This window comes from Vibrio sp. S17_S38 (assembly GCF_014694375.1).
In the GTDB taxonomy this organism is placed as follows: domain Bacteria; phylum Pseudomonadota; class Gammaproteobacteria; order Enterobacterales; family Vibrionaceae; genus Vibrio.
Genome location: NZ_JAAUWW010000005.1, coordinates 115,344 through 173,014, shown reverse-complemented (window position 1 = coordinate 173,014; position 57,671 = coordinate 115,344). Strand labels below are relative to the sequence as shown.

Annotated in this window: 47 protein-coding genes and 1 other annotated feature (2 of these 48 cut by a window edge); of the genes, 18 read left to right on the top strand and 29 right to left on the bottom strand. The window is 39.9% G+C overall.

Going from position 1 to position 57,671, the window contains the following annotated elements; all coding sequences use genetic code 11:
• A protein-coding gene (zapE, locus tag HC725_RS05955; RefSeq protein ID WP_190330916.1) for a cell division protein ZapE crosses the window boundary here: on the bottom strand, positions 1–768 show its 5' portion. Its footprint begins 333 nt before the window's first position; 768 of the gene's 1,101 nt are visible here — the first part of the coding sequence; it begins with the start codon at positions 766–768; the stop codon falls past the left edge of the window.
• A gap of 169 nt (positions 769–937) precedes the next feature.
• On the opposite strand from zapE, the gene zapG reads away from it, so the two are divergent.
• The 3 genes from zapG to HC725_RS05940 all read left to right on the top strand — a co-directional run bounded on the left by zapG (position 938) and on the right by HC725_RS05940 (position 3,575).
• The gene (gene zapG, locus HC725_RS05950) at positions 938–1,372 is read left to right on the top strand and encodes a Z-ring associated protein ZapG (RefSeq protein ID WP_190330864.1); all 435 of its coding nucleotides are present in this window, start codon (positions 938–940) and stop codon (positions 1,370–1,372) included.
• A 162-nt stretch (positions 1,373–1,534) separates the two neighbouring features.
• Positions 1,535–2,599: an outer membrane-stress sensor serine endopeptidase DegS gene (degS, locus tag HC725_RS05945; RefSeq protein WP_190330862.1), complete on the top strand. Its 1,065-nt coding sequence runs from the start codon at positions 1,535–1,537 to the stop codon at positions 2,597–2,599.
• Positions 2,600–2,699: 100 nt separating this feature from the next.
• Positions 2,700–3,575: a DMT family transporter gene (locus HC725_RS05940; protein ID WP_190330860.1), complete on the top strand. Its 876-nt coding sequence runs from the start codon at positions 2,700–2,702 to the stop codon at positions 3,573–3,575.
• A 91-nt stretch (positions 3,576–3,666) separates the two neighbouring features.
• Here the strand turns inward: HC725_RS05940 and lspA are convergent, their stop codons facing one another.
• The 4 genes from lspA to murJ all read right to left on the bottom strand — a co-directional run bounded on the left by lspA (position 3,667) and on the right by murJ (position 9,765).
• Complete coding sequence (gene lspA / locus HC725_RS05935; RefSeq protein WP_190330859.1) at positions 3,667–4,179, bottom strand: signal peptidase II; 513 nt, start codon at positions 4,177–4,179, stop codon at positions 3,667–3,669.
• The gene (gene ileS / locus HC725_RS05930; RefSeq protein ID WP_190330858.1) at positions 4,179–7,037 is read right to left on the bottom strand and encodes an isoleucine--tRNA ligase; all 2,859 of its coding nucleotides are present in this window, start codon (positions 7,035–7,037) and stop codon (positions 4,179–4,181) included. The genes lspA and ileS overlap by 1 nt, the downstream gene beginning before the upstream one ends.
• 52 nt (positions 7,038–7,089) lie before the next feature.
• Positions 7,090–8,100, bottom strand: coding sequence for a bifunctional riboflavin kinase/FAD synthetase (gene ribF / locus HC725_RS05925; RefSeq protein ID WP_190330857.1), 1,011 nt, complete (start codon positions 8,098–8,100; stop codon positions 7,090–7,092).
• Between the two features lie 108 nt (positions 8,101–8,208).
• Positions 8,209–9,765: a murein biosynthesis integral membrane protein MurJ gene (murJ, locus tag HC725_RS05920; RefSeq protein WP_342365927.1), complete on the bottom strand. Its 1,557-nt coding sequence runs from the start codon at positions 9,763–9,765 to the stop codon at positions 8,209–8,211.
• A gap of 292 nt (positions 9,766–10,057) precedes the next feature.
• On the opposite strand from murJ, the gene rpsT reads away from it, so the two are divergent.
• The gene (gene rpsT, locus HC725_RS05915; RefSeq protein WP_190330856.1) at positions 10,058–10,318 is read left to right on the top strand and encodes a 30S ribosomal protein S20; all 261 of its coding nucleotides are present in this window, start codon (positions 10,058–10,060) and stop codon (positions 10,316–10,318) included.
• 131 nt (positions 10,319–10,449) lie between these two features.
• On the opposite strand, the gene HC725_RS05910 is transcribed toward rpsT, so the two are convergent.
• The 6 genes from HC725_RS05910 to rppH all read right to left on the bottom strand — a co-directional run bounded on the left by HC725_RS05910 (position 10,450) and on the right by rppH (position 16,615).
• The gene (locus HC725_RS05910; RefSeq protein ID WP_190330855.1) at positions 10,450–10,743 is read right to left on the bottom strand and encodes an ArsR/SmtB family transcription factor; all 294 of its coding nucleotides are present in this window, start codon (positions 10,741–10,743) and stop codon (positions 10,450–10,452) included.
• Between the two features lie 46 nt (positions 10,744–10,789).
• Positions 10,790–11,680 carry a transcriptional activator NhaR gene (nhaR, locus tag HC725_RS05905; protein WP_190330854.1) on the bottom strand — a complete coding sequence of 297 codons (891 nt, stop codon included), beginning with the start codon at positions 11,678–11,680 and terminating at the stop codon, positions 10,790–10,792.
• 124 nt (positions 11,681–11,804) lie between these two features.
• Entirely contained in the window at positions 11,805–12,656 is an 852-nt protein-coding gene (locus HC725_RS05900) for a thymidylate synthase (RefSeq protein ID WP_190330853.1), read from the bottom strand.
• Between the two features lie 3 nt (positions 12,657–12,659).
• Positions 12,660–13,499, bottom strand: a complete 840-nt coding sequence (gene lgt, locus HC725_RS05895) for a prolipoprotein diacylglyceryl transferase (RefSeq protein WP_190330852.1) — start codon at positions 13,497–13,499, stop codon at positions 12,660–12,662.
• 171 nt (positions 13,500–13,670) lie between these two features.
• Entirely contained in the window at positions 13,671–15,920 is a 2,250-nt protein-coding gene (gene ptsP / locus HC725_RS05890) for a phosphoenolpyruvate--protein phosphotransferase (RefSeq protein ID WP_190330851.1), read from the bottom strand.
• Between the two features lie 179 nt (positions 15,921–16,099).
• Entirely contained in the window at positions 16,100–16,615 is a 516-nt protein-coding gene (gene rppH / locus HC725_RS05885) for an RNA pyrophosphohydrolase (RefSeq protein WP_190330850.1), read from the bottom strand.
• A 602-nt stretch (positions 16,616–17,217) separates the two neighbouring features.
• Between rppH and mutH the strand changes: the two genes are divergently transcribed.
• Together mutH and HC725_RS05875 are read left to right on the top strand one after the other, a co-directional pair.
• Entirely contained in the window at positions 17,218–17,892 is a 675-nt protein-coding gene (gene mutH / locus HC725_RS05880) for a DNA mismatch repair endonuclease MutH (protein ID WP_190330849.1), read from the top strand.
• A gap of 128 nt (positions 17,893–18,020) precedes the next feature.
• The gene (locus HC725_RS05875; RefSeq protein WP_190330848.1) at positions 18,021–19,055 is read left to right on the top strand and encodes an NADP(H)-dependent aldo-keto reductase; all 1,035 of its coding nucleotides are present in this window, start codon (positions 18,021–18,023) and stop codon (positions 19,053–19,055) included.
• 64 nt (positions 19,056–19,119) lie between these two features.
• On the opposite strand, the gene HC725_RS05870 is transcribed toward HC725_RS05875, so the two are convergent.
• The 8 genes from HC725_RS05870 to xerD all read right to left on the bottom strand — a co-directional run bounded on the left by HC725_RS05870 (position 19,120) and on the right by xerD (position 28,225).
• Complete coding sequence (locus HC725_RS05870) at positions 19,120–19,371, bottom strand: DUF1127 domain-containing protein (protein ID WP_190330847.1); 252 nt, start codon at positions 19,369–19,371, stop codon at positions 19,120–19,122.
• Between the two features lie 478 nt (positions 19,372–19,849).
• Entirely contained in the window at positions 19,850–21,202 is a 1,353-nt protein-coding gene (locus HC725_RS05865; RefSeq protein ID WP_190330846.1) for a sigma-54 dependent transcriptional regulator, read from the bottom strand.
• A 256-nt stretch (positions 21,203–21,458) separates the two neighbouring features.
• Complete coding sequence (gene lysS, locus HC725_RS05860; protein WP_190330845.1) at positions 21,459–22,982, bottom strand: lysine--tRNA ligase; 1,524 nt, start codon at positions 22,980–22,982, stop codon at positions 21,459–21,461.
• Between the two features lie 77 nt (positions 22,983–23,059).
• A protein-coding gene (prfB, locus tag HC725_RS05855) for a peptide chain release factor 2 (protein ID WP_190330844.1) occupies positions 23,060–24,158 on the bottom strand; the annotation gives its coding sequence in 2 pieces (ribosomal slippage) (positions 23,060–24,082 and positions 24,084–24,158; 1,098 coding nt in all).
• 208 nt (positions 24,159–24,366) lie between these two features.
• Positions 24,367–26,157: a single-stranded-DNA-specific exonuclease RecJ gene (gene recJ / locus HC725_RS05850; RefSeq protein ID WP_190330843.1), complete on the bottom strand. Its 1,791-nt coding sequence runs from the start codon at positions 26,155–26,157 to the stop codon at positions 24,367–24,369.
• 15 nt (positions 26,158–26,172) lie between these two features.
• Positions 26,173–26,523, bottom strand: coding sequence for a N(4)-acetylcytidine aminohydrolase (yqfB, locus tag HC725_RS05845; RefSeq protein WP_238928441.1), 351 nt, complete (start codon positions 26,521–26,523; stop codon positions 26,173–26,175).
• Positions 26,523–27,275 carry a bifunctional protein-disulfide isomerase/oxidoreductase DsbC gene (gene dsbC, locus HC725_RS05840; protein WP_190330842.1) on the bottom strand — a complete coding sequence of 251 codons (753 nt, stop codon included), beginning with the start codon at positions 27,273–27,275 and terminating at the stop codon, positions 26,523–26,525. The genes yqfB and dsbC overlap by 1 nt, the downstream gene beginning before the upstream one ends.
• A 44-nt stretch (positions 27,276–27,319) precedes the next feature.
• Positions 27,320–28,225: a site-specific tyrosine recombinase XerD gene (gene xerD, locus HC725_RS05835; RefSeq protein ID WP_190330841.1), complete on the bottom strand. Its 906-nt coding sequence runs from the start codon at positions 28,223–28,225 to the stop codon at positions 27,320–27,322.
• A gap of 132 nt (positions 28,226–28,357) precedes the next feature.
• Between xerD and fldB the strand changes: the two genes are divergently transcribed.
• The gene (gene fldB, locus HC725_RS05830) at positions 28,358–28,876 is read left to right on the top strand and encodes a flavodoxin FldB (protein WP_190330840.1); all 519 of its coding nucleotides are present in this window, start codon (positions 28,358–28,360) and stop codon (positions 28,874–28,876) included.
• Positions 28,877–28,975: 99 nt separating this feature from the next.
• On the opposite strand, the gene brnQ is transcribed toward fldB, so the two are convergent.
• Positions 28,976–30,310: a branched-chain amino acid transport system II carrier protein gene (gene brnQ, locus HC725_RS05825; protein ID WP_190330839.1), complete on the bottom strand. Its 1,335-nt coding sequence runs from the start codon at positions 30,308–30,310 to the stop codon at positions 28,976–28,978.
• A 296-nt stretch (positions 30,311–30,606) separates the two neighbouring features.
• Between brnQ and HC725_RS05820 the strand changes: the two genes are divergently transcribed.
• Together HC725_RS05820 and srmB are read left to right on the top strand one after the other, a co-directional pair.
• Entirely contained in the window at positions 30,607–31,317 is a 711-nt protein-coding gene (locus tag HC725_RS05820; protein WP_190330838.1) for a tRNA1(Val) (adenine(37)-N6)-methyltransferase, read from the top strand.
• A gap of 97 nt (positions 31,318–31,414) precedes the next feature.
• The gene (srmB, locus tag HC725_RS05815) at positions 31,415–32,653 is read left to right on the top strand and encodes an ATP-dependent RNA helicase SrmB (protein WP_190330837.1); all 1,239 of its coding nucleotides are present in this window, start codon (positions 31,415–31,417) and stop codon (positions 32,651–32,653) included.
• A 133-nt stretch (positions 32,654–32,786) separates the two neighbouring features.
• On the opposite strand, the gene yaaA is transcribed toward srmB, so the two are convergent.
• Together yaaA and HC725_RS05805 are read right to left on the bottom strand one after the other, a co-directional pair.
• Entirely contained in the window at positions 32,787–33,563 is a 777-nt protein-coding gene (gene yaaA, locus HC725_RS05810) for a peroxide stress protein YaaA (protein WP_190330836.1), read from the bottom strand.
• 110 nt (positions 33,564–33,673) lie between these two features.
• Positions 33,674–35,104 carry an amino acid carrier protein gene (locus HC725_RS05805; protein ID WP_190330835.1) on the bottom strand — a complete coding sequence of 477 codons (1,431 nt, stop codon included), beginning with the start codon at positions 35,102–35,104 and terminating at the stop codon, positions 33,674–33,676.
• A gap of 754 nt (positions 35,105–35,858) precedes the next feature.
• On the opposite strand from HC725_RS05805, the gene HC725_RS05800 reads away from it, so the two are divergent.
• Positions 35,859–36,044 (top strand): DUF3545 family protein, encoded by a 186-nt coding sequence (locus tag HC725_RS05800; protein WP_190330834.1) that lies wholly within the window; start codon positions 35,859–35,861, stop codon positions 36,042–36,044.
• Positions 36,045–36,131: 87 nt separating this feature from the next.
• On the opposite strand, the gene HC725_RS05795 is transcribed toward HC725_RS05800, so the two are convergent.
• Both HC725_RS05795 and ung read right to left on the bottom strand, forming a co-directional pair.
• Positions 36,132–36,665, bottom strand: coding sequence for a hemerythrin domain-containing protein (locus HC725_RS05795; protein WP_190330833.1), 534 nt, complete (start codon positions 36,663–36,665; stop codon positions 36,132–36,134).
• Positions 36,666–36,849: 184 nt separating this feature from the next.
• Entirely contained in the window at positions 36,850–37,524 is a 675-nt protein-coding gene (gene ung / locus HC725_RS05790; RefSeq protein WP_190330832.1) for a uracil-DNA glycosylase, read from the bottom strand.
• A gap of 341 nt (positions 37,525–37,865) precedes the next feature.
• Here ung and grcA point away from each other — a divergent pair, with 341 nt between their 5' ends.
• Positions 37,866–38,243 carry an autonomous glycyl radical cofactor GrcA gene (grcA, locus tag HC725_RS05785; protein ID WP_190330831.1) on the top strand — a complete coding sequence of 126 codons (378 nt, stop codon included), beginning with the start codon at positions 37,866–37,868 and terminating at the stop codon, positions 38,241–38,243.
• A 167-nt stretch (positions 38,244–38,410) separates the two neighbouring features.
• Here the strand turns inward: grcA and thrC are convergent, their stop codons facing one another.
• Genes thrC through thrA form a run of 3 tightly spaced genes read right to left on the bottom strand, consistent with a single transcriptional unit; the run spans position 38,411 to position 43,145 of the window.
• The gene (thrC, locus tag HC725_RS05780; protein ID WP_190330830.1) at positions 38,411–39,715 is read right to left on the bottom strand and encodes a threonine synthase; all 1,305 of its coding nucleotides are present in this window, start codon (positions 39,713–39,715) and stop codon (positions 38,411–38,413) included.
• The gene (gene thrB / locus HC725_RS05775; RefSeq protein ID WP_446751352.1) at positions 39,712–40,677 is read right to left on the bottom strand and encodes a homoserine kinase; all 966 of its coding nucleotides are present in this window, start codon (positions 40,675–40,677) and stop codon (positions 39,712–39,714) included. Before thrB ends, thrC begins: the two co-directional genes overlap by 4 nt.
• 8 nt (positions 40,678–40,685) lie before the next feature.
• Positions 40,686–43,145: a bifunctional aspartate kinase/homoserine dehydrogenase I gene (gene thrA / locus HC725_RS05770; protein WP_190330828.1), complete on the bottom strand. Its 2,460-nt coding sequence runs from the start codon at positions 43,143–43,145 to the stop codon at positions 40,686–40,688.
• An 18-nt stretch (positions 43,146–43,163) separates the two neighbouring features.
• Positions 43,164–43,281 (bottom strand) — a sequence feature (Thr leader region).
• A gap of 572 nt (positions 43,282–43,853) precedes the next feature.
• On the opposite strand from thrA, the gene arcA reads away from it, so the two are divergent.
• On the top strand, positions 43,854–44,570 hold the full coding sequence (gene arcA, locus HC725_RS05765; protein ID WP_190330827.1) for a two-component system response regulator ArcA: 717 nt from the start codon (positions 43,854–43,856) through the stop codon (positions 44,568–44,570).
• Between the two features lie 129 nt (positions 44,571–44,699).
• Here the strand turns inward: arcA and arcB are convergent, their stop codons facing one another.
• Positions 44,700–47,051: an aerobic respiration two-component sensor histidine kinase ArcB gene (gene arcB, locus HC725_RS05760; protein WP_190330826.1), complete on the bottom strand. Its 2,352-nt coding sequence runs from the start codon at positions 47,049–47,051 to the stop codon at positions 44,700–44,702.
• A gap of 580 nt (positions 47,052–47,631) precedes the next feature.
• Between arcB and gltB the strand changes: the two genes are divergently transcribed.
• The 6 genes from gltB (at position 47,632) to HC725_RS05730 (ending at position 56,642) form a co-directional block, all read left to right on the top strand.
• Positions 47,632–52,173 carry a glutamate synthase large subunit gene (gltB, locus tag HC725_RS05755; protein ID WP_190330825.1) on the top strand — a complete coding sequence of 1,514 codons (4,542 nt, stop codon included), beginning with the start codon at positions 47,632–47,634 and terminating at the stop codon, positions 52,171–52,173.
• Between the two features lies 1 nt (position 52,174).
• Complete coding sequence (locus HC725_RS05750; RefSeq protein WP_190330824.1) at positions 52,175–53,644, top strand: glutamate synthase subunit beta; 1,470 nt, start codon at positions 52,175–52,177, stop codon at positions 53,642–53,644.
• A gap of 125 nt (positions 53,645–53,769) precedes the next feature.
• Positions 53,770–54,228, top strand: coding sequence for a DUF1499 domain-containing protein (locus HC725_RS05745; RefSeq protein WP_238928440.1), 459 nt, complete (start codon positions 53,770–53,772; stop codon positions 54,226–54,228).
• A gap of 109 nt (positions 54,229–54,337) precedes the next feature.
• Positions 54,338–55,033, top strand: a complete 696-nt coding sequence (mtnN, locus tag HC725_RS05740) for a 5'-methylthioadenosine/S-adenosylhomocysteine nucleosidase (RefSeq protein ID WP_190330823.1) — start codon at positions 54,338–54,340, stop codon at positions 55,031–55,033.
• A gap of 79 nt (positions 55,034–55,112) precedes the next feature.
• Entirely contained in the window at positions 55,113–55,958 is an 846-nt protein-coding gene (locus HC725_RS05735) for a helical backbone metal receptor (protein ID WP_190330822.1), read from the top strand.
• 63 nt (positions 55,959–56,021) lie between these two features.
• Entirely contained in the window at positions 56,022–56,642 is a 621-nt protein-coding gene (locus tag HC725_RS05730; protein WP_190330821.1) for a TRIC cation channel family protein, read from the top strand.
• 133 nt (positions 56,643–56,775) lie between these two features.
• Here the strand turns inward: HC725_RS05730 and tyrS are convergent, their stop codons facing one another.
• Positions 56,776–57,671, bottom strand: the 3' portion of a protein-coding gene (gene tyrS / locus HC725_RS05725) for a tyrosine--tRNA ligase (protein WP_190330820.1). It continues 292 nt past the right edge of the window; 896 of the gene's 1,188 nt are visible here — the last part of the coding sequence; its start codon lies beyond the right edge, outside the window; the stop codon is at positions 56,776–56,778.

The following is a 57,671-nucleotide window of genomic DNA, read 5'->3' as shown; positions in this document are numbered from 1 at the left end:
TATTACTGATACATCTCTATGCTTAATAGTAATATTTTTAGTCTGGAAGCATTCATCACGACTTAACTGTTGATAGTATTGATTTAAATTTTCCTGTGCTTTATCGTCAAGTGGATAGTGATAAATCTCAGCTTGTTCTAATGTTCTTAGACGATAATCGATACCACTATCAACATTGACTTCTAAGCAATTTTTCTCGATCAACTCAATCGCAGGAAGAAAACGTGCTCGTTGCAACCCATTGTAATATAAATCTTTTGGTGGGATATTCGATGTTGCCACTAAAATCATATTACGCTTAAATAAAGCTTGAAATAGAGTACCGAGAATCATTGCATCCGTAATATCGGAAACAAAAAACTCATCAAAACAAATGATATCTGCTTCTTGTTTAAGTTTGTCTGCAACAATTTCTAAGGGATCGCTTGTGTGTTGTAAGTTGCCTAATTCGTCATGCACTCGTAACATAAATCGATGAAAATGCATGCGGGACTTTTTAGGGGTTGGTAGCGTATCAAAAAACAAATCCATTAAATATGTCTTGCCTCGCCCTACTCCTCCCCAAAAATAGAGGCCTTTAGGTGGGCTAGCTTGAGCATCCCGACCTAAAAGCTTGCCAAATAGGCTATTTTTTTTTACCGAGGTTGATACATACTCGACAAATTGATGATATAAATCATCCAATTTTTCAACGGCAAGCTGCTGGGCCGAATCTATCAGGTAGCCAGAATGCTCAATATCATATTGGTATTGTTGTTTAGGTGTCATTCTTGTCATTGAGCCACTCAATACTTAAATAGATAGCCCAGAGATCACACTAGGCATTGTTAAAGACAGCTTTTTCTTTCACAAGCAGTGTTGCCATAGTACCATGTAATCTCAACATGTATAACAACGTTGTAATAAACATGTTAAAAAACAACAACAAGGAGCTTTTATGGCTTTTCTTTATGCAGCAATAGGTTTACTCGCTGGTCTTATTATTGGTGTCATTGTTGCGCGCCTAATGACACCTGAATACAAAAAGCACAAACAACTACAAAAAGAATTAGAAGCAAGCAAATTTGAACTTGAGCAGCACCGCCAAGAATTATCAGATCATTTTTCAAATGCAGCTGAAATGCTAGACACTTTAGGTAAAAACTATACCAAGCTGTATCAACACATGGCTCAAACCTCTTCGGAATTATTGCCAAATATATCGCAACAAGACAGCCCATTTGTAACTCAATCAACAGAAGCAACTCCAGAAAAAATCACTGAAGAGATCACCGATGTTCAGCCTAAAGATTATGCCAATGGTGCAACCGGCTTATTGAAAGAACAAAAAAAAGAGCGCCTTAATTCTCCGAATTTAGAGAAAGTCTCTTAAAAGATAACTTACTACATAATAAAATATAACGAGTCCAAATGCGGCTCGTTTTTTTAGATCTATTTACCAACAAACATGTCATTGCAAACTTATCTTTTCTTTGCTTTCTAACCAATGCTATTCTTTCCCAGATCAATACCTTATTTATTAACTGAGGGCTACATGCTGAAATTTTGGCTTCGACCTATTTTAATTGGCTTAGTAACGGCTGTAATCCTTTTGTTAGCAATGCCTTCGTTACGCCCAAACTTATCTAATTTCAATAAAGAACCGCAAGCTGATAATATTGACTCTGTTCGTATGTCTTTTAGTCATGCGGTTCATCGAGCAGGCCCAGCCGTTGCTAATATTTATAGCCGACAATATGTACAAGGTGATCACTTAAAACTCAAAACTCAAGGCTTAGGTTCAGGGGTTATAGTCAGTGATAAGGGATACATAATTACTAACTACCATGTTGTTGCCGAAGCAGATCAAGTTGTTGTGGCATTACAAGATGGCAGAGTCTCCAATGCCCAATTGATCGGGACCGATAAACAAACCGACATTGCGGTGCTTAAAGTCGATATGACTAACTTGCCAGTCATCCCACAAAACCCAAATTATAATGCAAAAGTTGGTGATGTTGTACTCGCGATAGGTAATCCATATAACCTAGGTCAAACAACAACTTTTGGTATCATCTCTGCCACTGGACGATCATCGGTAAGCGCCGATGGTCGACAGGCTTTTATTCAAACTGATGCCGCAATCAATGAAGGTAACTCTGGTGGGGCTTTAGTTAATACCAATGGAGAGTTAGTCGGTATTAATACTGCATCATTCCAACAAGCAACAGATTTAGAAACATATGGTATTTCTTTTGCCATTCCTTATGCTCTTGCCAATAAAATAATGACTAAAATTATTGCTGATGGTCGTGTAATCCGTGGTTATATCGGCATTGACGGGCAAGATATGAATGCTGTCGCGGCACGGTTACTAGGTATAGATCATGTAAATGGAATTGTTGTACTAAGTATTGCGCCAAATGGGCCTGCTCAGAAAGCCGGTTTAAAAGAGAAAGATGTCATCATTAGTATTGACGATAATAAAGTTATCAACAGCCAAGGAGTAATGGAGATGGTAACTGAAATACGACCAGGAACCCACGTCAATTTAGGAGTATTACGCGATGGTAAACTTCTTACCTTACCATTAGTCATTGGCGAAGATCCTAGAGATTAATCGCTCTTATTTTTAAATCAGAACTACTGGCCACTCTAAACGAATTTGCACACTTAACCGACCTCTACCGCAGGCAGATATTATCAGCATAGGCTTTCATATGACATGGATTGTGTTTACATTTTTTGCCGCTTTTATGCAGTCTTGGCGTAATGCCTTTCAAAGCCAATTGTCTTCAGAAGTTAAAACATTAGGGGTCACACTCGCGAGATTTCTATGGGCGAGCCCGATTGCGGCTCTTTATCTTGTCGTTCTCTATTCCTATAAACCTGCGCCATTACCTCATTTTACACCTGAATTTCTTAGCTACATTATCGCGGCCTCATTGATGCAGATTCTTGCAACAGCACTGATGGTCTTATTGTTTAAACAAAGTAATTATGCTGTAGGTGCAGGTCTTGCTAAAAGCGAAGCGCTTGCAGCCGCTATACTAGGCGTGACATTTTTTGGTACAAGTCTAACCTTTCTTGGGTGGGTCGGTGTATTTATCGGCGGAGTTGGGATCTTCTTATTAAGCACAACAACTGGTATAAAAAGCCTTTCCCTAAAAATAGTACTTCTTGGTCTGACTTGTGGATCCGCTTTCGCGTTAACCTCATTGTGGGTAAGAGAAGCCAGTCTCGCCCTACACTTACCTTTTCCTTATAGTGCCGCTTGGGTATTATTATTGGTGATCAGCCTACAAACGTTACTACTCATCATCTACATTACATGTACAGACATAAGTACACTTCAATCCTTATGGCAACGACCTAAATTAACACTTCTAACCAGCATTGCTAGTTGCTTAGGTTCCATCGGTTGGTTCAGCGCTATGTCTTTACAAGCTGTGCCTTATGTAAAAACCCTCGGCCAAGTGGAAATATTTTTCACCATGCTAATCTCATTCTTATGGCTTAAACAGAAAATAAGAATTAAAGATGGCGTTGGGTTAATACTCGTCGCATTGGCGGCAATTTTAGTTATGTGGGTTTAATTTAACTTTAAATATTTCACTTACAATATGCTTATTTAAATATAAAAAAGCGCCACCGTAAAAACAGTGGCGCTCTAATAGAGTACAAAGTTTAACTCTTCACTGACCCTTTCTTAGATCGAAAGCCATCTAGAACAATCATCACCGCACCAATACAAATAGCCGCATCTGCTAAGTTAAAAGCAGGCCAGTGGTAACTTCCCCAGAAAAAATCTAAGTAATCAACCACAAAGCCATGCACTAAACGGTCAAATACATTCCCAAGAGCACCGCCAATAACCATCGCATAGGCTGGGTTATTCCAACTCTCTTCAGCGGGTAATTTTCGCATCCATATGATCAACATAGCACTGACTACAAAAGCAATCCCGGTAAAAAACCAACGTTGCCAACCAGGTTGGTCACTTAAAAAGCTAAAAGCTGCACCAAGATTATGGACGTACAATAAGTTAAAGAAAGGCAAAATCTCAATACGATTAGTCCATCCATACCCCATGTTATTCATAACCATTAGTTTGATGCTGATATCAGCAACAAACACTAATGCTGCTAGCCATAGCCAACGAACACCAGATTGTTTTAATGAGAATAATACTTTAGTCATTAGGCAAACTTACGAACTTCGCCGTCACCTTCAATGTTAGTTACACAACGACCACATATTTTTTCGTGTTCTGTAATAGTGCCAACATCCGCAACATGGTGCCAACAACGATCGCATTTTTCAGCTTCTGAGACCGTAACATCAACAAATAAACCATCTACCTCTGTTGCTTGTGCATCATCCGTTTTTGCACTTAATGGTTGAACTTTAGCTTTAGACGTTAATAGTACAAAACGCAGTTCGTCTTCAAGTTTATTCAGATTCAGTGCCAATGCATCATCAGCAAATAACACTACTTCAGCTTGAAGGGAGCCACCAATCGTTTTTTCACTACGAGCGGTTTCAAGTAACTTATTCACACCAGCACGAACCGATTGAACTTGAGTCCAAAAATCATTATTCAATGCTTCGCCTTCAGTCAGCCCAAATAAACCATCAAACCATTCGCCAGTAAATACGAATGTTTCGCGATCTTCGCCATTTGGTAATTTTGATGGCATTTCATTCCAGATTTCATCTGCTGTGAATGACATAATTGGCGCCATCCAACGAACAAGTGCTTCTACAATGTAGTAAAGCGCAGTTTGGCAACTACGTTGAGCATGGCCGCCCAATTTCGCCGTATATTGACGATCTTTAATGACATCTAAATAAAATGAACCCATTTCAATAGAACAGAACTGCATTAAACGCTGAGTCACACCATGCGTGTTGTACTCTTCATAAGCCTTCACAATTTCTTTCTGTGCAGATTGTGCACGCCCTACAGCCCAACGATCCAGTGCCACCATATCTTCAGGTGCGACCATATCCGTTGCTGGATTAAAACCATTTAAGTTAGCAAGGAAGAAACGTGCAGTATTACGAATACGACGATAAGAATCCGCGCTGCGTTTTAAAATTTCATCCGACACCGCTACTTCACCAGTGTAATCGGTAGAGGCTACCCATAAACGTAGAATGTCTGCGCCTAATTTGTTGGTTACATCTTTTGGTGAAACCACATTACCGATAGATTTCGACATCTTACGACCGTTGGCATCCACGACAAAACCATGAGTTAACACTTGGTTGTACGGCGCTTTATCTTTCATTGCTACCGAAGTAATCAATGATGATTGGAACCAACCACGGTGTTGATCCGAACCTTCAAGGTAAAGATCCGCACTGTGACCGTTGAACTCGCTGCGGTTATCAACGACAGAATAGTGAGTTGAACCAGAATCAAACCATACATCTAATGTATCGAGCACTTTTTCATACTTAGCGGCATCAGCGTCACCCATTAAGTCAGCAGGATCAAGATCCCACCATGCTTGAATACCTTTTTCTTCCACCAACTTAGCCACTTTTTCAATAAGTTCAGGTGAATTAGGATGCAATTCAGCGGTTTCTTTATGTACGAATAAAGCGATTGGCACTCCCCAAGTACGTTGGCGAGAGATGCACCATTCAGGACGACCTTCGATCATGCCTTCAATGCGGCTTTGACCCCATTCAGGCATCCACTGAACGTTTTTAATTTCGCTTAATGCTTTAGCACGCAAACCCGCTTGATCCATAGAAATGAACCATTGTGGCGTGGCACGGAAAATAATTGGCGTTTTATGGCGCCAGCAATGCGGGTAGCTGTGTTCATAAGCGTGGTGATGTAATAATGCGCCATGATCTTTTAATACTTCAAGTACCGAATCATTGGCTTTAAATACGTGCTGACCGGCAAATAATTCCGTATCTGGTAAGTAAACACCGTTAGAACCAACAGGATTAGCCACTTCAAGATCGTACAGTTTACCAACCACGAAGTCTTCTTGGCCATGTCCCGGCGCGGTATGGACAATACCTGTACCTGATTCAGTTGTGACGTGTTCGCCTAAAATAGCAGGAACATTAAAGTCGTAGAATGGGTGATTAAAGCGAGTCAGCTCTAAATCAGAACCTTTCGCAAAACCTAAGTTATGGAAATGCTCGATATTAACAGCTGCCATAACCGATGTAGCCAAATCAGAAGCCACAATAATACGTTCTGCTGGTTGCTCGCCATTGGCTTCAACTTGAATCAATACATATTCAAGATCATCACGCAGACATACGGCGCGGTTTGCTGGCATTGTCCACGGAGTGGTAGTCCAAATAACAATCGACACATCACCTTTACCTTGATGGCCTTCTTTGCAATCGAACTTAGATAATACAGCAGCTTCATCGGTTGCTTTAAAACGTACATAGATAGAAGGCGATACTTTGTCTTTGTATTCAACTTCTGCTTCCGCTAATGCAGAACCACAATCGGTACACCAGTGAACTGGTTTAAAGCCTTTTAACAAGTGCCCTTTATCTGCAATTTTACCTAATGAACGAATGATATTAGCTTCCGTTCCAAAATCCATAGTGCGATAAGGCTTTTCCCACTCACCCATGATACCTAAACGCTTAAAGCTATCTTTTTGCCCTTCAACTTGGCCAGCCGCGTATTTACGACATTCTTCGCGAAATTCCGCAGCAGAAATCTTCTGACCAGGTTTACCTTTTTTCTTTTCTACCATTAGCTCAATGGGTAGGCCGTGGCAGTCCCAACCAGGAACGTACGGCGCATCAAAGCCAGACAATGTCTTTGATTTAATAATAATATCTTTAAGAATTTTGTTTAGGGCATGGCCAATATGGATATCACCATTGGCATAAGGGGGCCCATCGTGTAATACAAATGATTTTTTGCCTTTCTTGGCAGTACGGATTGCGCCGTAAAGATCTTCTTTGTACCAGCGTTTAAGCATTTCTGGCTCACGATTAGCCAGATTCCCTTTCATTGGAAACCCTGTTTCAGGTAGATTCAGAGTATTTTTATAATCAGTCATCGATTCTTAATTCCATTACATTGGGCGATATTAATGAGGAGTTCCCAAACAGTTAACAGACTGTTTGGGAAATTATATTGTGCTCAAGCAACCACACCCTTGCTGCTTGCGCATCTAATTCTATTTGTTGTTTCAATAGCCCGAAATCATCGAACTTTTTTTCATCTCGAAGCTTGTGTAGCAACACTACTTCAAGTTGTTTTCCGTAAAGGTTCTGTTTGAAATCAAATAAATGTACTTCCAACTGTTGGCGCACTCCATTGACGGTTGGACGATTGCCAATATTCGCAACACCACCAACAACGAATTGATTCAAGCATTTTTCAGTTGAGCCCAATTTTTCAGCACCGAAGACCTTCACTACGTACACACCAGAAACTGGTGACACATTCCGTTTTAGCGGTATGTTTGCCGTAGGAAAACCAATTGTTCGTCCAAGCTTTCGACCATGAGAAACGCGACCATTAATACTATAATCACGGCCTAACATCGCTTTAGCTTCTTTTAAACAATCTTGTGCGAGTGCTTGTCTAATAGCTGTACTACTCACTCGAATAGGCTCTGATTGAGTTTGTTTTTCTGGCGTATGCATACAGAAACTTTCTGTGCTCACGACATCAAACCCATATTTTTTTCCCGCTTGGATTAGATCTTCAAACGAGCCTTGACGATTTTTTCCAAAACGAAAATCATCACCAACCACTAAATATTTCACCCCTAAATTATCAACTAACAAATCTCGAATAAAGGCATCTGGCGTTAAATTTGCAAAATGTTGATTGAAATTAATACACAGCAATCGGTCAATCTTATATTTGGCAAGTTGCACAAATTTATCGCGTAAACGCGTTAATCTGGCTGGTGCTGATTGTTTGGCAAAAAACTCCATCGGTTGAGGTTCAAATGTCATCACAACCGTAGGTAAATTCAAGGTGTTAGCCTGATCGCACAGTCGTCTGAGCAATTGCTGATGCCCTAAATGCACACCATCAAAATTGCCAATACTGAGTACGCACCCTTGATGATGCGGTTTAATATTGTGAATGCCTCGGATTAATTCCATATTCGGTTCTTATTATCAGGGTTTTGGTGCGTTAAACTGGCAAATTATACACACAAAAGCCCTACCAATGCGAGTACAGTAGGGCTGTTTATCAGGATCTTTAAACTATCAATGACCTTTTAGATCTTTCAGTCGAATACCCAAAGCAAGCACCGACGCTAAATAGCCAATCGCACCCAAACCAATCAAGCCTACAAGCCAATATGCACGAGTTGAAATATGCCAACTCAACCACACGCTCATATCGGCTAATTGCCAGTCTAATAATGCAGTCATGACGCCACCAGCAATCATAACCTTAAAAGCAAAAATAATCGTTTCTCGGGATAAACGATATACTCCTGCGATGTGTAAACCTCGATATAATAAAGCCATATTAACCAAAGCAGAAAGAGAAGTTGCCATTGCAAGTCCTACATAACCAAAAAGGTAAGCAAAAATAGCGTTAAATACCATATTAGTCAGCATCGCGATAATGCCATAACGTACTGGCGTTTTGGTATCTTGTCTTGAGTAATATCCTGGTGCTAATACTTTAATCAGCATGAAGTTTAATAGGCCGGATGCATAAGCAAGAAGTGATAATGATGCATTATTAACATCACTTGGCATAAACTCACCACGCATGAACAGCACCATCAACATTGGCTTAGCTAGCACCATTAAACCAATCATGGCTGGAACCCCAAGTAGAATCACCATCCGAACGCCCCAATCCATGGTATCGGAAAAGCCTTTTGATTCGGCATCCACATGTTTACGAGATAACGCAGGTAAAATTACAGTAGCAATTGCAATACCAAATAATCCTAAAGGAAATTCCAATAAACGATCTGAATAGTACAACCAACTAATTGACCCCGTCATCAAAAAGCTCGCAACCATGGTATCAAGTAGTAAATTAACTTGACTGACCGAAACACCAAATAACGCGGGGATCATTAAGGTACGAATTTTTTTGACACCTGGGTCGTTCCAACCCCACTTAGGCTTAACAAGTAACCCTTCACGGTACATAAACGGGATCTGGAAACCAAACTGAACTAGGCCACCTAAAAATACCCCAATTGCCAAGCCAATTTCAGGCTGTTCCATATAAGGTGATATATAAATAGCGGCAAAGATCATCATTACATTAAGAAAAACAGGGGTAAATGATGAAACTGCAAATTTACCTATAGTGTTTAATACTGCGCCTGATAACGCTACAAACGTAATGAACCATAGATAAGGGAAAGTGATTTTTAACAAGAAACTCGCCAGTTCGAATTTAGCTGCATTAGGCCCACCATGAAGCCAGTCCATAAACCAACCAGCCCCAAAAATAGCGGTTACCACTCCAGATCCTAAAATACCGAATAAAGTAACAATGGTAACAAGCACACCTAAAGTTCCCGAGGTTTTAGATATTAAATCTCGGATTTTATCTTTATCACCTGACGCGTGATATTCCGTTAATACAGGGACAAAAGCTTGAGAGAATGCCCCTTCAGCAAATAAGCGACGTAAGAAATTTGGAATTCGATTAGCAAAGAAAAAAACATCCGCCGCTGCACCGGCCCCCATTAAATTCGCAACAACGACGTCACGCACTAAGCCTAATACCCTAGAAACAAAAGTCATGGCACTTACAGTAAGCCCCGATTTCAGCAGTTTTCTACTCACACTTGCCTCAAATATAAAAAGTTGTAACAACAAAAATGAATAACAAATTCTCCACCTTATTTGAAAATAAAACAAAGTAAAAAGAGTTATTCATGGGATGAGATAATTAATAGCATTGGAATTCAAATGCTGATAGAATCCACGCCATCTTAACCGCGTAGACCACACTTCACCAAAAATTGATTTGGTAAAGCTTGGTTTTCGTACAAATCTGTTGACAACCACGTAGGAAAGAGGCATAGTCCTCGCCCTTAAATTGTCACCGAACTAAAGTTTTTTGGGAGTTAGACCCTTGGCAAACAGTAAATCTGCTAAGAAGCGCGCTATCCAAGCTGAGAAACGTCGCCAGCATAATGCTAGTCGTCGTTCTATGATGCGCACTTATATGAAAAAAACTATCGCTGCTATTACAGCTGGCGATAAAGAAGCTGCAACTGCTGCACTAGTTGAAGTAACACCTCTTCTAGATCGCATGGCGACTAAAGGCCTTATTCATAAGAATAAAGCTGCTCGTCATAAGTCTCGCTTCACTGCAGCAATCAAAGCTCTTTAATTTTATATTAAAGCTTAATTGCACAAAAACCGGCCTAGGCCGGTTTTTTTATATCTAAAAATTGAACTCAGAATCTTTAGTTATATAGATTGGTAAAACCAGTCTAGGAACTCAGTTCAATCCCCTTCACTCTATACACTGTACAGCTTGTGTAACTGCTCTATCATGGCTTTTACTTCAGAGTTATGCAGTGAGTAATATACGGCCTGAGACTGCTTCCTTGTTTTAACTAATCCATCACGACGCAACCACACCAAATGCTGTGATAATGCAGACTGGCTTAAAGGTAAAAGTAAGCATAACTCTCCAACCGATAATTCTTTATCATGTAAAAGACACAAAATGTGCAATCTATTTTCATTAGCCATCGCTTTTAAAAGCACGACAGCTTGAGGAAGGTTGTTTTCCATTTTAACTAAATCCATCTTACAACCTCTCAGGATTGGGGATTTTTAAAATCATCAATAAAATTTAACGAAATAAATCACTAAAATCAGCATCACAAACATTTTTCACCGCAGGATGTTGGATCATTCGCTCTGCAAATATAACGTAATATTCTTCTTTTAGCTCTTCAACTTCGCTCACTAAGCACAAAGGTACTTCACCTTTTACTTCATCAAAATAGATAGTAGGTGCTAAGAAAATAACGTCTTTATGATACAGAGCAAAGGCTTTCATTAACGCTGCATCATCGAACTCACCTAATATATTTGGCGTTATTGCATGTCTTTCGAACCAATGCATAACATTGCGCCCCATTGCTGTACGACGTCCGGGAATAAGTAATTTTTTATCTTTTAAAATAGCCGGGAAATTTTGAGAATCTACCACACTAGATGAAAAGAAGCTCATCTTGCATTCACCGAGTTTCTTACTAAATAAACCGGGGCTTTGACTCGAATCAACAGGACAATCGGATAAAATCATATCCAACTTATGCTGAGACAGTTGCTCTAATAATAGCTCATGTGTTGACTCAAAGCAGCGTAAATGAATGCTGTTATCGTCTGGTACTGTCGTCAGTAGAATTTTACTCACTAGCCTTTTAGATAAGGAATCTGCAACCCCTACATCAAACAAAACATTTTTTTGTTGGCTGTAGTTAACTATGTCGAGCATTTCATAGCTCAAACCAAACATTTTATCGGCATAACGAAAAATCATCTGACCCAGCTCAGTGGGCTCGACACTACGACCACTACGCTTTAATAACGTCCCTTTCATACGTTCTTCAAAAGATTTAATTTGCCCTGTCACGGTTTGAGGTGTCAAGAATAATGCTTCTGCCGCTTTTACCACAGAACCTTGTTTACAAACCATCCAAAAATAATAAAGGTGGTTGTAGTTTAAATGTGACATCCATTACCTCGCAAACCGCTAAATAGGCTTTTATTTTAAATTTTTTCGAATAATAAAAAAGCTCCTATTCCGTATAACACGTGGATAGGAGCTACTAAGATTGGCATTTTAGTATCAATAAAATCTAAACCGAAAATGGGTACTTAATTGCATCATGGCATTGATAATCGGTCACATCGAAATCATCTAGGCTCACCCAAGTTTCTAAATCATCTAGAGTCTTAATCTTAGGATTAATATGAAATTGAGGTGCTGGAAAAGGTTCACGCTTTAGCTGAATATCTTTCATCGGTGCAAGTTGGTCTTCATAAATATGGCCATTTACAATTTTATGATACGCAACACCCGCTTTTTTACCGGTAATCTGCGCCATAATGGCTAAAAACACATAAACTTGCACCATATTAAAATTCAAGCCTAGCGGAACATCACATGAGCGTTGAGTACTATTTAAATATAAGGTATCCCCTAATAGAGAAAAGTGATGGCTGTACATACAAGGGCGCAAACACCCCATATGAAACTCGCCTGGATTATAGAAATTTAAAATCTCACCACGATCATCAATACCACGAGTTAAATCATCAACAATTTTTCGTAATTGATCAACCTTCCCCCCATCAGGTTTGGCCCAAGCCCGACCTTGAACGCCATAAACTCGGCCCATATCATCCTCACCTTTACGATAAGAATTATTAAGCCAAGCATCATTTAGGTTGGCATTCGCATCCCACGTTTTGGTGCCAAGCTTACGAAAATCGTCAGCATTATCGTAACCACGAATATAACCAAGTAACTCAGCTACCGCCGATTTCCAGAAACTTTTACGAGTCGTCACCAAAGGAAAAGAATTGTTACCTACATCATAAGTAAGATCGGCATTAACAATGGTTAAACAGCGCTTTCCAGTACGCTCATTTTCAACCCACTGACCTTCATCAATAATGCGTTGGCAAAGTTCTAGATATTGTTTCACAACTTATTTCCCTTTTACTGCTTTGGTGGTTTTTTCATTCGCTGATAATGTCGATTTTTGTGTCTTGTAAGACCAAATCATAATCAAAGCGCCAACAATAATCATCGGCGTGGATAGAATCTGTCCCATAGAAATCACGCCATCAAATAAACCTAATTGAGCGTCAGGCTGACGAACAAATTCAACACTAAATCGGAAGACCCCATAACCGATCAAGAATAATCCAGAAACCGCTCCTGCAGGTCTTGGCTTGCGGATAAACCAATTAAGAATGAGGAACAGCACAACGCCTTCTAAAAAGAATTCATACAATTGAGAAGGATGGCGTGGATACGGGCCACCATTAGGGAAGATAATAGCCCAAGGCACATCGGTGACACGCCCCCATAGCTCTCCATTAATAAAATTACCAATTCGCCCAGCCCCTAAACCAAATGGTACTAGAGGTGCAATAAAATCAGCTACACCAAAGAAAGTCCGCTTATTTTTTCGGGCATACCACCACATTGCGGCGATCACACCCATCAAGCCACCATGAAAGGACATCCCTCCTGTCCATACTTTGAATATGTACAAAGGCTCAGCCATCCAATAGTCAAAACCATAAAATAATACATAGCCAATGCGCCCGCCGAGCACGACACCGAGGAAACCAGCGAATAGGAGATCGGACACTTGTTCACGCGTCCAAGTGCTACCTGGTTTATCTGCACGGCGATTGGCAACATACATCGCAAAAGCAAAGCCAAGTAAATACATTAAACCATACCAACGAACACCAATCGGGCCGATGGCAAAAATAACGGGGTCGATATGGGGAAAGACTAAAAATCCCTGACTCATAAAGAAGGTCTCTCTGTGTTGTAAAATTGAAAAATGGTAAGTAAATGTCTGACCGATAAAGCCAACTTTAGTGCCATCAAATATAAAAAAGGGCCACTGAATGATGGGTATCATAAAGTAAACCCTGATGATATGCAGCACTTCTGCCCTACAGTGACTATATTCTAGTATTTATTTTTTACCCGCTCGGATAAATCCTGCTAGCCCTTTATCTTCAAGATAAGAGCATATTGATTGATAAATCTGGTTACCATACGGTTCAGACAGGGCTTTAATACTTAATTCTGATAATTCCGATACGCTAACATTTCGTAATATATATTTGATTCGAGCCACATTAGAGGTATTCATGCTTAACGAACGGTAACCTAATCCAATTAATATCAATACCCCAATAGGATCACCCGCTAGCTCACCACAAATACAAACGGGTAACTTATATTGTTGGCAAGTATCAAAAATATGCTTTAACGCCATAACAACGGCTGGATGTACATGTTCATAGACATCCGATACTCGGGAGTTATTACGATCTACAGCTAATAAATATTGCGTAAGATCGTTTGTTCCCACCGAGACAAAATCGACTTTATCTGCCACTAAAGGCAATAAATATAACATTGACGGCACTTCAAGCATGATCCCAAGCTGAGGACGAGAAAGATCGGGAATACCTTGTAATACTTCTTGATACGCGCGCTCAAGCAATGCTTTGGCATCATCAATCTCTTGGCAGCCAGAGATCATCGGTAGCATAATACTTAAATTATCAAGTCCAGCACTCGCCTTTAGCATCGAACGTAGTTGGATCAAAAATATATCAGGATGATCTAGAGTGAAGCGGATCCCTCGCCACCCCAAAAATGGGTTATCTTCTTCAATTGGGAAATATGGCAATGCTTTGTCACCACCAATATCCAAAGTACGCATAACGACACTTTTCCCAGGATAAGAGGAAAGGATCGCCCGATAATGCTGAGTTTGCTCATCTTCCGAAGGAAAACCATGTTGCATCAAAAAAGAGATTTCTGTGCGATATAAACCAACGCCATCGACACCTTGATTAATCGCAATATTGGTATCCGCACTTAAGCCTGCATTTAACATTAACTCCACACGATGCCCATCTTTCGTATAGGCTAGTTCAGGCAGCTCTTGCTCTACGAGTTCAGAAAGTTCTTGTTCCTCATGAGACAATGATCGGTATTCTTTTAATAATTGCTTGGTCGGCTCAATAAAAATATCACCGCTATACCCATCAACAATCCCTAACTTTCCTATCAATATATTAGGCTTGATTTGCGCCCCCATAATTGCAGGGATCCCCAGAGCACGAGCTAAAATTGCGGCATGAGAATTAACCGCCCCCTCCAAGGATACAACAGCCAATAATTTATCTCTTGGGATCCCAGCTAAAATAGACGCGGTTAGCTCTCGTACCACCAAAATAACAGGCTCTTTAAAGATAATATCTCGTGCGTCACTATTATGTAAAAAGAACAACAATCGGTGCCCAAGTTCTTTAATATCATTCGCTCGTTCACGTAAATAAGGATCCGACATATCCCCAAAACGTTTAGCGTAAATTTCAATCACTTGTCTTAATGCCCAATCAGCTCGATCACCTTTTTCAATTAACCGATTAAGATCCGCCTTTAACATAGGGTCATGCAGCAAGTGAATATACAATTCAAAAATAGCCAAAGTATCTTTATTTAGCTCACTATCAAATCGTTTACGCATACGGCGAAAATCCGCAATAGCTTGTTCAATCGCAAGCGCCAACCAATCCTTATCGTAATCAGAATTTAACGTAGACGCTGGTGAGACACGAGTCAGATCCGGATGAGTGTCATCCCACCACAAAGGACCGATTGCTATTCCTCGAGATGCGGCAACCCCTTTAAAAGATCGAACCGAGTGACCTTCTAACTTCCATAAACCTTGAGCCTGACTATGCGCAATAATGACCGCTAATTGTGTTGCAAGCGTCACTAAAAAGGATTCTTCAATCTCGCTAAACAATCTAGGGGAACGTTGTTGGATCACCAAAACACCAAGCACTTGGCGACGATGAATAATGGGAGTGCCGAGAAAAGATTGATAGATATTCTCCCCAAGTTCGGGAAAATATTTAAAATTAGGATGTTCTTGAGCTTTGGCTAAATTTAATGGTTCTGCGCTACGGCGTACTAACCCAACCAGTCCTTCAGCAAAAGGAATATGAATGGTTTGCCCTGAAAACTTAAGGCCTTGGGTCGCCATCAGTTCCAATCGATTCTTGCCATTGTTGGCAAGGTAGATAGTACAACATTCCGTTTGCATCGCTTTGCAGGTTTCTTGTACCAAAATGCTAGAGGCTTCTTGTACTGTTTCAGCCTTAGACACTTGTTCAACGATATCTCTCAATTGAATCAGCATTTTGGGGAGTACCTCCTTGAGTGATACCACAATATATACCTATATCAGTTTAGGTATAAACTTTATCCGTTATGTGCCCTTTGCTTAAAGCTGCTGCGTTAATAAACAGGTGTGCCAAGAAAAATCGGCTTTACTCTAATAAGTCTATTAAAGTAAAGCTGATTACTTAATTTATTCATTTATCGACGTGGTTTACGTTTAGCATTATTACTTGGTTCACGAAATGGCATTGCTAACGCAGCGAACTCTTTCATTGCGCGTCGGTAAACATCTCGTTTAAAAGAAACCACTTGCCTAACTGGATACCAAAAACTGACCCAGCGCCACCCATCAAACTCAGGGGTTTTACCTCGATTCATGTTGATATTCGCTTCATCACATTCAAGTCGCAGTAAAAACCATTTCTGTTTCTGTCCAATACAAACTGGTTTTGAATCCCACCGGACTAATCGCTTTGGTAATTTATATCTTAACCAATGACGACTCACTCCGATAAGTTTCACATCTTGTTTTGTAAGACCAACTTCTTCATACAGTTCTCGGTAGAGTGCTTGCTCTGGAGTTTCACCATCATCAATACCACCTTGAGGAAATTGCCAAGAATGTTGTCCGTATCGTTTTGCCCAGAAAACCTGACCATGATGGTTACATATTACAATCCCCACATTTAAGCGGTAACCATCGCCATCTATCACGGCTAACCTCTAATATAAATCTCTGTTACTAGTGATTTTTTCACATATCCACAAAAGGGGCAAATTTCAAGTGCATAATCTAGTGTTTTTTATTACTTAGCGCCCACTTTTAATGATAAATAGACCAAAAAACAACTTATCAACATCGGGATACTCACTATTTAGTATTTATTCACTATTTCTGTGAATAAATGTGTGAAGAAAATGATAAAAGTAAATTATGTAAGAAAAACCACAGAATAAATAATCATCACTCTGATGATCTAATATTTATTTTATAATTAAAAAACAGTTAGATAGAATATTTTTGAATTTAAAAAAATCACCAGAAGATCTTGAGGATCCTTTCTGATTTTTGATCGGTTAAAGATCCATCATGATCGGTATTATCCACATCCATTTTGCTTTTTGACTCGATCTTCTTTCTAAACCATTGTTTATATTTGTTTCAATATAAATAGGTCAAGTAAAAAATGCCTCAATTTGTCTAAAATACATATGGCTTGTGGATAACTTTTATTTTTCTTTTGATCCCGCTAAGACCCTCAAAATATTTTAGGGTAATATTAGACTATTAGTCACTATCTCTTATTGAAAACATCATGCTACCACCACCAAAAACAACACAAGAGTTACTACAACGAGCGAAGAAAATAGCAGGGCAAACCTTTTTTCAGCTTGCTAAACAGGCTGACATTGCGATCCCTGATGATCTTACCCGTGAAAAAGGTTGGGTAGGACAATTACTTGAATGGCATTTAGGCGCCGACGCAGGAAGTAAACCTCAACCGGATTTTGAACATTTAGGCATCGAATTAAAAAGTATTCCAATTGGCTATAGTGGTAAACCTTTAGAAACCACGTTTATTTGCGTTGCTCCATTAACCGGAGTACAAGGCCTAACTTGGGAAGCTTCACACGTAAAACATAAGCTTGCTCAAGTCTTATGGATTCCAGTTGAAGGTGAAAGAGAAATTCCATTAGCCGAGCGTCGAGTCGGCTTACCTTTACTTTGGTCGCCTGATGACGAAGAAAAGCAGCAACTCAAACAAGATTGGGAGGAGCTTATGGAATTTATTGTATTAGGGAAAGTTGAAGAAATTACCGCTAAGCATGGTGAAGTAATGCAACTCCGTCCAAAAGCTGCCAATAGTAAGGTCGTAACTGAAGCCTACAGCGCTTCCGGTCAACCATTTAAAACATTGCCAAGAGGGTTTTATTTGCGCACGCAGTTTACTGAAAATATTTTAAAAAAACATTTGAAACTAACTCAATAATCTAGCTCACTTAGTCTTCATTAATAGCCTAAATAATAAGTAAAACACACCTTCACAACAAAATTTACTCCTCTAACCATTTTGCTATATATTGGGATCAATACGAAAAAGATCATCAAGGACGTTCAATGAAATACCACAAGATCCCACACTCAACACTTGAAGTAAGCAAAATAGCCCTAGGCACTATGACATTTGGTGAGCAGAATACACAAGCAGAAGCCTTTAACCAGCTAGATTATGCCTTTGAGCGTGGCATCAATTTTATCGACACAGCAGAAATGTATCCAGTTCCACCAAAACCAATAACTCAAGGCTCAACTGAAGAATATATTGGTAATTGGTTAGAAAAGTCGGGTAAACGCGAAAAAATCATTTTAACCACCAAGGTAGCAGGCCCAGGTAGACTCTCTCACATTCGTGACAATATGAGCCTTGATCGTCGCAATGTACATTTGGCAATGGACAGTAGCTTGCAACGTCTTAAAACAGATTATGTCGACCTTTATCAGATTCATTGGCCTCAGCGTAATACCAATTGTTTTGGACAGCTTAATTATCCTCATCTAGACGAACAGCAAGAAGTCACCTTAATTGAGACACTAGAAGCACTTGCTGAGTTAATTAAAGCCGGAAAAACACGCTATATTGGAGTATCAAATGAAACGCCTTGGGGTGTAATGACCTTACTTCGTTTAGCGGAAAAACATGATCTGCCAAGAATTATTTCAATTCAAAATCCATATAATTTACTCAATCGCAGCTTTGAAGTTGGTTTATCAGAAATAAGCCACCATGAAGGGGTTGAATTACTCGCTTATTCCCCCCTAGCCTTTGGCATATTAAGTGGTAAATACTTAAATGGTCAACGTCCGGAAGGAGCGCGCTGCAGTCTATTTGAACGTTTTGTTCGCTACTTTACCCCACAGGGAGAAGCGGCAACTCAAGCGTATATTGATGTAGCAGACAAGCATGGCATAGATCCAGTTCAAATGGCATTAGCCTTTGTAAATCAACGTCCTTTCGTTGCTTCCAATATTATTGGTGCAACAACGATGGAACAATTAGAAGCCAATATAAACAGTATTGATACTCAATTAAGTGAAGAGTTACTGAAAGACATTCTACAAGTCGGTGCTCAGTACTCAAATCCTTGCCCTTAGACTCTCGGCCTCTCAGATAGCTAAAAATAAAGGAGTACGACATCAAGGTCGTACTCCTTTTTTATTACGTACTCTGTCGAGCAGTGAGAATCCTACGTAATAGGCGAATACGGCGTTCAGCTTTAGGTGCGCCAGCCTGCGCTTCACCAAATGGACGACCATCCATACCTAAACCAATATCTCGTAATAAATGTTCACTATGCCAAGGAAGGTGGTATTGAGATCGACGAACTTTACGCTTCCACGCATTATTCTCACGCTTAATGTCCGCTTTGACAAATAATGTAGCCAGATGAATATAGATAGAATGACGCATATGTTTTCCTCATAATATTACTGAAATATTTGAGCTAGGAGAAAAACAGATAAAGGGGGATCTATGGCGCCTTTGGCTGCGATTCCCGCAGCCCAAAGGTTACGGAATAATTAGTTAACTCGTTTATTAGATGAGGCCAGCATTGCTACCAAAGTGGCAGACATTACAGCGCGAATCTTAATAATTGCGATAACGGTGGAACACATATGCATAAGAAAAATAAAATGTTTCATTATGTGCCTCCGTTAGTAACTAATTAATCCTGATGGTTTTTATTTGTGAAATTCAATTCACGATTAAATTTTAACCACTTTAACTTTATCTTCAACCTTTAAATTAAGATCAAGATTAAAACAATTTTATAACCTATTAGTAACAAAATATTTGGCAATATATTCGAAATAATCCATTATCCATCTATCTAAAACAACAGATTATGCCAATAAAATAATCCCTATCAATAGAATCAAATATTGTTTCAACAAATAAAACCTTTTGTTTCAGCAGACAAATTATATTTTCCCAATAATCGATACATAGTTGCTCGTGATATACCGAGCTCTTTTGCCGCTAACGATACTTGGCCGTCGTGATTTTCCAAGACACAAAGTAATGCTTTCCGTTCTGAATCTTCACGAATAGTTCTTAGGTTACGTTTATTACTTATTCGTTTTGGCAGATCAAAATTCTCAATCTCGATGACGCTACTTTCTGACATAAGAACTGCGCGCTTAATTTGGTTTATTAATTCTCGAACATTCCCCGGCCAATGATGATTCATTAAATACTTAATAGCTTTAGGGGATATTGTTCGAACTTGTGCATTATATTCACGGCTATTTTGTTGTAGATAATAATATGCAAGTGAATGGATATCAGTACAGCGGTCTTTTAAAGAAGGGACATGAATTTTTAACACATTAAGGTGGTAAAATAATTCACTTAAAAATGCTTTGTCTTGTACATGCGTTTCGATTTCATGATGAGTTGTCACCAAAACTCGTACATCAATCAATTGGCTTCCATGGAAAGCTTCAATACTCTGACTGGTTAATAGATTATGTAAATTTTTTTGCTGAGAAAAAGGCAATGCCGTTACATCTTTAAATATCAACGTGCCTCCATTAGCTTGTTCTATTTTTGATAAAGATCCTGCGGTCGAATTATCGCAATGAATACCAAAAACATCTTGCTCTAAACTCTGTTCAGATAACGCACCACAGTTAATAACAATAACAGGCCCTTTATTACGAGGAGAATATTGATGGATAGAATAAGCGGCAGTCATTTTACCTGTCCCTTGCTCACCCGAAATAATAATTGAAGCATTCGTTAGAGCTAGACGTTTTATTTGCTCTCGTAGGCGCTTCATTGACAGTGAGTCGCCAATTAAACCGGTATGATTATTGACTGAGTTATCCGGCCATATTTTCTTCTCTAATTGAAGCATGCCAAACTGATGGCCAATACAGTCTAATAAACGTTTCTCTGGCATTGGAGAAGTGAAAAAATCGGCACAAAAATGAATAATAAATTGGCAAATAGGATCTGAATTTAATTGATTTTCTTTTATATAAGCAAGCCAACGAATATGTTTATTGGTGGATATTAAACGAGAAATCGCGTGTAAGCTTAAATTCTCTTGGCATAAATCAATAATACCAATGCAAGGACCAACGATTTTATCTAATTGTGGCTGTGCTAATCTAAAATCACCACATTGATAACATATCCAACCAGATTTCCTCACGGAATCAATCCAATATTCTGTTACTCCTCCAATGACAATTAATGAACCTGGCATAGTATTCATCTTAAACTGCCTATGCATAAGTACTTCCCTTTTATTTTTTCATCTAATTCAACCATCTAACAGAATTTTATATTGATGGTCAGAGAAGTTACTATATCGATAAATAAAAATTTCCTTGCCTAAATAGTTCTACAATTTAAAAATTAACGCTTATTAGTCCATCGAATTAACACTATTTTGAAAATACTAATCTACGGATACAAAAAAACCCGCTATCAGGCGGGTTTTATAAAATAACTGATAGATCAAACAGTTATTATCTAGGCATCACTGTTTATTGTTGTGGGCGCATCGCTGGAAATAAAATGACATCACGAATAGTATGTGTATTAGTAAATAACATCGCTAAACGGTCAATTCCTATTCCTTGTCCTGCTGTGGGTGGTAAACCATGCTCTAATGCATTGATATAATCAGCATCATAAAACATTGCTTCATCATCACCCGCATCTTTCGCATCCACTTGTGCTTTAAAGCGTGCATCTTGATCTTCTGCATCATTTAACTCAGAAAATCCATTTGCAACTTCACGACCACCAATAAAGAACTCAAAACGGTCAGTAAAAAATGGGTTTGAATCACTGCGACGTGCAAGTGGAGAAATATCCGCTGGATAGCCAGTGATGAAAGTTGGTTGGATCAATTGTGGCTCAGCAGTTTCACCAAAGATCTCTTCAAGTAACTGACCACAAGTCCAAAAGGTTTCGACATCAACATGAACAGATTTTGCGATCTTAACCATAAAGTTACGATCTTTCACCGTTTCTTCATTTAGATTAGCAATATCAGCGTGATCTGGATTGTAATGTTTGATCGCATCGATCATGCTCATGCGTGCATATTTACCACCGAACTCAACACGCTCTTCACCGTAAGGCATAGAGGTTTCACCCAGCACTTCAACCGCAACCGTACTTAGCATTTCTTCAGTAAGATCCATAAGATCGTTGTAATCCGCGTACGCCATGTAAAATTCCATCATAGTGAATTCTGGGTTATGACGAGGCGATAAACCTTCGTTACGGAAGTTACGGTTTACTTCAAATACGCGATCAAAACCACCGACAACTAAACGCTTCAAATAAAGCTCAGGTGCAACGCGTAGATACATATCAATATCCAATGCATTATGATGAGTAATAAATGGGCGAGCTGTTGCACCGCCAGGGATCACATGCATCATTGGTGTTTCGACTTCTAAGAACGCTTTCTTAGACATGAAATTACGAATAGCCATCACTAATTTAGAACGGATAACAAAAGCATTACGTGAATCTTCATTCACGATCAAATCAACATAACGTTGACGATAACGCGTTTCTTGATCGGTTAAACCGTGGAATTTTTCTGGTAATGGACGAAGCGCTTTGGTTAACAATTCGTAGCTTTCCATATTCACGTAAAGATCGCCTTTACCTGACTTATGTAGGGCACCTTTCACGCCAATAATGTCACCAATATCCAAACCTTGATATTGTTCTTTTAATGCTTTTTGAACATCTTTTGACGCGTATGCTTGAATACGACCAGACACTTCTTGGATCACGAGGAATGGTCCACGTTTTGCCATGATACGACCAGCGATGGCAACCACATGGTTCAATGCTTCTAACTCTTCTTTACTCTGTTCACCAAATTCAGCTTGAAGATCGGCGGCTAAATGTTCACGACGAAAGTCATTTGGATGACCATTGGCTTTACAGTTTTGACGGATATGATCCAGCTTTGCACGACGCTCAGCGATCAATTTATTTTCTTCTACTGCATCTATTTGGTTTTGGCTATTTGATTCAGTCATCAGGTGCCCTTAAATTAGTAAATTGGTTTCTTCTTTCGAAAATTATTTTGCTATTTTTTGCAAGTTTCTGGTTTCAACTACAAACCTGATTTCAAACTTGCTTCAATAAATTTGTCTAAATCGCCATCTAATACAGCTTGAGTATTACGATTTTCGATGCCAGTACGTAAATCTTTAATCCGTGAGTCATCTAATACATAAGAGCGGATTTGACTGCCCCAACCGATGTCTGATTTCGAGTCTTCACTGGCTTGTTTTTCTGCATTTTGCTTTTGCAATTCATACTCAAATAACTTAGCGCGCAATTGTTTCATTGCTTGATCTTTGTTCTTATGCTGAGAACGATCGTTTTGACATTGCACCACAATATTGGTTGGAACGTGCGTAATACGCACCGCTGATTCGGTGGTGTTAACATGTTGTCCACCCGCGCCCGAAGCACGGTACACATCAATACGCAGATCCGATGGATTAATATCGATTTGAATGTTGTCGTCAATTTCAGGATAAATAAATGCAGAAGCAAATGAAGTATGACGGCGGCCACCTGAATCAAATGGAGATTTACGCACTAAACGATGAACCCCCGTTTCGGTACGTAACCAACCATAAGCGTATTCGCCACTCACACGTACTGTCGCACCTTTAAGACCAGCAACATCTCCGTCTGATACTTCAATGATTTCAGTTTTAAAGCCTTTGGATTCAGCCCAGCGTAAGTACATACGCAACATCATTGATGTCCAATCTTGAGCCTCTGTACCACCAGAGCCTGATTGCAAATCAATATAGCAATCTGATGGATCATGATCGCCCGAAAACATACGACGGAACTCAAGCTTAGCGAGTTTTCCTTCAAGCTCAGCGAGTTCAGGTTCAATTTCATCGAAAGTTTCTTGGTCTTCTTCTTCAACAGCCAGTTCCAATAAACCTTCTACATCTTCGCCGCCTTGGTCAAGAAGATCGATGGTTTCGACCACCGCTTCTAATGAAGCGCGTTCTTTACCAAGGGCTTGAGCACGTTCAGGTTCATTCCAAACATCGGGTTGTTCAAGTTCTGCGTTAACTTCTTCTAGACGCTCTTTCTTGGCATCATAGTCAAAGATACCCCCTCAAAACGTTTGTGCGCTCGGCAACGTCTTGAAGGCGGTTTTTGATAGGATTGATTTCAAACATTTTGGCTCATCGCTAATTTGGAGAAATAGGTTTGTTTTAACCCGACGATTCTACATAAATACACTTGAATTTCACAGTGTTTTCAGATCACTATTTATACTCGTCTGACTTGAAGATGCCGCTTTGTTGGTATTCTCATTCTGCCTAATCACTTAGGATCGTTAATCTAATGGGGCTTCTTTTATTTCCCATCTCACTGCAACTTCAATTAGTTGGGTATAGCCTCTAAATGATCCACCATTAATTGCAATGATTGGTTACCTCTAAACTCATTAATATCGAGCTTATACGCTAAATGAACAGTTTTAACGGAAGTATCAGGCCAGCGGCGTAAATCAATATTAAAAGCGATGGCATCAATCATAATATTAGTGCGATTACCTTGCCCTTCTTGATTTGAAAAAATAGGTTCTAGCATCATTTTCAAATGCTTTTCACCCACCAGTTTTTGATGAAGCAACTTAAACTCACCATCAAATACAGGTTCAGGAAAAGCTTGTCCCCACGGGCCACCAGCTCGTAATATTTCAGCGGTTTGCATAGAGAACTCTTCAGGAGACAATTCGCCATCGGATAATATTACACCTTTAAGGTCGGATTCATCCAACTCGGAGCGAACCGCTTGATCAAATAATTGGCTGAAGTGTTGATATTGATCGCGTTGAATTGTTAGGCCGGCAGCCATCGCATGACCACCAAATTTAATGATCACACCTGGATTTTGAGTATCAATTCGATCTAATACATCACGCATATGTAAACCAGCAATTGAACGGCAAGATCCTTTTATGACTGCAATACCTTGGTTATCTTCGCCACCGTCAGCAAATGCAATCACTGGTCGATAAAATTCATCTTTAATTCTCGAGGCTAAAATGCCGATTACACCTTGGTGCCAATCAGCTTGATATAAAGTCACCCCGTACGGCAATTGGCTGTCTTTAGCTAAGCAATCTTTACCATTAAGTAATCGTTCACAAAATGCCATCGCTTCTTGCTTCATGCCTTGCTCAATCTCACGGCGCATTTGATTTAAACCATCAAGCTCACTGGCCATTCTTCTTGCTGCATGGATATTGTTACAAAGCAGTAATTCAACCCCATACGACATATCTTCTAAACGGCCGGCAGCATTGAGCCTTGGACCTAATGCAAAGCCAAAATCGGAGGCGACTAATTTTTTTGCATCTCGCTTTGCCACCTCAATAAGCGCTTGAATGCCTGGCCGAGCTTTTCCGGCGCGAATACGTTGCAAACCTTGATGTACTAAAATGCGGTTGTTTTCATCTAAAGCCACAACATCAGCCACCGTGCCAAGCGCAACAAGATCAAGCAACTCCGCTAAGTTTGGCTCAGCAATATTCTGTTCAGCAAACCAATTTTGTTGACGCATTTGTGCTCGCAACGCCAACATAAGATAAAAAGCAACACCAACGCCAGCTAAGGCTTTAGACGGAAATGAACATTCTTGCAAATTAGGATTCACCATGGCATCCGCATTGGGTAATTCATATCCCGGCAAATGGTGATCGGTCACAATGACTTTTAAGCCTTGCAGCTTGGCATAAGCAACACCATCAATTGAGGAAACACCATTATCCACAGTCATGATCACTTGCGCGCCAAGTTCGATAGCTTGATCAACCACTTCAGGGCTTAATCCGTAACCATCTTCAAATCGATTAGGGACTAAATAATCCACATTATTACTGCCAAGCATACGGATCGCTAATACCGATAATGCCGAACTGGTGGCTCCATCGGCATCAAAATCTCCGACTACAATAATGCGTTGATTAGTTTTAATTGCCTCAAATAACAGCTCAACTGCAAGAGTAATGCCATGCAACGATTGGTAAGAATGTAGCCCTTTCGCCCCTCTTTCTAATTGTGTCGCATCGGTAATATTACGATTCAAATAAAGGCGTCGAAGCAATGCCGGAATAGAATCTGGTAATAATGCAACATCAACATCTGGGCGTCGGGTAATAGCAGTCATAAATAATAGCGTTCTTTATTGAGAAGAAATCAAGTGGTAATGAATGACATAGAGAGCATTAAGATCCGGATAAATATCTGAGATTACGGTTTTTAATTCATCTAGTGTCATGTTCTCTTGCTGCGCATGAAATTCATTCAGGTTGGAAAACAAAATCGGTTCCACAGAATCAATTTGAAGCTGACAGAAAACACGACCTTGCTCTAAAGTTGAAACCGTCACCACACTATTGGGTACATAATGACTCTCAGCTTCATCTCGAATAGTAATAGTTTTCTTACCAGCCAGAATATCAGATTCAAAGCGAGCAAAAAAAGTCATCTCTGTTGGTTGTTCTTGATTGGTCAATGGTGATTCAGCACTCATTATCTCATCGACTCCAACGTTTTAATTAAATCGCTTGGCGGTAAGTAACCACCAACTAACTGACCATTGGAAAGCAAAATAGCAGGTGTACCGCTAATGCCCACTAGCGCACCAAAGGCATATTGGTCTTCAATCATTTTCTGGCATGTCGGTAAGTTTTTACTATCAAAATCAAAACTACGATTTAATTTAACCGCGTCCAGAGCCGATTTCTTATCATCGGCACACCACACTTTTGCCATACTAGAGGCAACATCACCTCTTGGTCCTTGGCGTGGGTAAGCCATATAACGCACGGTAATACCTAAATCATTGTAACCTTGCATATCTTTGTGCAACTTAACGCAATAACCGCAAGTAATATCGGTAAATACTGTCACCACATATTTTTCATTTTTTGCTTTATAGACAATCATATCATCGGCAAACTTTTCGACCATTTGGGCATATTTCTTCGCCATTAAGTCAGTGAAATTACCTTCTTTGTCTAACGAGTACAGTTTACCTTGCAGAAAATAATCACCATTTGCGGTGACATAAAAAACACCTTGGCTTGTCGTCACTTCAGCAAGCCCTGCAATGGGAGAGGCTTGGATCTCCGTAGCATTTAAACCTAGCTTGCTAAAACGTGAGGCAATTTCTTGCTTATTTATTGTGTTATCAACTGATTGACTATCGGCCGCTTGCGTCATAAATGAAACACAAGCAAGCAATGCCATAAAACTGTGACGAATAAAGACTGAATAACGCATGATTCACCTTACCAATTTGAAATAAAATATTAGAATAAAAAGGATTAAGCGCGTGGATGATGCTCTTGATGGATTTGTTTCAATCGCTCCGTGGCAACATGAGTATAAATTTGTGTGGTCGATAAGTCACTATGGCCCAACAGCATTTGTACCACACGAAGATCCGCCCCATGATTCAATAAGTGCGTTGCAAAAGCATGACGCAATACGTGAGGTGATAAGGCTTCTGTATCAATCCCAGCATGCACGGCATAAAATTTAATACGGTGCCAAAAGGTTTGCCTTGTCATTTGTCTAGCTCGTTTACTAGGAAATACCACATCAGAGCTTTTCTCCCCTAACAATGCTGGTCGACCTTGCTCTAAGAAGGTTTCAATCCACTCAATCGCATTCTCTCCCATAGGAACTAATCGCTCTTTACCACCTTTACCAATCACTCTTACTACGCCTTGACGCAAGTTCATATTTTCCATTGTGAGACTAATTAATTCAGTCACACGTAACCCCGTAGCATACAATAATTCCAGCATAGCTTTATCACGTAGCTCAATCGGGTCCTCCACAATAGGTGCCATTAAAAGATCATCAATTTGTTGCTCAGATAAATCTTTAGGTAAACGCTTGGGTAATTTCGGCATTAGTAATAATGAACTAGGATCATCTTCACGGACTTTTTCACGAGTTAAATATTGAAAAAATCGACGGATAGCTGAAAGCATCCTAGCTCGAGTCGTTTGTTTATAGTCTTTATCAACTAACCAAGCCTGATACGTTTGAAGATCAAGGTGTTGAATCGTCAACCAAGTCAGCGATGAATCCATCATCCACCCAACTAAACGATCTAAATCGTGACGATAAGACTGTAACGTATTTTCAGATAATCCCTTTTCTAGCCAAATCGCATCTAAAAAGCGCTCAACTAAAATTAACTCCGCTTGTTTTACCTCCACGACCTAACCTCATAAATGACTTTTACCGATGCAAGCGAGGTTACGGCAGACGATCTGTAATTACCACCCTTTTTGATTTGATATTTGCTAGAATACTCATCCATATCATTCATCACTTGCAAAGATTTATTTATGAAAATTGGTCTATTCTATGGCTCCAGCACTTGTTATACCGAAATGGTTTCTGAAAAAATCCGCGCCATCATGGGTGAGGATTTAGTTGATATCTACAATATCAAAGACACACCAGTCGCGACTTTACAAGATTATGATTTTCTTCTCCTTGGCATATCAACATGGGACTTTGGAGAAATCCAAGAAGACTGGAACGCGGTGTGGCAACAACTTGATGGACTAACGTTAAACAATAAACATATTGCTTTATTTGGGCTTGGCGATCAGGAAGGTTATGGAGAATGGTTTTTAGATGCGATGGGATTATTGCATGATGAATTACAAGCCACCGGTTGCCAATTCTTAGGTTACTGGCCAAATGAAGGTTACCTATTTGAACAATCTAAAGCGCTAACCGAAGACAAACAATTCTTTGTCGGTTTGGCATTAGATGAAGATTCACAATACGAACTTACAGATGATCGTTTAGCCATTTGGTGCGAACAAATCCTCATTGAATATCACGACAGCTTGTAAAACCTTGCATCTAAATGTCGAATAAAAAGGCTTAATGATTGAACATTAAGCCTTTTTTAAGCATTCATTTTTATAACATCATCGTATTATTTCAATGCTTTAAACTACTTCAGCTTCGCTATTGACTGATACTTCATCTTCTTGGTCGTCCACTTTTTTCGGAACAATTAACATAAAAAAGATAGTAACCAGTGTCGGCAACATCCACGCCATACCATAATCAAATAGTGGCAAGAACTTCAAGGCTGACATATCAATACCCACCACTTTACCTGCATCAATTAAGGCAAAGAGTAGCGAGATTAATACAACAGCTCGATAGGCTAATGGGCGATTCGGCAAACGAAAACGAACTAACGTTAGGAAAACAATCGCAATCGCGACCGGATATAATGCAAACAATACCGGCACAGATAATGTGATCAGCTGTGACAATCCAACATTAGCCACTAACGCACAAACCGAACCGACGACCACAACCCAAGCTTTATAGCTTATTGGCGTTAATGAACTAAAGTAATCGGCACAAGCGGAAATCAAACCAATCGATGTTGTTAAACATGCTAACAATACAATGGTTGATAAAACGAACTGCCCTTCAGTACCAAATAATGCTTGCACATAAATACTCAGAATCGCGCCACCATTATCTAAACCAGAAGCAATAGAGTTACTGGTTGCCCCCAAATAGAACAATGAGATATACACCAAAGCCAAACCTGTAGCCGCAATAAATGCAGCATAAATAACGTATTTCGTTACCGCAGATTTTTCAATAATTTTTTTACTGCGTAGTGCTTCAATTATCAAAGTACCAAACATCAAAGAAGCAAAGGTATCCATGGTATTATAACCATCAAGAAAACCTGTACTGAAGGGCTGCTGAATATAATTAGCTTGAGCGGCTAAGATCTCACCTTGTGGATTCAAAAATACCATCACAGATAAAATCGCTAAACCCAGAAATAAAACGGGTGTCAGCACCTTACCAATCACATCAAGCAACTTACCTTGTGACCAAGAAAAAGAGATAGCGACCACAAAAAAGACGATAGAAAAGAAGGTTAATTGCATTTGTGACGGATTATCTAAAAATGGTTTAATTCCCATTTCATAAGCCACTAAACCAGTACGAGGAGCAGCAAACGCAGGGCCAATAATAATAAAGAACAATACAGCGACAATGGTTGCAGTCTTTTTAGGTAAATCTTGCGTCAATTTATCCCATCCACCACCAACGACAGCAATCGCGATAATCCCTAATAAAGGCAATCCAACCGCCGTGCTTAAAAAGCCAAACATGGTAGGCATAAGCTCATCACCAGCCAATTGACCTGCAAGAGGTGGAAAGATAATATTTCCAGCACCTAAAAAGAATGCAAACAACATAAAGCCTAAAGCAATAATATCGGTTATTTTTAACTTTTGGTTCAAAATAAACCCTTAACAAAAAAAGTGGATATAAAGGTGCAATTGAAAATGTAACAATCTCACCATTACAACAGGAGCAAGATAATGGCGAAAAAAGAGATAATCCGCAACCTTTCGACAAAAAACAAAACTATATAGCAAATTTAAAACCAATAGGCAGTTCTAAAAACCACATTGTGAGCATTTAATCAGAGTAAAAAACTTAACAATCTTGATCAATCCTGCATAAAAATCAAGATAAAAAACCAACAATTACATAACAAATAGCATATATAACTAATTAAACCTTAAGCATTGATATGACGAATAAAATGAAGAGCTTTACTTTCAAGCAATTTTCAATATCCAGAGGCCACTCTGGTATGGCAGTCAGTACCGATGGTGTGTTACTCGGAGCTTGGGCACAGTTACAGAACGAACATCAAATCCTCGATATTGGAACGGGAACCGGTTTATTAGCATTAATGTGCGCGCAGCGAAGTAGTCAAAGCCAAATACACGCAATCGATATTGATGAAGGTGCAACTCAAGCCGCGCAACATAACGTCACACAAAGTCCTTGGGCTGATAGAATACAAGTACAACAAGGTAATATTACCGAAGCTAAATTTGAAAAAAGCTTTGATCGTATTATTTGTAATCCGCCTTATTTTACCTCTGGGGAGCTCGCTTTAGATCACGCACGTGCCCAAGCTCGCCATACTATAACTTTATCTCATCAAGCATTATTAACTGCATGCAAAAGAAACCTAACGAAAAAAGGCAAAGCCAGTTTTATCTTACCGAAAGTGGAAGGGACTGCTTTTATTGAATTAGCACTATCTCAATATTGGTTTTTAAGCCGCTTATGCCATGTTCATACCACGTCTAAAAAAGCTAGCTATCGACTATTATTGGAATTAACACTTATCCCCACCGAAATAGAGTCAAGTGAATTGGTGATACATCAAGATAATCAATACAGCGAGGCGTTTATTACTCTTACTCAAGCCTTTTACTTAAAGATGTAACTTTTAGCTCTTTGGGTATATAATGCGCGACCGTTTTACCATCCCTATTTATTGCGAGTGGTAACATCCATAACCACACGCTTGCTGGAGAATATACGTGATCAGAACTTTTGCTGAACTCGAACTAGACCAAAACCTTATTTCTGCTATTGAAGATATGGGGTTCGAGCGTCCAACTCAAATTCAATCTGAAGCTATTCCACAAGCACTTGAAGGTAAGGATATTCTTGCCTCTGCACCAACGGGTACGGGTAAAACAGCTGCATTTGTTCTGCCAGCATTACAGTTTTTACAAGATTTTCCTCGTAAGCGTGCCGGCCCTGCTCGAGTATTGATCTTAACACCTACCCGCGAACTTGCGATGCAGGTAGCAGACCAAGCTCGTGCATTAGCGAAAAATACTAGCTTAAATATCTTCACCATTACTGGTGGGGTAATGTATCAAGATCACGCAGATATTCTGGCAACAACACAAGATATCGTAGTAGCAACACCTGGCCGTTTGATGGAATATATTGAAGCCGAACGCTTCGATTGTCGTGCGATTGAATGGCTAATTTTGGACGAAGCGGACCGTATGCTGGATATGGGCTTTGGCCCTGTAGTTGATCGCTTATCGGCTGAGTGCCGCTGGCGTAAACAAACCCTTTTATTCTCAGCCACACTTGAAGGCAAAGGCGTTGAAGGGTTCACGGCCGATCTTCTTAAAGATCCCGTCAGACTTGAAGCCGATCCTTCACGTCGTGAGCGTAAGAAAATCACGCAGTGGTATCATCGCGCTGATTCCTCTGTGCATAAATTATCATTACTCAAACATATTTTGACTGAGCAAGCTGAGCGCACCATTATTTTTGTTAACACCCGTGAGCGCCTTGCTGCTCTACGTGGACAATTAGAAAGTGCCCAGATTATCTGCTCATGGATACAAGGAGAAATGCCTCAAGATCGTCGAAACAATGCGATCACTCGCTTTCGTGAAGGGGAAGTAAATATCCTCATCGCCACAGATATTGCCGCTAGAGGTATCGATTTACCGGATGTTAGCCATGTCATTAACTACGATATGCCTCGTACCGCCGATGTCTATTTACACCGTATTGGGCGTACTGCTCGAGCAGGTAAAAAAGGTAATGCTATTTCAATCGTTGCCGCACACGATCAAGAGATGATTGAACGTGTCATGCGTTATATCAAAGAAGAAATTAAAGAGCGTTATGTTAAAGGTATGCGCCCAGAGCACAAAAAACCAGAATTGAAAAAGAAAAATAAAAAGAAAGTCAAAGCTGCTGCTGCCGCGAAGAAAAAGACGCCAGTAAAGAAGAAAAAGAAAGCTTAAGCTGAAATATAGCTTAGAGATATATCTAAAAAGGGAGCATGTATTTGCTCCCTTTTTAATGACAATGTTACTCACTAAAGTGGCATATACCTAAAGTGATTGAAACTGAAGCTTAAAGTAATACGGGTATCAACTACTTCAGCTCTTCTCGTTTGAAAACTAATTCTGTTGCCGTTGATTCAGCTTCCACAAAATAATATCCCGCAATATCAAACTGTTTTAATTGTTCCAATGTATTCACTTCATTTTCAATAATATAGCGCGCCATCATACCGCGAGCTTTTTTAGCATAAAAACTGATCACTTTATAAGTACCATTTTTACAATCTTTAAACGCCGGTGTAATGATAGTTCCATCGACCTTCTTCGGCTTCACGGCTTTAAAATATTCATTCGACGCTAAGTTAACCAATGTAGAATCACCTTGGGCTGCCAATGCTTGATTAACAGCATCGGTAATAATATCACCCCAGAATTGATACAAATTAGTTCCACGTCCATTAGCAAGACGAGTCCCCATTTCAAGGCGATAAGGTTGCATTAAATCCAAAGGCTTTAAAAGTCCATATAGACCAGACAACATACGCAAATGTGACTGTGCAAATTCAAGGTTGATATCGGAAAGACTCTCAGCATCCAAACCGGTATACACATCACCTTTAAAAGCAAAAATAGCTTGGCGAGCATTATCGAAATCAAAGGTTGGTCGCCATTGCTCAAAACGAGCCACATTCAAACCTGCAATTTTGTCACTGACCTTCATTAAGCTTGAAATGTCGTTAGGCGTAAGCTTGCGGCACACATCAACCAATTCTGCCGAATGCTCAACAAACTCTGGCAGCGTATGCTTTTGAGTGCTCAGTGGTGAGTCATAATCCAATGTCTTTGCAGGGGAAACCAAAATCAGCATAATTCATCCGTTCATTGAGAAGATTGACGCTTAATATAACAAAAAAAACCGCACATCACTGTACGGTTTTTTCTATTACTGCAATAACGCTCAATAACACAAGCAAGAGATTATTTATTCTCTTCTTTCCCCCATACACCGGGTTCGATTTGTGACATCAATTCAGGAAAATCATCCGCTTTAAAAGTGGGTAATTTACCTTCATCTAATTGCTTATTGTAATCTTTCGCCAGTTTAATCACGATGCCTGAAAGCAGAATAATAGCGACCAAGTTAACCATCGCCATTAATCCCATAGATGCATCAGCCAAAGCCCAAACGGTTGGAAGCGTCGCTAAAGAGCCAAACATCACCATTCCTAAAACAATCACACGAAAGATGTTTTTAGCATAACGTGACTTTTTGAAGATAAACATAATGTTACCTTCGGCGTAAGAATAGTTAGCAATGATTGAGGTGAATGCAAAGAAGAAAATAGCAATCGCAACAAACACTTTACCCCATTCACCTACTTGAGAACTTAATGCATTTTGAGTCAGTATAATGCCAGTTACTTCACTATGAGGAACATATTCACCTGATAATAAAATAATAGATACCGTCGCAGTACAAATCACAATCGTATCCACAAACACACCGAGCATTTGTACATAACCCTGTGATGCAGGGTGTGGTGGATAAGGCGTTGCAGCAGCTGCCGCATTTGGCGCAGAACCCATACCTGCTTCATTGGAGAACAAACCACGAGCCACACCAGTTTTAACTGCATTCATGACTGCATAACCGACACCACCAGCGGCGGCTTCTTGTAGGCCAAATGCGCTCTTAAAGATAAGCTCTAATGCACCAGGAACTCGGTCTAAATTCATAGCAATAACAATCACAGCTAAAATTAAGTAGAAAATAGCCATGATAGGAACAAGAATTTCAGCGGTACGGGCAATTTTACGAATACCACCAAAAATAACAAATCCAGACAACACGACCAAAACGCCACCGACCATGGCTTTATTCCAATTGAAAGCGGTATGCATAGCATCAGCAATTGAGTTTGACTGCACTGCATTGAAAACCAAACCAAAAGCAATAATGAGGAAGATGGCAAATAAAATCCCCATCCAACGCATCCCTAGGCCTTTTTCCATGTAATACGCTGGACCGCCACGATAAATACCATCTTCTCCGCGAATTTTGTACAACTGTGCTAATGCACTTTCTGCAAATGCCGTCGCCATACCTAGCATTGCAATTAACCACATCCAAAAAATAGCACCTGGGCCGCCAACCGTTAATGCAACGGCAACACCCGCCATGTTTCCTGTGCCAACACGAGCCGCAAGACTTGTACAGAAAGCTTGAAAAGATGAAATACCCGAAACATCTGCTTTACGGCTATTTTTTAATACCGAAAACATATGACCAAAATGGCGGAACTGGATAAAACCAAGGCGTAATGTAAAAAAGATACCAACCCCAACCAGTAAATAAACTAAAATCGATCCCCAAAGTAGATCGTTTAACAATGCAAGTAGATCCGTCACGTAAACCTCATATATTATTATGACAACATTCACACCCACCAAGCGCTGGCAGGTTCCTTATGCTTTATCTTCTCTATACTCATTTTAGTTGAAGCTGAACCTCAATTATTTTAGGTCTATATAAAAGTCAGCTTTAGAGTAGTCGAGAGCAATAAAACACCGGCACTTTTCATTTCTTAGTGCCTATCAAATCTTCTGACCGGCAGGATAATGCAGTTTTCAGCCTCAAAAATCAATATGAGTTTTATTTCATAACTATGCATTATTTGACCACTTAACATTAAGTATTCGATATATTTAGTCGGTAAAATATCATATTCATGGCATTTAAATCTGATGCTATCCCTATTTTAAAATTGGTCTTATTAAAAAGGAACAAATAGTTCTCACCTCAAAAACACTAAATGAAACAAGCTGCTTAGTGCACTAAACTTCCTAAGATGAGTTTTAATTCAAAATCAGAAGCCTTCCTAAAGATCCAATTACCTTAGCCAAAAAATCAGTAACATCCCATTAACATTCATACTCACATATTGGATATATTTTTTTATTTACAGAAAAATAAATGACCTATTTTTAATCAAAAATATGAAAACTTTGATGGCCATTGCAAAATGATATAAAAATTTCATTATTTAGAAATAAATGAGAAATAGTTCAAAGTTAACCTTTAAAAAAGTGTGATATCAATGACCTCTAAGCAAAGTGCAGTCTGTGCTTTGCTTAGAAAATTATAGTAGAGAGGGATCGTATTATGGAAAGCTTTCAATTAGATGAAATAATGGACATGGAAACTGACCAATATCGCTCGACTAGAGCAAAAGCCACCAAACGTAAATGGAGAGAAATAGAAGCAATTCAGGACAGACGGCTACTCCAAAAAGAATTAATGGAGTTGGATTTTACGCGTGAATATAAACTTTCTGATATCCAAATTTAACGTTAACTTCTGTACTACTAATATTAGATATATTTACCATCAAAAATAGGCGCTCGTAGCGCCTATTTTTGATAACGATGCGAGTGTCTACTTCGATATCAATGCCTGCAATTTGGCATAATCATTTTCAATATGAGTTCCAAAGAGTGGATCTTTATCTTCTTTACCCCACAATGTTTCAACCTGCTGCCAGTCTTGAGCTGTAAACATTTTTTTTAATTGAGGTAAAATCTCACGTTCTTCGAAATCAAGATGCTTTTTTTGTTGGTAAATAAAATTAGCCAGAGCCTGATAGCACACATCATGCGGTACTACAGCATCTTTATTCACCATTTCTACTAAGTTAGCAAACTCTTGTGTGGCTTGGGCTAATTCAGTGTGAGCCAGAGCCAAATTAGCAATGTTTTCATCCTCACCATAATGATCTAAATAGTAATGATAAATGATGTCTTCTTTAGGGTGATGGGTATGTTCGGAATGCTGTTGAAAATAATGAATAACTTCCGCTATAACTTTATAATCAATCGGTTTTTCTGATTTAAGATCATTAAGAATACCATCTAAAATCACTAATAAACGCACCATATAACTGTGCTCTCGACTAACAATATCACCTAACATAATTGTCTCCTTACACATTGTCACTAGTCACTTTACTATAGACCTATTCAAGCATTCACACTTATCCATGATCAATTAATAATCAGTAAACACTCAAAAATCGACCAACTCACCAAAGAAAAAAGTAACCAGACAGTGGTAATGGCACTAGATTAATAGGTAATTACACTAGGTTAATCGGTAATTACACTAGGTTAATCGGTAATTTCCAATCGATAGGTACAGAGCCCAATGAAGTTAAAAACTGGTTAGTTTGAGAGAAATGCTGACAGCCTAAAAAACCACGATGCGCCGACAGTGGAGAAGGATGCGGTGCTGACAACACAAAGTGTTTATCGGTATCAATTTTAGAACCTTTCTTTTGCGCGTGTGCTCCCCATAATAGAAAAACCACTCCAGATAGCTCCTGATTTATTTGCTCAATAATATGGTCAGTAAACGTTTCCCACCCCGACTTTGCATGAGAATGCGCCTTACCTTGTTCAACAGTTAATACCGTATTGAGTAGCAAAACCCCTTGCTTCGCCCAACTCTCTAAATAGCCATGTTTTGGAATAATAAAACCATCAATATCCTGGGCGAGTTCCTTATAAATATTCGCTAATGATGGCGGAATTTTAACATCAGGCAGCACAGAAAAAGCCAAACCATGCGCTTGATTCAGACCGTGGTAAGGATCTTGCCCAAGAATGACCACTTTAACTTGCTCAAACGGCGTGAAATCAAAAGCGCTAAATACCTGATCTCGAGGCGGGAATATAGAAATATTGTGGTCAGCTCTTTGCTCTTCCACAAATGTGATCAATTGCTGAAAGTAAGGTAGCGATTGCTGTTGTCTTATTATTGTTGCCCAGTCCATTTCATCACCATTATTATCATTAAGTTCACAAAATTCGTTCAGTTTAGCTCTTCCAAAAATAATCTTACATAAAAGTCTCATATGGAAGTGTTGTAAAGTTACAGAGAAATCATTATCAATTTTATTTTAATCTTTCAAATAAGTTATTAAAGTATATTTATTAAGGCTTTATTGATTTACAGCAATAAACATTACCCATAATGGGTAGTGAGCTTCATAGTTCATTGATCTAAATCAATGCTAAAAGTATGGTTATTATGTATATAATATCGTTATTGAGGCAATTGGCATTCAAACTCAACGACGTTTATTTATTCCACAAAAGTGGCAAAGGAGATCACATGATCCAAGGTATCCAAATAACTAAAGCAGCAAATGACGAATTACTAAACTCAATCTGGCTGTTAGACAACGAGAAGAATGAAGCTCGTTGTGTGGCTGCAGATTCTGGCTTTACAGCCGACCAAGTTGTTGCTGCTGATATACTAGGTGAAATCGAATACCGTGAAGTTGCAATTGAAACCGCTCCACGTGTAGAAGGTGGCCAACACCTAAATGTGAACGTACTTTCTCGTGAAACTCTTGAAGATGCGGTTGCTCATCCAGAGAACTACCCACAATTAACGATTCGTGTTTCTGGTTATGCGGTTCGTTTCAACTCTCTGACTACAGAACAGCAACGCGACGTTATCGCTCGTACTTTTACAGAAAGCATGTAAGTTTTCATTGCTAGGATGTTAGTTTCTAGCCTCTAAAAATCAAAAAAGGTGCTCACATTGAGCACCTTTTTATTGTTCATTACTAGAGATTAACATTTCCTCCCAACAAACCTAATCTCTCTTAACAAACCTAAGCTGTCTTAACAAACCTAAGCTGTCTTAAAAATCTAAGCTTGTACTCTTCTTAATACCGCTTTCAATAGATCAAAATTAGCAGCTAAATCTTCGGATAACAATTCCATTGCACCATGCTTTGCAAGTGGCGCAGGAACATCAATATCAGTACCCAAAATCTCATCCACCACTTCTTTAAACTTGGCTGGATGTGCAGTGCATAAGAATAACCCTGTTTCATCTTGTTGCAGCTGCTCAGTTAGCACCCGGTAGGCAATTGCGCCATGTGGCTCACACAGGTAACCAAGTTGATTTAACTCAACCACCGATTCTGCGCTTTGGGTATCGGTTACCATGCCTTTACCTAACGTATCTAGACCCCAACCTTTAATACGGCACAACTCTTCAATACGTGGCCAGTTATTCGGTTGGCTCACATCCATTGCATTTGAGGTGGTCGCAACCGTTGGTTTTGGATCCCATTTCCCTGTTTCAAGATAACGCGGCACGGTATCATTAGCATTAGTCGCAGCAATGAAACGCTTAACAGGCAAGCCTAATGCTTTAGCCAGTAATCCCGCCGTTAAATTACCAAAGTTACCGCTTGGTACCGAAATAACTAAGTTTTCACGTTCCGTTTTGCTCATCTGAGACGCAGCTTCAAAATAATAACAGATCTGCGCCATTAAACGGCTAATGTTAATGGAGTTCGCCGAGTTCAAACCAATTTCTTCACGCAACGGTTGATCATCGAATGCTTGTTTTACTAATGCCTGACAAGCATCAAAATCACCATCAATGGCAACCGTATGAATATTGCCACCTAAAGTACAAAACAACTTTTCTTGTAGCGGACTGATCTTTCCTTTTGGATATAAGATCACCACATTGATGTTTTCCATACCATAAAATGCATGGGCAACCGCTGCCCCAGTATCACCAGATGTAGCGGTTAAAATGGTAATTTTTTGATTTTTATCTGCCCCTTCTTTTGGTAAAGAGACAGCTGCCAATGATTGAGCCATAAAGCGACCACCGAAGTCTTTAAACGCTAAGGTTGGTCCATGAAACAATTCCAACGCATATACGCCATCTTTTACAGATTTAATCGGTGCTGGAAATTGAAATGCAGCATCCACAAGTTGTTGAACTTGTTCTTTAGAGAGCTCATCGCCAATTAATGCTGATAGAATTTTACTGCTACGAGGAATAAAATCTTCTGCTAATAAGGCATCGATATCATCAAATTGTGGAATGTCCGATGGGAAAAAGAGACCTTGGTTTCTCCCTAGTCCTTGTCGTACAGCTTGGCCGAAAGAGACTTGCTCATCATTTTCTTTAATATTGTACAGCTTCATAATTCACTTCCTGTTACGCTCGAACCATCCTTGTCTAAGCGACAAATATGTACGAAACCTTCTTCGTTTTGTAGGTAATTTTCTTCTAACCAATTTGCAACGCGCTCTGCCACATCTTTTTTCGAACAAATCGTAAAAATAGTTGGACCAGAGCCAGAAATGCCGCAAGCCAACGCACCCGCAGACATAGCATATTGACGCGCCTGAGCAAAGCCAGGTAACAGCTTCTCACGATATGGTTCCGCGATCACGTCTTTGATGAGTTTTGCTGCCAGCTCTGGTTGCCCAGAATGACAAGCGTGAATAAACCCACCTAAATGACGACCATGCGCAATAATATCTTGGCGACGATATTGCGATGGTAAAATCGCGCGAGCTTCCGCCGTTGATACTTTAATTCCCGGATACGCCATCACCCAGTACCATTCATCAAAACATGGTACTTCTTGACTAATAATTCCTAGCTCTTCGAGCATTAATTGCAAACCACCCAAATAACACGGCGCAACATTATCATAGTGTACCCCACCAGAAATCTGACCTTCCATCTCCCCCATTAAAGCAAGCAGTTCCATTTCAGATAAAGGCTCACCATGGAAACGGTTAAGGGCATCTAACGCGGCAACAATAGAACAAGCACTCGAGCCTAAACCAGAACCAATTGGCATGTTCTTTTCAAGCGTCATCTCTAACGGTAAAAGTTCAATGCTTTTTTTATCTAATTCTCGAGCAAAAACACGCCAGCAATCGTAGACAATATTTTCTTTCGGGTTGGTTGGCAGTTTACTTACGAAGCAGCCAGCGGTTTTTAATTCAAACGGAATATCACTCGATGTCACTCGAACGCGATCGCCAAGCAACGTGCCATCGATAGGAGAAACAGCCGCACCTAAAACATCAAAGCCAACGCTCACATTACCAATAGAGGCAGGAGCGTAGACAACAACACTTTCATTTTTCATCGTCATGATTACACTCCTAATTTCCAACCAAGGGTACGCATTACATCCGAAAATACACCTGCTGCAGTCACTTGAGTGCCCGCGCCATAACCGCGTAATACAAGTGGAATTGGTTGATAATAACGACTATAAAATGCAAGTGCATTCTCACCATCTTTGATTTTATACATTGGGTCATTATCATCGACTGAAATCATTTTTACACGGCAAATACCGTCATCGATACTACCAACATAACGTAATACTTTCCCTTTTTCAGCAGCTTGAGCTGCCAAGTTAGTAAAGTAATCATCCGCTTGTGGCAAGCGAGTCATAAATTCTTCAATACTACCTGAATCATCAAAGCCTGGTGGCAGTGCCTGTTCAACGACCACATCTTCTAATTCAAGTACCATCCCAGCTTCACGAGCTAAAATAAGCAGTTTACGCGCCACATCCATACCAGAAAGATCGTCACGAGGATCGGGCTCAGTGAAACCATTCTCTTTCGCAATATTAGTTGCTTGGCTTAATGTCATACCTTCATCTAACTTACCGAAAATATAAGAAAGAGAGCCAGACAAAATACCATTAAATTTTTCTAGTTCATCCCCTGCTGAAATCAGGTTTTGCAGATTTTCAATCACAGGCAATCCCGCACCAACCGTCGTTTCATACATGAATTTACGACGAGTACCGCGCGCAGTTTCACGTAACTGATGGTAATAACTCATACTCGCAGTATTTGCTTTTTTATTCGGTGTCACAACATGGAAACCTGCCGCTAAAAAATCAATATATTGATTAGCAATCACTTCACTTGAGGTGCAATCGACTAAGACAGGATTAATAATATGATTACGTTGAACCAGTGCGATCATGCGAGCAAGACTAAACTCTTCAGTCGCATGAGTCATACGCTCACGCCAACCTTCAAGTGGCAAACCGTCACTATCCAGCAGTAAACCTTTTGAGTTGGCTAGACCACATACTCTAATCACAATGCCTTTTTCAGCTAATTTAGCTTGTTGACGTTGGAATTGATCCACCAATTCACCACCAACACCACCAATACCAACAACAAACACATCCAAGAAATGCTTAGAATTAAACAAATTCTCATGGCAAGCTTTAACCGCAACGGCAATACGATCTTCAGGAATAACCGCTGAAATAGCGCGCTCTGATGAGCCTTGAGCAATCGCCACTACATTAACGTTAACTTCAGCGAGTGAGGCAAAAAATTGAGATGCTACACCTCGTGCGGTACGCATTTTATCGCCAACTAAAGTCACAATCGCCACATCATCAGTGAACTCAATCGGATCAAGTAAACTATCTTTAAGCTCCAATTCAAAAGCCGCTTGCAGTGATCGCTCAGCTTTTAGTTTATCCACCGCTTCAATACAAAAGCTAATACTGTATTCAGAAGAGGATTGTGTAATAAGCACAATCGAAACACCGGAAATAGACATCGCTCCAAAGACTCGGCTCGCCATACCAACCATGCCTTTCATTCCTGGGCCAGACACGTTAACCATAGTTAATTGGCTTAAAGTTGTAATGCCTTTGATCGCAAGATTATCTTCACCAGTATCTTGACCGATTAATGTGCCCGCACCTTGGGGGTTAAAGCTATTTTTGATGAGGCATGGAATTTGAAATTGTGCGATAGGCGCAATAGTTTTAGGGTGGAGTACCGATGCACCAAAATAAGAAAGCTCCATCGCTTCTTGATAACTTAGGGATTTCAATAAACGTGCATCTTCTACCAATCTAGGATCGCAATTGTACACTCCATCAACATCTGTCCAGATTTCACAACAATCCGCTCGTAAACAAGCAGCCAAAACGGCCGCTGAATAATCAGAACCATTACGCCCCAATGTCACCAACTCACCTTGCTCATTGCCAGCAGTAAAACCAGGCATGATATTAATATGACCGGAAGGTAACGGATTATTTTGAAAATTAAGGGTTGATGCATCAACATCAACAGACGCTTCAAGATAATCACCTTTTGCCAATAGATATGCCACAGGATCAATTAAACTTGCTTGCTTACCCTTTGCTTCAATCACCGCTTTCATCAGCTGAATAGAAATCCTTTCGCCTTTACTGATGATGCGTGCGTTAACATGATTTGGACACATGCCTAATAACGCAATGCCATGGGCATATTGTCTGAGTTGTAGAATAGATTTCTTCACTTGACCATCAAAATCTTGATTATCTAAGTGGCCAATTTCAGACTTAATCGCCTGAAACAAATCATAAAATGATTGCTCTAATTCATTAATCTGTAATTCTGCTTCGCCGTTTTGCAACACACAATCAATCACAGCGACTAATTTATTAGTGGTTTTCCCTGGCGCAGAAAGTACCACTGCAACTTCTTCTTGTTGGGCATTATTAATAATAATGTCCGCGGCTCGTAAAAATCGATCCGCATCGGACAATGACGATCCGCCAAACTTTAATACTCGCATCCCTTCCTCCAAATGACATAAAAAAAGGCCTGTATCTGGTGAGATACAGGCCTTTTTTTGAAAACTTTCGCTTACCAGCCTGCCCCAACATTAATCGTGTCGGTAATAATAATGGTGGTGGTCATAGCGGTAGTCGAAAACATATAAAAAATCTACTTAACTTAAGAACTGACTCTAGAAATACCGACTTAACGACAATGAGTCAATCAAAAATTCACTTTATTACCGTTAAACTCAATAAAACCAGTAAAGTACGCTAACAGCATTACCTAAATAACACTTTAAAAACCATAAAATATTCTTAAAGTTTAGACCTAAGCGAAATATTACCACTGTAAATAACCAAAAAACGACAGATATAAAGAGAGTAAACATCGTTAGATAATACTACGACATTTTGGCAGCAGATCATAAATACGGATACAAAAGTACAGCCTCGTCAGTAAACTTAATCATTCAATTGATGCAAATCAACAAAGTGAATATTAGTTAACATTCCCTTATTGTTAGCAAGCTGTTAAGACTGTAAACTCAATTTCATTAAATAATGATCTAAAATATACATTCTAAAAGTGAACACATCGCTACCAAGCACTGATATTAAAGGCTGCTAGTCCAATATCAAGTTTACGCTAGTCAATGCGTTCGCTAATGAAATGTTATTTTTCATCCACTATTACTGATATTATTTACGGTTTAGGTACTCTTATGCATACCCCACAAATTCTTATCGTTGAAGACGAACAAGTCACACGCAATACGCTAAAGACTATTTTTGAAGCTGAAGGATACAGCGTATTTGAAGCTATCAATGGTGATGATATGCACCAAATCCTTTCTGAGAATCAAATAAATTTAGTGATAATGGATATTAATTTGCCAGGTAAAAATGGCTTGTTACTGGCTCGTGAATTACGTGAACAAGCAAATATTGCATTAATGTTCTTAACAGGACGCGATAATGAAGTGGATAAAATTCTTGGCCTAGAGATTGGGGCTGATGACTACATTACGAAACCATTTAATCCTCGTGAACTGACTATTCGTGCTCGTAACTTGCTCCAACGATCAATGAATCAAGGTGATGCACCAGAAGAAAAGCGCAGCGTAGATAAATACGAATTTAATGGCTGGATCTTAGATATCAATAGCCGCTCTTTAGTCAACCCTGCTGGCGAAAACTATAAATTACCTCGCTCAGAGTTTCGTGCGCTACTGCACTTTTGTGAAAACCCGGGCAAAATCCAAACTCGTGCAGATCTATTGAAAAAAATGACAGGGCGTGAACTAAAACCTCATGACCGTACCGTCGATGTGACCATTCGCCGTATTCGTAAGCATTTTGAATCTGTTACCGACACGCCAGAGATCATTGCCACTATTCACGGTGAAGGCTATCGCTTTTGTGGCGAGTTTTCAGAGTAAAGTAAACTATTGCGCCGTTCTTCAAGAGCATTGATTTAAGTAAAAAATAAACCCTCGAACTTCAAGCTTGAGGGTTTTATTTTAATCTTCATTTAAAGGTAAAGATGGAGAAATAAATAATTTGCACGCTTAAGGTAAAAGCCTTTGCTTAAGTAATAAAATATCCGACTGATAATTATCTTTAATCTCATTAATCCATTCCATAACATTTACCTCCCAATCAATACGCTCTGGAGATTGTGCTTTTTGTGCCAATTCTTGCAATCGCTTCAACCCAACAGAACCAGCTGCTCCTTTAATTTTATGGGCTTCTGACACCATATTCTCGGTATCCCAGTTCACTGCATATTGATATAAGTCGTCTAGATACTCAGGCAGGGTGCGAGCAAACATATCTAAATTATCCAGCATAGGCTGCACACCAACAATCTCAATATAAGATTCCAACATGGTCAAATCAAACAGATCTGATAATGATCTTTCCTGCTCCACATTAGAATCCTTAATACTTTCTATCGGTTGAGCTTGGTTTGGGTTTGTTTTTCGGTTTTCGATGCACTCTTCAATAACGGCAAAAATTGCTTTAATCGAAAGAGGTTTGCTAATCGCGTCATCCATTCCTTTTTCAAGATACTCACTCTTATCCGTCATAGAATTGGCTGTCAATGCAACCAATGGAGGTAGTGACTTATAACGTTGACGAAACTCACGAGCTATATCAAACCCTGTCATATCAGGAAGTTGAATGTCTAATAGCACCAAATCGTAGTCATCGGGATTGAATCGTTTCAACGCATCTTCACCCGTCATGGCGACATCAACAGTATGCCCTAAGTTTTCTAGCACGGAGCGAGCAACAGTCACATTGAGTTCAATATCTTCAACCATAAAAATGCGTAGATTAGACTGAGATTGAAATTGATTTGATGTGATTTTTGGTAACTGGGCAACGGGCACCCGAATGGAAATATAAAAAGTACTACCAAAGCCGAGATCACTAGACACGGTTATTTCACCGTCCATTCTCTGGATAATTTCTTGAGAGACTGCCAAGCCAATTCCTGTACCAACTGCATGTAAATTATCTTTGCCCGATTTAACTTGATAATACATACCAAAAATATTCTCAATTTCAGACTTCGGGATCCCTATTCCAGTGTCTTCTATTTCAAATTCGATATTGGCAAATTCATTATCATAATCAGCACTAATATTAACCGTAACCCCACCTTCCTTAGTGAATTTCATGGCATTACTGACTAAATTCCACAACACTTGACGTAAACGTGATGCGTCAACACGAATTCCAATAGGTAAATCAGTTAAGCGATCCATTTCAAAACGAAGTCCTTTTTGATCAGCCATCAAATGAGAAATCGTTTCAATATCAGAAATAAAGCTATGAAAATCGGTAGCAACAGGTAAAAGCTCTAGCTCACTGCGATCTAATTTATTTAGATCAATGACATCATTAAAAATATGTCCTAAAGTAATTGCACTGACATTAATAGTTTGCATGTATTTATGCTGTTCACTCGTTAGCGGTGAAGCCAGCAAAATACGGCTAAGACCAACAATACCATTGAGAGGGGTTCTTAACTCATGACTTATAGTGGATATAAATTGAGTTTTATCTTGGCTCGCTTTCACTAGCGCATCTTGAGAAACCTGACGCTCGGTAATATCTCGACCAAAGCCCACTAACCCCAAGAGTTCTCCACCCTTACTATAAAATGGCAATTTTCTAAACTCGAAATAGGCTTTTTTTCCATCCGGATAAGTTAACCAAATATCATAGGTCAGCTCTTTATTCTCGGAGAATACTTTAGCATCGGTCGCTTCAACCTGTTGTCGTGTTCCAGCATCGGTATAAACATCATAAATAGACAATCCCACCAATTGATCAAGTTTAAGCCCAATAAGATCTTCGAAAGCTTTATTGCATCCAGAAAACTCTCCACGAGTATTGCGGTAATAAATCAAATCAGGAGACGCATCAAGAAAAGAGCGTAATAACGCCGTTCGTTCGGCTAGTTCCACTTGTGTTTTTTCACGATAGAAAACTTCGCTTTCTAAATCAAAAATCGCTTCTTCTCTCGCTTCTTCCGCCTTTTTCCTTTCTTCTATTTGCTGGTTTAGTTCTTTGATATTTTTTTGTAATTTAATATGTAATTCAATATCACGAGCGCGCATATCCTTTAGCTTTCCGACCAACTTACTTAGTCGTTGCCGAGAATCTTCTAACTGCTCCACTACAACAGTAAGAAAATAAACCGCCCAAGGTGTCACTAACAATCCGAAAAAAATAGAACGCACTATGAGTAAATTCTCTACATCACCGCGTAACAATATACTGATACAAGCTTGAATAAGAACAGAAAATGAGACTAATGCAGCGGCAAGCAGCATCGAAAATCGAACGATGCCAAGCTTAACCAATAAATCCACATAGTACTGTGCGAGGTTTTTTAACGGACTCATTTTTCACCCATTTAATTCACGAATAAACATTTCTATAAGACAAGGAAAATAACAACATATGCCCTATTTCCAATAATATCAGCAGCATTCTACCGTTTTATGTAAACAAAGTTGGAAAAACCTCAAAAATAAAAGCACATTAAATAAATAATAATTCCAATTTAAAGCATAAAAAATCAATAAATAGCACTTTTAAGTGTTTAATATTCAAGAGATGTAAAAAAAACGTAATGGTAAAGCAAACTTTCGTTGGAATTACATAGTACAAAAATGTAGGATGTTGACATGATATTGTCTTTTTCGTGAGGTTAATCACGTTAGGAGCTTAGTGTAAATGGCTAAGCATTCTCGACATGACAATACAGTTCGCTGCAAAATAAAAACAAAGCAGCAATAAACACCAAGGACTCATTTTTTTCGCATATTATTTTCTGCGAATAATGGAAAGGAATCGGGCTAACTTCCCAAGGTTGGGTTAAGTTCAGCAAAAGATTATAAGTAAATAAAAGGACAAAGTAGTTGTGGTTAATGAGCATGATGCCCATTCCATCACTACCATTTAACTTGGAAGGATGTATCTATGGTAAGTAGAGAGCAAAGTGCACATGGATTGTACACCCCAGAGCTAGAGCATGATGCCTGCGGGATCGGTTTTGTTGCTCACTTAAAAAACCGCAAATCTCATGCGGTTGTCACGCAAGCCCTCGATATGTTGGCTCGTATGGAACACCGCGGTGGTCAAGGCTGCGATCCATGCAGCGGTGATGGCGCAGGTATTCTACTGCAAAAACCTCATGAATTTTTATTAGAAGAAGCCGTTAAACTCGGTATTCGCTTACCGTCATTTGAAAAATATGGCGTAGGTGTTGTTCTATTCCCTAAAGATGAATCTAAACGCCAACAATGTCGCGATATTTTAGAGCGCAATGCCGCTCGACTTGATCTTGAAATTATTGGCTATCGCGTACTGCCTGTTGATAATTCAATGATTGGCGAAGACCCTCTAAGCACAGAACCTCAATTTGAACATGTGTTTATTTCTGGTGGCCCAGGCACAACTCCAGCTGAACTTGAACGTAAACTTTATGTTCTTCGTAATTATACTGTGCGTGTATGTTTAGAGTCAGTATCCAATATTGGTGATGATTTTTATATCAACTCATTATCTTATAAAACATTGGTTTATAAAGGTCAGCTAACAACCGATCAAGTGCCTCAATATTTCTTAGATCTACAAAATCCAAGCATGGTTACAGCGCTTGCTTTAGTGCACTCTCGCTTTTCAACCAACACTTTCCCAAGATGGCGTCTGGCGCAGCCTTTCCGTTACATTGCCCACAACGGTGAAATTAACACTGTACGTGGCAACTTAAATTGGATGAAAGCGCGTGAAGCGATCTTAGAGTCTGACTTATTCACTCAAGCTGAAATCGACATGTTATTGCCGATTTGTTCTGAGAATGGTTCAGATTCATCAAACTTTGATATGGCGCTAGAGCTTCTGGTTCTATCAGGCCGTAGCTTGCCACATGCATTAATGATGTTGATTCCTGAAGCATGGCAAGAAAACAAAACAATGGATCCAACTCGTCGTGCGTTTTATCAATACCACGCCAACATTATGGAACCATGGGATGGCCCTGCTTCTGTATGTTTCACTGATGGTGTACAAGTAGGCGCAACGCTGGACCGTAATGGACTTCGTCCGTCTCGTTATACCGTGACTAAAGATAACTTCTTAATCATGGCATCTGAATCTGGCGCAGTAGAAATTGCACCTGAAAATATAGAGTATCGTGGGCGTTTACAGCCAGGTCGTATTTTTGTTGCCGATCTAGAACAAGGCCGCATCATTTCAGATGAAGAAGTGAAAGATGGTATTGCCAATTCTCAGCCTTATGAGCAATGGGTAAGTGATAATTTATTAAGCCTTAAACGCCTACCAGATGCCGATAACATGCATCATCAACCTTCTTCTGCTCGCTTACTTCAACATCAACAAGCGTTTGGTATTAGCTCTGAAGAAGTAAAAGAGATCATTCAAGTATTAGCGAAAACAGGCTATGAACCTTTGATGTCTATGGGCGCAGATTGGCCATTGGCAGTTCTCTCGCATCAATCCCAGCATTTGTCTCACTACTTTAAGCAATTGTTTGCTCAGGTCACCAACCCACCGATCGATCCAATCCGTGAGCGTATGGTGATGTCACTCAACACCTATTTAGGTCGTGACCATAACTTGCTGACGGAAACACCTGAACATTGCCAAAAAGTTGAGCTCGAGTCGCCAGTTCTTTCTAATGAAGAACTAGAAAAATTACGCGCGATTGATAACGAACACTTACAAGCAAAAACACTGGATATCGTTTTCCGTGCTACAGAAGAAAATGGCAAGCTAGAACGTGCTCTAAAACGTATTTGCCAATACGCTGAAGATGCAGTTATTGATGGCTACTCTATCATTCTTCTAACTGACCGTGCCACCAACTCAAACCACGCTGCTATTCCGGCAATGCTGGCGGTTGGCGCGGTGCATCACCACCTAATTCGTAAAGGCTTACGTGCTAAATGTGACATCGTCGTTGAAACCGGTGATGCACGCGAAACACACCACTTTGCGACTTTAATTGGTTACGGTGCAAATGCGGTTAACCCGTATCTTGTAATGGAAACCATTGTTGATCTTCAGAAGAAGAAAAAACTGGATCCTGAAATTCCATCAGATGATTTATTCAATAACTACCGTAAAGGCATTAACGCGGGTCTATTGAAAATTTTCTCTAAAATGGGTATTTCAACGCTACAGTCTTACCATGGAGCACAGATTTTTGAAGCACTTGGTATTAGTAAAACAGTAGTGGATAAATACTTCACTGGTACCGTTTCTCGTATCCAAGGCTTAACAATTGATGACATCGCGCGCGAAGTGCTGCTTCGTCACCGTGTTGGCTATCCGACTCGTGAAGTGCCACTTCAAATGTTGGATGTTGGTGGTGTTTACCAATGGAAACAACGTGGTGAAAAACACCTATTTAACCCTGAAACCATTGCATTGTTACAACAATCTACACGGAATAAAGATTATTCCCAGTTTAAGCAATACGCTAAAACGGTTGACGATCAAGGTGATAACGCCGCGACATTACGTAGCCAACTTGATTTTATCAAAAACCCAGCGGGCTCTATTCCTCTCGACGAAGTAGAACCAATTGAAAGCATCTTAAAGCGCTTTGCAACAGGTGCAATGAGCTTTGGTTCTATCTCATACGAAGCTCACTCAACACTTGCTGTTGCCATGAACCGAATTGGTGCAAAATCTAACTCAGGCGAAGGTGGTGAAGACCCAATTCGATTTGAGAAAAAAGACAATGGCGATTGGGAGCGTTCCGCTATCAAGCAAGTAGCTTCTGGACGTTTTGGTGTGACCTCTTACTATCTGACCAATGCAGCCGAGCTACAAATTAAAATGGCGCAAGGTGCAAAACCAGGTGAAGGTGGCCAACTTCCGGGCGATAAAGTCGATGACTGGATCGGTGCAACACGTCACTCAACTCCTGGAGTTGGTCTGATTTCACCACCACCACATCATGATATTTATTCTATCGAAGATTTAGCTCAGCTGATCTACGATCTAAAAAATGCTAACCGTGATAGCCGCGTCAACGTAAAATTGGTTTCTGAAGCTGGCGTAGGAACGATTGCATCAGGCGTAGCAAAAGCCAAAGCAGACGTTGTTCTTATTGCGGGTTTTGATGGCGGAACAGGCGCATCACCGATGTCGTCAATTCGTCATACCGGTTTACCGTGGGAATTAGGCCTAGCAGAAACACACCAAACACTACTGAAAAACGGTTTACGTAACCGTATCGTGGTTCAATCCGATGGCCAAATGAAAACGCCTCGCGACTTAGCGATGGCGACACTTCTTGGCGCAGAAGAATGGGGCGTGGCAACCGCAGCACTAGTGGTTGAAGGTTGTATTATGATGCGTAAATGTCATAAAAACACTTGTCCCGTTGGTATTGCAACGCAAAATAAATCACTGCGTGAGCGTTTTGATGGCCGTGTAGATGACGTCGTGACTTTCTTCCAATATCTGGCTGAAGGCTTACGTGAAATCATGGCTGAATTAGGTTTCCGCACTATTCAAGACATGGTTGGACAGTCTCATAAACTAAAAGTACGTGATGATATTCAACACTGGAAATATAAGAACCTAGATTTAAGCCCGGTTCTCTACATTGAGCAACCCCGTGCTGAAGATGGCATTCATAACCAGAAACAACAAAATCATGGTCTTGAAGATGTATTGGATCGCAAGTTAATTAAGTTGGCGCAACCTGCGTTAACCAAAGGTGAAGCAGTGCAAGCTGAGTTCCCTATAATTAACACCGACCGAAGCACTGGCACTATGCTGTCGAATGAAATTTCGAAAGTCTATAAAGATAATGGCTTACCTCAACCGATGAACGTTAAGTTTACCGGTTCAGCAGGTCAATCTTTCGGTGCTTTCCTTGCAAAAGGCGTAAAATTTGAAGTTGAAGGCGATGCTAACGATTACTGGGGTAAAGGCCTATCTGGCGGTACTTTAGTGCTTTATCCAGACAACAAATCAACGATTGTTGCAGAGGATAACATTGTCGTCGGTAACGTTTGCTTCTATGGCGCAACATCGGGTGAGTCTTTCATCCGCGGATTAGCCGGTGAGCGTTTCTGCGTACGTAACTCTGGTGCACATGTTGTGGTTGAAGGTGTGGGCGACCACGGTTGCGAATATATGACCGGTGGTACAGCGATAATCCTTGGCTCTACAGGTCGAAACTTTGCAGCAGGTATGAGTGGCGGTGTTGCTTATGTATGGGATAAAGCTGGCGACTTTGAAACTAAACTCAATGCAGAGCTTGTGGATCTAGATCCACTTGAAAATGAAGATAAAGCCTTGCTACACAGCATGTTAACAAAACATGCTGAATACACTGGAAGTGATGTAGCAAAAACCTTCCTTAGCGATTTTGACACTCACTTAGCAAGCATGGTTAAAGTCATGCCACGCGACTATAAAGCAGTGATGTTAAAACGTAAGGCAGCGGCAAAAAACACGGAACAGTTGGAGGCAGTATAAGATGGGTAAGCCTACTGGATTTTTAGAACATGGTCGTGAACTTCCTAAAAAAGTTGACCCAAGTGTTCGCATACAAGACAACAAAGAATTCGTATTAGATGAAGACTTTGGTGAAAAAATTAACACGCAAGCTTCTCGTTGCATGGATTGCGGTGTGCCGTTTTGTCATAGCGGCTGCCCTATCGGCAATATCATTCCAGAATTTAACGATGCGGTTTATCGCGATAGTTGGGAAGAAGCTTGGCACATTTTGAGCAGTACCAATAACTTTCCGGAGTTCACTGGTCGCGTCTGCCCTGCACCTTGTGAAACATCATGTGTTCTTGGTATCAATCAAGATCCGATTACTATTTGTAATATCGAAAAAAACATTGTTGAACGAGCTTACCAAGAAGGTTACGCCAAACCACGTAAACCCCGCTCACGCACAGGTAAAACTGTTGCTATCGTAGGTTCAGGCCCTGCAGGACTTGCAGCAGCAGAACAATTAAATGCAGCTGGTCACTCGGTGACTGTCTACGAGCGTGATGAGAAAGTCGGTGGTCTGCTGCGTTTTGGTATTCCTGATTTCAAACTCGGTATGGATGTCATTGACCGTAAAATTGATCTGATGCGTGAAGCTGGCGTGAAATTTGAAGTTAACGCGCATATCGGTGTTGATATCAATGCTCAACAATTGCGCCAAGACTTCGATGTTCTATTGCTCACTGGTGGTTCTACGGTTCCTCGTGATTTACCGATCCCGGGTCGTGAATACAAAGGCGTTCACTTTGCAATGGAATTCCTTGGTCAAAATAACCGTCGCGCCAACAACATGGATCTTAAAACTGAAGAAATTCATGCTAAGGATGCTCATGTGGTTGTTATCGGCGGTGGTGATACAGGTTCTGACTGCGTGGGCACATCAAACCGTCATGGTGCGAAAAGCATTACTCAAGTTGAGATCATGCCAATACCGCCAGGCCAACGTCCAAGTAATCAACCATGGCCGCAATACCCAATGATCATGAAAACGACCTCTTCACATGAAGAAGGATGCGAGCGTCATTGGAATATTCTAACCAAAGAATTTATTGGTGATGAGCAAGGCAATGTCACCGGTTTACGTATTGCTGATATCGTATGGCAAGATGCAAAACCGGGTGAACGTCCTAATTTTGATGAGGTGGCTGGCTCTGAGCGTGTCATACCGTGTACTAAAGCATTTTTGGCGATGGGCTTTTTATTTCCAGAGCCAACAGGTGTATTAGCGCAGTTGGATATCAAACTAGATGACCGCGGCAACGTTGCAAGTCAAGACTACCAAACAAATCAAAAAGGTATATTTGCCGCAGGTGACATGCGCACAGGACAATCCTTAGTTGTTCGTTGCATCAATGAAGGTCGAGAATGCTCACGTGCAATTGACAGTTACTTAATGGGCAGTTCAAACCTTGAAGCTCGTGCTGATTCATTAATGAAATCAGCATAAGTTAAGCTTACTTAATAAATGCTGATTAGCTTAGCCCTACATAGTTTACTGTGTAGGGCTTTGTTCTTTTTAGATTCTCAGATTTAAAAAATATAAATCATTAAAGAAGGTTAATATCACTATTTATGAAAAATAATATGCTTAAATTCATCCCTTTCGCTATGGTTATATTATTAACCAGTTGTAGCAGTCAGAGTAAAAGTATGGAATCAGAAAATAGAAAACCACAAGCCGCAATGCTTTGCAGTTCAAAACCGAATTGTGTTTCCACTCAAGAGACACGTAAAGATCACCAAATAGCACCATTTACATTAATTTCAACCGATATTACTCTCGATCAAATTGAAGCAGTGGCATTAACCTTTGCTCGAACCCAAACTCTAAAAAAGACAGATGACTACTTACACCTGACTTTTACAAGTTTGATTTTTCGTTTTACCGATGATGTTGAAATGGTAAAAGATGGTGTGAATTTGCATATTCGTTCTAAATCTCGTGTTGGCCATTCAGACTTTGGCGTCAACAGAGATCGCTTGGAAAAATTACGAATTAAATTACTCGAACACCAGCTTATCCAACCCTAACTTTTATTTACAGACTTCACTCTACTGGTTTTACTATGCCGATTAAGTTTTTTAAAATCCTTATGATACAATCTCGCGATTATTGACCTAGATTGAAGCAGAGAAAATTATGAAAGTTGGCATTATTGGTGCGATGGAACAAGAAGTTACGATTTTAAAAGACGCATTAAGCAATAGCAAATCACAAAGCAAAGGTAGTTGTACTTTCTATACCGGAACCATCAATAACATTGAGGTTGTGTTACTACAATCAGGAATTGGTAAGGTAGCAGCCAGTGTTGGGACGACTTTATTAATTGAATGTTTCCAACCTGATATCATCATCAATACAGGTTCAGCTGGCGGCTTTGATTCAAGCTTAAACCTTGGTGATGTGGTGATATCTTCTGAAGTTCGTCACCATGATGCAGATGTAACGGCCTTTGGCTATGAAATCGGTCAAATGGCACAACAACCTGCTGCTTTTATTGCTGATGAAAAACTCATTCAACTAACAGAACAAGCTTTAGCAACCATGACTGATATTCACGCGGTGCGTGGCCTTATCTGCACGGGTGATGTATTTGTTTGCACACCAGAAAAACAAGCCTTCATACGTCAACACTTCCCAACAGCAGTTGCTGTAGAAATGGAAGCTGCGGCGATTGCCCAAACTTGTCACCAATTCGCCAAGCCATTTGTTGTAGTCCGCGCAATTTCAGACGTAGCAGATAAAGAGTCACCAATGAGTTTTGATGAATTCTTACCATTAGCGGCTAAAAGCTCATCTGACATGGTGATTGCTATGTTGAAACTACTAAAATAACAACCTGAATATTGGCTACCTTTACTTTGTAAAAAACACAATAAAAGTAGCCTCTTACTGGCGCGTGATGGATCCTAATATGTCAGCATTTCGAGCTTTGCTCATCTTTTGCCTACTTACTTTATTTAGCCCATACAACTTTGCGAATAATGTCGCTCAACGTGTTATTACTCTTACACCCCACGCAACTGAACTCGCTTTTTCAGCAGGGTTAGGTGATAAAATCATAGCGGTCAGTGAGATGAGTGATTACCCTCAACAAGCTTCAACATTAGAAAAAATCGCTAACTATCAAGGTATTAAACTAGAACGCATATTAGCCCTAAAACCGGATCTTGTAATTGCTTGGTCAAAAAATTCTAGCCCAAGAGAAGTGGATCAACTGAAACGATTTGGCATCCCTGTCTATTACTCATCCATCAGCACGCTCGAAGATATTGCCGATAACTTAGACGCCTTAAGCCAATGGGCTGAAGATCCCTCTATCGGGAAGAGTAATGCTAAAATATTTAGAGAGCAACTCAGTACCATTCGTTTGGCTAATCAAAAGAAAAAAAGTATCTTTTACTTTCATCAATTAAGTGAAGTTCCAATTATTACCGTCTCCGATCCATATTGGCCAAGCGCTATTTTTAATATCTGTAATGGTAAAAATGTATTTGCAAACAGCCCTGCACCTTATCCCCAAGTAGGTAAAGAACAAGTCATTGCTGAAAATCCTGAAGTGATTTTCACCTCTAACCATATCAATACCACCACTGAGCTATGGCAAAAATGGTCTCAAATACCAGCAGTAAAACATAAGTTAATTTTTAACCTCAATCCTGATTGGTTAAATCGACCAACAATGCGGAGTCTTCAAGCAATAAAACAAGTCTGCGCAGATTTTGATTTAGCTCGTAAGTCGAATAAGCTTTTGCATTAAGACAAATTAACAGTAAAATCTGCCGCCTAATTCAACTTTATCGAACTCTAGAACACCACTATCATGGATATCAGTTTACTGTATTTTTTCGATTTATTTGGTACCGCCATTTTTGCCATTTCTGGAGTATTACTTGCCGGCCGGCTTAAAATGGATCCCTTCGGTGTTATCGTCCTTGCCTCTGTTACTGCAATTGGTGGCGGTTCGATTCGAGATATGATGCTAGGCTCTACGCCTATTTTCTGGATTATCGACAATAATTATCTATGGATAATTCTGCTAACTTGCTTAGCGACACTTACGCTAATCCGTCGCCCGACCAAACTGCCTTGGTATATTCTTCCTGTTTGTGATGCGATTGGGCTCGCGGTATTTGTTGGAATCGGTGTGGAAAAGTCTCTTCGATTACAAGATTCAATGATGATTGCTGTGATTATGGGCGTTCTAACCGGTTGCGGTGGCGGAATTATTCGCGACATTTTAGCCCGTGAAATTCCAATGGTGTTACGCAGTGAAATCTATGCTGTAGCTTGTATTGTAGGCGGGATTGTTCATACCAGCGCTTTGTACTTTGGTGTTGCTAGTTCACCTGCTTTCTTACTAGGTGTCGTATCAACCTTAACTATTCGACTTGCCGCTATTCGCTGGCATTTATCTTTGCCGACTTTTCAGTTAAAAGGTTAAATTTCACGATAAAAAAGCCCATCTCAAATTAATGCGACGGGCTTTAACAATTTATAACAACAAGCGATTAGCTATAGAGACGAAGCACTAATTATACTAACTATATAGCAGCTAAGCACTCAATCGCCTGACTTTACTTAATCGTAATACGTGCAAACTTACGTTTACCAACTTGATAAATCGCAGTGCCGATCTCAGGAACAAGCTTAGTATCTTCGATCTTATCACCATCTAATTTTGCAGCGCCCTGACGGATCATACGAAGTGCATCCGATGTAGAGGCCACTAGATCTGCCTCTTTTAATAGGTTAGCAATAGCAATCCCCGCTTCAAATTCAAATTCAGGCATTTCATCTGGCATTGCGCCTTTTTGAAAACGATTAATGAACTCTTGTTCCGCAGCGTCAGCATCTGCTTCGCTATGAAAACGAGCAATAATTTCTTTTGCTAATAAAATCTTAATGTCACGTGGGTTTTTGCCAGCATCAACATCAGCTTTAAATTGCGCAATCTCTTCTAATGGGCGGAATGAAAGCAATTCATAGTAGCTCCACATTAGTACATCAGAGATCGACATGATTTTGCCAAACATTTCGGTTGGTACTTCACTAACCCCAATGTAATTATGAGCCGACTTAGACATTTTTTTCTCACCGTCTAAACCAACCAGCAATGGCATCATTAAAACTACTTGCGGCTTTTGACCATGAGATTTTTGTAGCTCACGCCCCATCAATAAGTTGAATTTTTGATCCGCGCCACCTAATTCAACATCGGTTTCCATCGCAACAGAATCGTAGCCTTGTAATAACGGGTACATAAATTCATGAATCGCGATCGGTTGATTTCCGGCATAACGCTTTTTAAAATCATCACGTTCCAACATGCGAGCAACGGTTAAGTTTGATGCCAAACGGATCATACCTTCAGCACCTAATTCATTTAACCATTCAGAGTTAAATTGAATTTTAGTTTTAGCAGGGTCGAGAATCTTAAATACTTGCTGCTTATAAGTTTCTGCATTGGCCA

Bases quoted from the DNA above. Each gene is read 5' to 3' on its own strand.
- zapG (WP_190330864.1), top strand. From the start codon at position 938: ATGGCTTTTCTTTATGCAGCAATAGGTTTACTCGCTGGTCTTATTATT.
- degS (WP_190330862.1), top strand. From the start codon at position 1,535: ATGCTGAAATTTTGGCTTCGACCTATTTTAATTGGCTTAGTAACGGCT.
- HC725_RS05940 (WP_190330860.1), top strand. From the start codon at position 2,700: ATGACATGGATTGTGTTTACATTTTTTGCCGCTTTTATGCAGTCTTGG.
- lspA (WP_190330859.1), bottom strand. From the start codon at position 4,179: ATGACTAAAGTATTATTCTCATTAAAACAATCTGGTGTTCGTTGGCTA.
- ileS (WP_190330858.1), bottom strand. From the start codon at position 7,037: ATGACTGATTATAAAAATACTCTGAATCTACCTGAAACAGGGTTTCCA.
- ribF (WP_190330857.1), bottom strand. From the start codon at position 8,100: ATGGAATTAATCCGAGGCATTCACAATATTAAACCGCATCATCAAGGG.
- HC725_RS05910 (WP_190330855.1), bottom strand. From the start codon at position 10,743: ATGGATTTAGTTAAAATGGAAAACAACCTTCCTCAAGCTGTCGTGCTT.
- nhaR (WP_190330854.1), bottom strand. From the start codon at position 11,680: ATGTCACATTTAAACTACAACCACCTTTATTATTTTTGGATGGTTTGT.
- lgt (WP_190330852.1), bottom strand. From the start codon at position 13,499: ATGAGTCAGGGATTTTTAGTCTTTCCCCATATCGACCCCGTTATTTTT.
- ptsP (WP_190330851.1), bottom strand. From the start codon at position 15,920: ATGCTGATTCAATTGAGAGATATCGTTGAACAAGTGTCTAAGGCTGAA.
- mutH (WP_190330849.1), top strand. From the start codon at position 17,218: ATGCTACCACCACCAAAAACAACACAAGAGTTACTACAACGAGCGAAG.
- HC725_RS05875 (WP_190330848.1), top strand. From the start codon at position 18,021: ATGAAATACCACAAGATCCCACACTCAACACTTGAAGTAAGCAAAATA.
- HC725_RS05870 (WP_190330847.1), bottom strand. From the start codon at position 19,371: ATGCGTCATTCTATCTATATTCATCTGGCTACATTATTTGTCAAAGCG.
- HC725_RS05865 (WP_190330846.1), bottom strand. From the start codon at position 21,202: ATGCATAGGCAGTTTAAGATGAATACTATGCCAGGTTCATTAATTGTC.
- lysS (WP_190330845.1), bottom strand. From the start codon at position 22,982: ATGACTGAATCAAATAGCCAAAACCAAATAGATGCAGTAGAAGAAAAT.
- recJ (WP_190330843.1), bottom strand. From the start codon at position 26,157: ATGACTGCTATTACCCGACGCCCAGATGTTGATGTTGCATTATTACCA.
- yqfB (WP_238928441.1), bottom strand. From the start codon at position 26,523: ATGAGTGCTGAATCACCATTGACCAATCAAGAACAACCAACAGAGATG.
- dsbC (WP_190330842.1), bottom strand. From the start codon at position 27,275: ATGCGTTATTCAGTCTTTATTCGTCACAGTTTTATGGCATTGCTTGCT.
- fldB (WP_190330840.1), top strand. From the start codon at position 28,358: ATGAAAATTGGTCTATTCTATGGCTCCAGCACTTGTTATACCGAAATG.
- HC725_RS05820 (WP_190330838.1), top strand. From the start codon at position 30,607: ATGACGAATAAAATGAAGAGCTTTACTTTCAAGCAATTTTCAATATCC.
- yaaA (WP_190330836.1), bottom strand. From the start codon at position 33,563: ATGCTGATTTTGGTTTCCCCTGCAAAGACATTGGATTATGACTCACCA.
- HC725_RS05800 (WP_190330834.1), top strand. From the start codon at position 35,859: ATGGAAAGCTTTCAATTAGATGAAATAATGGACATGGAAACTGACCAA.
- HC725_RS05795 (WP_190330833.1), bottom strand. From the start codon at position 36,665: ATGTTAGGTGATATTGTTAGTCGAGAGCACAGTTATATGGTGCGTTTA.
- ung (WP_190330832.1), bottom strand. From the start codon at position 37,524: ATGGACTGGGCAACAATAATAAGACAACAGCAATCGCTACCTTACTTT.
- grcA (WP_190330831.1), top strand. From the start codon at position 37,866: ATGATCCAAGGTATCCAAATAACTAAAGCAGCAAATGACGAATTACTA.
- thrC (WP_190330830.1), bottom strand. From the start codon at position 39,715: ATGAAGCTGTACAATATTAAAGAAAATGATGAGCAAGTCTCTTTCGGC.
- thrB (WP_446751352.1), bottom strand. From the start codon at position 40,677: ATGAAAAATGAAAGTGTTGTTGTCTACGCTCCTGCCTCTATTGGTAAT.
- thrA (WP_190330828.1), bottom strand. From the start codon at position 43,145: ATGCGAGTATTAAAGTTTGGCGGATCGTCATTGTCCGATGCGGATCGA.
- arcA (WP_190330827.1), top strand. From the start codon at position 43,854: ATGCATACCCCACAAATTCTTATCGTTGAAGACGAACAAGTCACACGC.
- arcB (WP_190330826.1), bottom strand. From the start codon at position 47,051: ATGAGTCCGTTAAAAAACCTCGCACAGTACTATGTGGATTTATTGGTT.
- gltB (WP_190330825.1), top strand. From the start codon at position 47,632: ATGGTAAGTAGAGAGCAAAGTGCACATGGATTGTACACCCCAGAGCTA.
- HC725_RS05750 (WP_190330824.1), top strand. From the start codon at position 52,175: ATGGGTAAGCCTACTGGATTTTTAGAACATGGTCGTGAACTTCCTAAA.
- HC725_RS05745 (WP_238928440.1), top strand. From the start codon at position 53,770: ATGAAAAATAATATGCTTAAATTCATCCCTTTCGCTATGGTTATATTA.
- mtnN (WP_190330823.1), top strand. From the start codon at position 54,338: ATGAAAGTTGGCATTATTGGTGCGATGGAACAAGAAGTTACGATTTTA.
- HC725_RS05735 (WP_190330822.1), top strand. From the start codon at position 55,113: ATGTCAGCATTTCGAGCTTTGCTCATCTTTTGCCTACTTACTTTATTT.
- HC725_RS05730 (WP_190330821.1), top strand. From the start codon at position 56,022: ATGGATATCAGTTTACTGTATTTTTTCGATTTATTTGGTACCGCCATT.